62 protein-coding genes and 1 pseudogene (1 of these 63 cut by a window edge) are annotated in these 54,907 nt (G+C 67.4%); 40 read left to right on the top strand and 23 right to left on the bottom strand.

All coding sequences use genetic code 11. The annotated features are described in order from the left end of the window. From ON33_RS11540 to ON33_RS11505, 9 genes are all read left to right on the top strand, one after another. Positions 1-609 carry the final stretch of an MMPL family transporter gene (locus tag ON33_RS11540; RefSeq protein ID WP_083868868.1) on the top strand. The gene continues 1,545 nt to the left of window position 1, outside the view, so the window shows 609 of its 2,154 coding nt (coding positions 1,546-2,154); its start codon lies off the left edge, out of view; it ends in the stop codon at positions 607-609. A 96-nt stretch (positions 610-705) separates the two neighbouring features. Further along, positions 706-975, top strand: a complete 270-nt coding sequence (locus ON33_RS11535) for a metal-sensitive transcriptional regulator (protein WP_040858321.1) — start codon at positions 706-708, stop codon at positions 973-975. A gap of 21 nt (positions 976-996) precedes the next feature. Further along, on the top strand, positions 997-1,236 hold the full coding sequence (locus tag ON33_RS11530) for a YgaP family membrane protein (RefSeq protein WP_040858320.1): 240 nt from the start codon (positions 997-999) through the stop codon (positions 1,234-1,236). Beyond that, positions 1,236-1,631: a DUF302 domain-containing protein gene (locus tag ON33_RS11525; protein ID WP_040858318.1), complete on the top strand. Its 396-nt coding sequence runs from the start codon at positions 1,236-1,238 to the stop codon at positions 1,629-1,631. The genes ON33_RS11530 and ON33_RS11525 overlap by 1 nt, the downstream gene beginning before the upstream one ends. Before the next feature lie 59 nt (positions 1,632-1,690). Next, entirely contained in the window at positions 1,691-2,284 is a 594-nt protein-coding gene (locus tag ON33_RS11520) for a TetR/AcrR family transcriptional regulator (RefSeq protein ID WP_051151920.1), read from the top strand. Positions 2,285-2,324: 40 nt separating this feature from the next. Next, complete coding sequence (locus ON33_RS11515) at positions 2,325-3,344, top strand: zinc-dependent alcohol dehydrogenase (RefSeq protein ID WP_040858316.1); 1,020 nt, start codon at positions 2,325-2,327, stop codon at positions 3,342-3,344. Between the two features lie 180 nt (positions 3,345-3,524). Further along, on the top strand, positions 3,525-3,689 hold the full coding sequence (locus ON33_RS41130; RefSeq protein ID WP_157184488.1) for a hypothetical protein: 165 nt from the start codon (positions 3,525-3,527) through the stop codon (positions 3,687-3,689). Between the two features lie 194 nt (positions 3,690-3,883). Then, entirely contained in the window at positions 3,884-4,453 is a 570-nt protein-coding gene (locus ON33_RS11510; protein ID WP_040858314.1) for a peptide deformylase, read from the top strand. A 52-nt stretch (positions 4,454-4,505) separates the two neighbouring features. Beyond that, a complete protein-coding gene (locus tag ON33_RS11505; RefSeq protein WP_040858313.1) occupies positions 4,506-4,709 on the top strand; it encodes a hypothetical protein in 204 nt (67 codons plus the stop codon). A gap of 3 nt (positions 4,710-4,712) precedes the next feature. On the opposite strand, the gene ON33_RS11500 is transcribed toward ON33_RS11505, so the two are convergent. Both ON33_RS11500 and ON33_RS11495 read right to left on the bottom strand, forming a co-directional pair. After that, complete coding sequence (locus ON33_RS11500) at positions 4,713-5,720, bottom strand: LLM class flavin-dependent oxidoreductase (protein ID WP_040858311.1); 1,008 nt, start codon at positions 5,718-5,720, stop codon at positions 4,713-4,715. Between the two features lie 134 nt (positions 5,721-5,854). Beyond that, a complete protein-coding gene (locus ON33_RS11495; RefSeq protein WP_083868892.1) occupies positions 5,855-6,682 on the bottom strand; it encodes an NAD(P)H-binding protein in 828 nt (275 codons plus the stop codon). A gap of 146 nt (positions 6,683-6,828) precedes the next feature. Here ON33_RS11495 and ON33_RS11490 point away from each other — a divergent pair, with 146 nt between their 5' ends. The 9 genes from ON33_RS11490 (at position 6,829) to ON33_RS11455 (ending at position 14,279) form a co-directional block, all read left to right on the top strand. Continuing rightward, entirely contained in the window at positions 6,829-7,671 is an 843-nt protein-coding gene (locus tag ON33_RS11490; RefSeq protein WP_085996723.1) for a helix-turn-helix transcriptional regulator, read from the top strand. Next, entirely contained in the window at positions 7,668-9,104 is a 1,437-nt protein-coding gene (gene sufB, locus ON33_RS11485; RefSeq protein WP_040858306.1) for a Fe-S cluster assembly protein SufB, read from the top strand. Before ON33_RS11490 ends, sufB begins: the two co-directional genes overlap by 4 nt. Beyond that, on the top strand, positions 9,104-10,306 hold the full coding sequence (sufD, locus tag ON33_RS11480) for a Fe-S cluster assembly protein SufD (protein ID WP_040858304.1): 1,203 nt from the start codon (positions 9,104-9,106) through the stop codon (positions 10,304-10,306). Before sufB ends, sufD begins: the two co-directional genes overlap by 1 nt. A gap of 34 nt (positions 10,307-10,340) precedes the next feature. After that, positions 10,341-11,138: a Fe-S cluster assembly ATPase SufC gene (gene sufC, locus ON33_RS11475; RefSeq protein WP_040858302.1), complete on the top strand. Its 798-nt coding sequence runs from the start codon at positions 10,341-10,343 to the stop codon at positions 11,136-11,138. Continuing rightward, positions 11,139-12,392, top strand: a complete 1,254-nt coding sequence (locus ON33_RS11470) for a SufS family cysteine desulfurase (protein ID WP_040858296.1) — start codon at positions 11,139-11,141, stop codon at positions 12,390-12,392. Between the two features lie 3 nt (positions 12,393-12,395). Beyond that, the gene (gene sufU, locus ON33_RS11465) at positions 12,396-12,869 is read left to right on the top strand and encodes a Fe-S cluster assembly sulfur transfer protein SufU (protein WP_040858294.1); all 474 of its coding nucleotides are present in this window, start codon (positions 12,396-12,398) and stop codon (positions 12,867-12,869) included. Positions 12,870-12,871: 2 nt separating this feature from the next. Further along, on the top strand, positions 12,872-13,228 hold the full coding sequence (locus ON33_RS11460) for a metal-sulfur cluster assembly factor (RefSeq protein WP_040858292.1): 357 nt from the start codon (positions 12,872-12,874) through the stop codon (positions 13,226-13,228). Between the two features lie 137 nt (positions 13,229-13,365). Further along, entirely contained in the window at positions 13,366-13,524 is a 159-nt protein-coding gene (locus ON33_RS41125; RefSeq protein ID WP_157184487.1) for a hypothetical protein, read from the top strand. A 173-nt stretch (positions 13,525-13,697) separates the two neighbouring features. Next, on the top strand, positions 13,698-14,279 hold the full coding sequence (locus ON33_RS11455; protein ID WP_040858289.1) for a DUF7691 family protein: 582 nt from the start codon (positions 13,698-13,700) through the stop codon (positions 14,277-14,279). 15 nt (positions 14,280-14,294) lie between these two features. Here ON33_RS11455 and ON33_RS11450 read toward each other — a convergent pair whose 3' ends face one another. Together ON33_RS11450 and ON33_RS42725 are read right to left on the bottom strand one after the other, a co-directional pair. Next, complete coding sequence (locus ON33_RS11450; protein ID WP_040858287.1) at positions 14,295-15,383, bottom strand: ADP-ribosylglycohydrolase family protein; 1,089 nt, start codon at positions 15,381-15,383, stop codon at positions 14,295-14,297. An 83-nt stretch (positions 15,384-15,466) separates the two neighbouring features. After that, positions 15,467-15,790, bottom strand: a complete 324-nt coding sequence (locus ON33_RS42725; RefSeq protein ID WP_157184486.1) for a hypothetical protein — start codon at positions 15,788-15,790, stop codon at positions 15,467-15,469. A 349-nt stretch (positions 15,791-16,139) separates the two neighbouring features. Here ON33_RS42725 and lexA point away from each other — a divergent pair, with 349 nt between their 5' ends. The 3 genes from lexA to ON33_RS11430 all read left to right on the top strand — a co-directional run bounded on the left by lexA (position 16,140) and on the right by ON33_RS11430 (position 18,045). Beyond that, on the top strand, positions 16,140-16,802 hold the full coding sequence (lexA, locus tag ON33_RS11440) for a transcriptional repressor LexA (RefSeq protein ID WP_040858285.1): 663 nt from the start codon (positions 16,140-16,142) through the stop codon (positions 16,800-16,802). A gap of 52 nt (positions 16,803-16,854) precedes the next feature. Further along, on the top strand, positions 16,855-17,310 hold the full coding sequence (locus ON33_RS11435; protein ID WP_040858283.1) for a DUF4189 domain-containing protein: 456 nt from the start codon (positions 16,855-16,857) through the stop codon (positions 17,308-17,310). 111 nt (positions 17,311-17,421) lie between these two features. Continuing rightward, complete coding sequence (locus tag ON33_RS11430; RefSeq protein ID WP_051151936.1) at positions 17,422-18,045, top strand: hypothetical protein; 624 nt, start codon at positions 17,422-17,424, stop codon at positions 18,043-18,045. A 2-nt stretch (positions 18,046-18,047) separates the two neighbouring features. Here ON33_RS11430 and ON33_RS11425 read toward each other — a convergent pair whose 3' ends face one another. The 6 genes from ON33_RS11425 to ON33_RS11400 form a co-directional block, all read right to left on the bottom strand. Continuing rightward, positions 18,048-19,028: an SMP-30/gluconolactonase/LRE family protein gene (locus ON33_RS11425; protein ID WP_157184485.1), complete on the bottom strand. Its 981-nt coding sequence runs from the start codon at positions 19,026-19,028 to the stop codon at positions 18,048-18,050. Positions 19,029-19,235: 207 nt separating this feature from the next. Then, positions 19,236-19,730 (bottom strand): hypothetical protein, encoded by a 495-nt coding sequence (locus ON33_RS11420; RefSeq protein ID WP_040858281.1) that lies wholly within the window; start codon positions 19,728-19,730, stop codon positions 19,236-19,238. 49 nt (positions 19,731-19,779) lie between these two features. Continuing rightward, positions 19,780-20,358, bottom strand: coding sequence for a GNAT family N-acetyltransferase (locus ON33_RS11415; RefSeq protein ID WP_040858279.1), 579 nt, complete (start codon positions 20,356-20,358; stop codon positions 19,780-19,782). A gap of 27 nt (positions 20,359-20,385) precedes the next feature. Next, positions 20,386-21,288 (bottom strand): non-homologous end joining protein Ku, encoded by a 903-nt coding sequence (gene ku / locus ON33_RS11410; RefSeq protein WP_040858277.1) that lies wholly within the window; start codon positions 21,286-21,288, stop codon positions 20,386-20,388. A gap of 217 nt (positions 21,289-21,505) precedes the next feature. Continuing rightward, complete coding sequence (locus ON33_RS11405) at positions 21,506-22,633, bottom strand: CapA family protein (protein ID WP_040858275.1); 1,128 nt, start codon at positions 22,631-22,633, stop codon at positions 21,506-21,508. A 208-nt stretch (positions 22,634-22,841) separates the two neighbouring features. Beyond that, positions 22,842-23,225: a hypothetical protein gene (locus ON33_RS11400; RefSeq protein WP_051151917.1), complete on the bottom strand. Its 384-nt coding sequence runs from the start codon at positions 23,223-23,225 to the stop codon at positions 22,842-22,844. 464 nt (positions 23,226-23,689) lie between these two features. On the opposite strand from ON33_RS11400, the gene ON33_RS11395 reads away from it, so the two are divergent. Further along, complete coding sequence (locus tag ON33_RS11395) at positions 23,690-25,030, top strand: wax ester/triacylglycerol synthase family O-acyltransferase (RefSeq protein WP_040858274.1); 1,341 nt, start codon at positions 23,690-23,692, stop codon at positions 25,028-25,030. Between the two features lie 215 nt (positions 25,031-25,245). Here ON33_RS11395 and ON33_RS11390 read toward each other — a convergent pair whose 3' ends face one another. From ON33_RS11390 to ON33_RS11365, 6 genes are all read right to left on the bottom strand, one after another. Continuing rightward, positions 25,246-26,040, bottom strand: coding sequence for an alpha/beta fold hydrolase (locus tag ON33_RS11390; RefSeq protein ID WP_245550481.1), 795 nt, complete (start codon positions 26,038-26,040; stop codon positions 25,246-25,248). Between the two features lie 219 nt (positions 26,041-26,259). Continuing rightward, a complete protein-coding gene (locus ON33_RS11385; RefSeq protein ID WP_040858272.1) occupies positions 26,260-26,904 on the bottom strand; it encodes a response regulator in 645 nt (214 codons plus the stop codon). A 252-nt stretch (positions 26,905-27,156) separates the two neighbouring features. Next, positions 27,157-27,594 (bottom strand): Hsp20/alpha crystallin family protein, encoded by a 438-nt coding sequence (locus ON33_RS11380; protein ID WP_040858270.1) that lies wholly within the window; start codon positions 27,592-27,594, stop codon positions 27,157-27,159. A 203-nt stretch (positions 27,595-27,797) separates the two neighbouring features. Next, the gene (locus ON33_RS11375; protein ID WP_157184484.1) at positions 27,798-28,157 is read right to left on the bottom strand and encodes a hypothetical protein; all 360 of its coding nucleotides are present in this window, start codon (positions 28,155-28,157) and stop codon (positions 27,798-27,800) included. 194 nt (positions 28,158-28,351) lie between these two features. Continuing rightward, positions 28,352-30,136, bottom strand: coding sequence for an adenosylcobalamin-dependent ribonucleoside-diphosphate reductase (locus ON33_RS11370; protein ID WP_051151916.1), 1,785 nt, complete (start codon positions 30,134-30,136; stop codon positions 28,352-28,354). 229 nt (positions 30,137-30,365) lie between these two features. Continuing rightward, positions 30,366-31,355 (bottom strand): AurF N-oxygenase family protein, encoded by a 990-nt coding sequence (locus ON33_RS11365; protein ID WP_040858505.1) that lies wholly within the window; start codon positions 31,353-31,355, stop codon positions 30,366-30,368. A gap of 254 nt (positions 31,356-31,609) precedes the next feature. On the opposite strand from ON33_RS11365, the gene ON33_RS39515 reads away from it, so the two are divergent. From ON33_RS39515 to ON33_RS11350, 3 genes and pseudogenes are all read left to right on the top strand, one after another. Then, a complete protein-coding gene (locus tag ON33_RS39515; RefSeq protein WP_174391510.1) occupies positions 31,610-31,747 on the top strand; it encodes a hypothetical protein in 138 nt (45 codons plus the stop codon). 149 nt (positions 31,748-31,896) lie between these two features. After that, positions 31,897-33,491, top strand: a pseudogene (locus ON33_RS11355) (FAD-binding protein). Further along, positions 33,488-33,844, top strand: coding sequence for a 4Fe-4S dicluster domain-containing protein (locus tag ON33_RS11350; RefSeq protein ID WP_040858263.1), 357 nt, complete (start codon positions 33,488-33,490; stop codon positions 33,842-33,844). Before ON33_RS11355 ends, ON33_RS11350 begins: the two are co-directional and overlap by 4 nt. A 135-nt stretch (positions 33,845-33,979) precedes the next feature. On the opposite strand, the gene ON33_RS11345 is transcribed toward ON33_RS11350, so the two are convergent. Further along, complete coding sequence (locus ON33_RS11345) at positions 33,980-35,488, bottom strand: PucR family transcriptional regulator (RefSeq protein ID WP_040858261.1); 1,509 nt, start codon at positions 35,486-35,488, stop codon at positions 33,980-33,982. 164 nt (positions 35,489-35,652) lie between these two features. On the opposite strand from ON33_RS11345, the gene ON33_RS39510 reads away from it, so the two are divergent. The 9 genes from ON33_RS39510 (at position 35,653) to ON33_RS11310 (ending at position 44,083) form a co-directional block, all read left to right on the top strand. Continuing rightward, a complete protein-coding gene (locus ON33_RS39510; protein ID WP_083868863.1) occupies positions 35,653-36,204 on the top strand; it encodes a 2-oxo-4-hydroxy-4-carboxy-5-ureidoimidazoline decarboxylase in 552 nt (183 codons plus the stop codon). Next, on the top strand, positions 36,159-37,031 hold the full coding sequence (locus tag ON33_RS11340) for an FAD binding domain-containing protein (protein WP_040858259.1): 873 nt from the start codon (positions 36,159-36,161) through the stop codon (positions 37,029-37,031). The genes ON33_RS39510 and ON33_RS11340 overlap by 46 nt, the downstream gene beginning before the upstream one ends. After that, the gene (locus ON33_RS11335; protein ID WP_040858257.1) at positions 37,031-37,504 is read left to right on the top strand and encodes a (2Fe-2S)-binding protein; all 474 of its coding nucleotides are present in this window, start codon (positions 37,031-37,033) and stop codon (positions 37,502-37,504) included. The genes ON33_RS11340 and ON33_RS11335 overlap by 1 nt, the downstream gene beginning before the upstream one ends. Further along, positions 37,501-38,907, top strand: coding sequence for an 8-oxoguanine deaminase (locus ON33_RS11330; protein ID WP_083868862.1), 1,407 nt, complete (start codon positions 37,501-37,503; stop codon positions 38,905-38,907). Before ON33_RS11335 ends, ON33_RS11330 begins: the two co-directional genes overlap by 4 nt. Then, positions 38,904-41,237: a xanthine dehydrogenase family protein molybdopterin-binding subunit gene (locus ON33_RS11325; protein ID WP_083868860.1), complete on the top strand. Its 2,334-nt coding sequence runs from the start codon at positions 38,904-38,906 to the stop codon at positions 41,235-41,237. Before ON33_RS11330 ends, ON33_RS11325 begins: the two co-directional genes overlap by 4 nt. Before the next feature lie 135 nt (positions 41,238-41,372). Next, positions 41,373-41,906, top strand: a complete 534-nt coding sequence (locus tag ON33_RS11320; protein ID WP_051151915.1) for a solute carrier family 23 protein — start codon at positions 41,373-41,375, stop codon at positions 41,904-41,906. A 96-nt stretch (positions 41,907-42,002) separates the two neighbouring features. Further along, positions 42,003-43,142: an XdhC family protein gene (locus ON33_RS11315; protein ID WP_051151914.1), complete on the top strand. Its 1,140-nt coding sequence runs from the start codon at positions 42,003-42,005 to the stop codon at positions 43,140-43,142. A gap of 18 nt (positions 43,143-43,160) precedes the next feature. After that, positions 43,161-43,289 (top strand): hypothetical protein, encoded by a 129-nt coding sequence (locus tag ON33_RS43975; protein WP_281033209.1) that lies wholly within the window; start codon positions 43,161-43,163, stop codon positions 43,287-43,289. Beyond that, entirely contained in the window at positions 43,286-44,083 is a 798-nt protein-coding gene (locus ON33_RS11310; RefSeq protein ID WP_040858256.1) for a hydroxypyruvate isomerase family protein, read from the top strand. The genes ON33_RS43975 and ON33_RS11310 overlap by 4 nt, the downstream gene beginning before the upstream one ends. An 84-nt stretch (positions 44,084-44,167) precedes the next feature. Here the strand turns inward: ON33_RS11310 and ON33_RS11305 are convergent, their stop codons facing one another. Both ON33_RS11305 and ON33_RS11300 read right to left on the bottom strand, forming a co-directional pair. After that, positions 44,168-44,458, bottom strand: coding sequence for a hypothetical protein (locus tag ON33_RS11305; RefSeq protein ID WP_040858254.1), 291 nt, complete (start codon positions 44,456-44,458; stop codon positions 44,168-44,170). A 1,016-nt stretch (positions 44,459-45,474) separates the two neighbouring features. Further along, entirely contained in the window at positions 45,475-46,623 is a 1,149-nt protein-coding gene (locus ON33_RS11300) for a lycopene cyclase family protein (RefSeq protein WP_245550480.1), read from the bottom strand. 92 nt (positions 46,624-46,715) lie between these two features. Between ON33_RS11300 and ON33_RS38145 the strand changes: the two genes are divergently transcribed. Beyond that, positions 46,716-47,672: a hypothetical protein gene (locus ON33_RS38145; RefSeq protein ID WP_051151912.1), complete on the top strand. Its 957-nt coding sequence runs from the start codon at positions 46,716-46,718 to the stop codon at positions 47,670-47,672. Positions 47,673-47,740: 68 nt separating this feature from the next. Here ON33_RS38145 and ON33_RS11290 read toward each other — a convergent pair whose 3' ends face one another. Further along, positions 47,741-48,505, bottom strand: coding sequence for an SDR family oxidoreductase (locus tag ON33_RS11290; RefSeq protein WP_040858252.1), 765 nt, complete (start codon positions 48,503-48,505; stop codon positions 47,741-47,743). 326 nt (positions 48,506-48,831) lie between these two features. Here ON33_RS11290 and ON33_RS11285 point away from each other — a divergent pair, with 326 nt between their 5' ends. Continuing rightward, a complete protein-coding gene (locus tag ON33_RS11285) occupies positions 48,832-49,311 on the top strand; it encodes a hypothetical protein (protein ID WP_174391508.1) in 480 nt (159 codons plus the stop codon). A 218-nt stretch (positions 49,312-49,529) separates the two neighbouring features. Here the strand turns inward: ON33_RS11285 and ON33_RS11280 are convergent, their stop codons facing one another. Continuing rightward, the gene (locus ON33_RS11280; RefSeq protein WP_040858250.1) at positions 49,530-50,558 is read right to left on the bottom strand and encodes an AraC family transcriptional regulator; all 1,029 of its coding nucleotides are present in this window, start codon (positions 50,556-50,558) and stop codon (positions 49,530-49,532) included. Between the two features lie 129 nt (positions 50,559-50,687). On the opposite strand from ON33_RS11280, the gene ON33_RS11275 reads away from it, so the two are divergent. The 4 genes from ON33_RS11275 to ON33_RS11260 all read left to right on the top strand — a co-directional run bounded on the left by ON33_RS11275 (position 50,688) and on the right by ON33_RS11260 (position 53,442). Continuing rightward, positions 50,688-51,248 (top strand): 2,4'-dihydroxyacetophenone dioxygenase family protein, encoded by a 561-nt coding sequence (locus tag ON33_RS11275; protein WP_040858248.1) that lies wholly within the window; start codon positions 50,688-50,690, stop codon positions 51,246-51,248. 70 nt (positions 51,249-51,318) lie between these two features. Further along, positions 51,319-51,717, top strand: a complete 399-nt coding sequence (locus tag ON33_RS11270) for a DUF1330 domain-containing protein (RefSeq protein ID WP_040858246.1) — start codon at positions 51,319-51,321, stop codon at positions 51,715-51,717. Continuing rightward, complete coding sequence (locus ON33_RS11265) at positions 51,717-52,583, top strand: alpha/beta fold hydrolase (protein ID WP_040858244.1); 867 nt, start codon at positions 51,717-51,719, stop codon at positions 52,581-52,583. The genes ON33_RS11270 and ON33_RS11265 overlap by 1 nt, the downstream gene beginning before the upstream one ends. 34 nt (positions 52,584-52,617) lie before the next feature. After that, positions 52,618-53,442: an SDR family NAD(P)-dependent oxidoreductase gene (locus ON33_RS11260; protein ID WP_040858242.1), complete on the top strand. Its 825-nt coding sequence runs from the start codon at positions 52,618-52,620 to the stop codon at positions 53,440-53,442. 88 nt (positions 53,443-53,530) lie between these two features. Here ON33_RS11260 and ON33_RS11255 read toward each other — a convergent pair whose 3' ends face one another. Beyond that, complete coding sequence (locus ON33_RS11255) at positions 53,531-54,094, bottom strand: Tn3 family transposase (protein ID WP_218001407.1); 564 nt, start codon at positions 54,092-54,094, stop codon at positions 53,531-53,533. Positions 54,095-54,419: 325 nt separating this feature from the next. After that, positions 54,420-54,704: a MerR family transcriptional regulator gene (locus ON33_RS11250; protein WP_040858238.1), complete on the bottom strand. Its 285-nt coding sequence runs from the start codon at positions 54,702-54,704 to the stop codon at positions 54,420-54,422. Between the last annotated feature and the right edge of the window lie 203 nt (positions 54,705-54,907).

Here is a 54,907-nt window from a genome sequence, read left to right as displayed (position 1 = left end):
AATCTCGATCTGCAGGCGGCGCTGAACCACTATCTCCCGATCATCGTGGGCGTCATCCTGGCGCTGGGTTTCCTGCTCTTGCTGGTTGCGCTGCAGGCCCCGCTCATCGCGGTGCTCGGAACGGTGGTCAGCCTGCTGTCCACGGCGGCGGCGTTCGGTGTGGCCAAACTGGTGTTCCAGGATGGCCACGGCGCGAGCCTGCTCGGCTTCACGCCACAGGGCTTCCTCGACGGCTGGGGGCCGGTGTTCTTCTTCGCCATGATCTTCGCGATCGCGATGGACTACACGGTCTTCCTGCTGGCCACCGCCAAGGAGCACTACGAACGTTCCGGTGATCCCGCTGTCGCCCATATCGACGGCGTCGCCCACTCGGGCCGGGTGATCGCGGCTGCCGCGGCGGTCATGGTGGCGGTGTTCTTCACCTTCGCCCTGGCCGATCCGCTGCCGCCGAAGGAGATGGGCATCATTCTCGGTGTCGCCGTCCTGCTGGACGCGGTGCTGATCCGCCTGATCCTGCTGCCGGTGCTGCTGCGCCTGACCGGGCATGCTGCCTGGTGGTCGCCGCGCTGGCTGCGCAAGGTGCTGCCGGACATCAGCTTCGCGCACTGACGGGTGGGGGCCGTGGGAAAGGGTGAGCCCTCTCTCACGGCCCCCGCATACCCCCAGGGGTATACTGAAGTCATCGGACTCAGGGAAGGAATCCACATGATCGGCGACGAAGACAGCATCGCACTGGTCCTCAACCGCCTGCGCCGCGCGCATGGACAGCTCGCGGGCGTCATCTCCATGATCGAGCAGGGCCGCGACTGCAAGGACGTGGTCACCCAACTCGCCGCGGTCTCCCGCGCGCTGGACCGGGCCGGATTCAAGATCGTCGCCACCGGTCTGCGCGACTGCCTGACCGGCGAGAAAGCGGAGAACTCCGAGCCGATGACGGTCGAGGAACTGGAAAAACTCTTCCTGGCGCTGGCCTAGCGCCGGGACCGAAAGGAATTCATGACGACCGCGATCCGCCGCTTGTCCATCGACCGCATCGTGCCGGTTCTGGCCGGCACCATGGTGCTGCTCAGCCTCGCGCTGGTGCTCGCGTTCTCGACCTGGTGGCTGCTGCTGACCACCTTCGTGGCGGCCAACCTGCTGCTCTACGGGATCGCCGGCTGGTGTCCGGTGACCCTCATCCTGCAACGCCTGGGCGTGCCCCGAACCGGCTGCCCCGCAACGGAAAGGAATTCGTGATGAGCCTCGCACTCTCCGCTACTCTGCGCACAGATTTCGCCGACGCGGTGGAACGGACCCGGAAGGCACTGTCCGATCAGGGTTTCGGCGTGCTCACCGAGATCGACGTGACCGCGACCATGAAGCAGAAGCTGGACGCGGACATGGAAAACTACCTCATCCTGGGCGCCTGTAATCCGTCGCTGGCGCACGCCGCCCTCGGCGTGGACCGTCAGATCGGCCTGCTGCTGCCGTGCAATGTGGTTGTGCGCACCGATCGTTCGGACGCCGGCACGGTGATCGTGGAGGCCATGAATCCGGACGTGATGGTGCAGGTCGCGGGCGATCCGGCGCTGCGAGAGGTCGCCGACTCCGCGACCGAGAAGCTCAGTGCCGCCATCGCGGCGCTCGGTTGATCCACTGCGCGAGCATGATTCGCGCTGTCCCTGTCGGACCCCGCTCATACTCTGGATGAATGGTGTCCGATTCGAAACGGCGAATCGAGGTGGCTGCGGCCGGGCTGCTCGCCCGGCACGGCTACCACGGATTCGGGCTGAAGAAGTTGAGCGAGGCGGCGGGGCTGCCGTACGGGTCGATCTACCACCACTTTCCGGGCGGCAAGGAGGAGATCGCGGTCTCGGCCATCACCGGCACCGGCGTGCTGGTGGGGCGCATGATCCGGCAGGCTCCCGGCGATGTGTTCGGTACGGCGGCAACGCTGTTCGACTTCATGGCCACCAAATTGGCCGAGACCGACTGGGCCGCCGGCTGCCCGGTCGGCACGCCCGCCCTGGACGGCGGCAGTGACGTCGACGCCGTGCGCTCCGCCTGCGTATCGGCCTTCGAAGCCATGACGCACGGTTTCGCCGAGCTGCTCACCGAGATGGGCCTGGAACCGGGAGAGGCGCGTGATCTGGCCACCACGGTGGTCGCAGCCTACGAGGGCGCGACCATCCTGGCCCGGGTGCGCCGCACCGACGCGCCGCTCCACACGGTGTCGACGGCCATGGCGCGATTGATCCGGATGAGTCTGGCGGAAGTCGATGCCGCCGAGTCGAATTCACCCTGAGAGGGTTGACTGGAAAGAACGTTCTAGTGACGATCGAGTCATGAAGCGACTCGTGCTCGACGGTCCGAATGCTCTGCACTGGGAAGACACCGCCGAACCCACCCTCGACGCCCGTGATCAGGCCCTGGTCCGCCCCATAGCGGTGGCCACCTGCGATATCGACCCCGCTGTCCTGCAGGGCCGCTTTCCCCTCGCGGGCCCGTACCCCTTCGGTCACGAAGGGGTGGGGGAGGTGGTGGCGGTCGGTAATGAGGTCACCACCGTCCGTCCCGGCGACCGGGTGGTGATCCCGTTCCAGATCTCCTGTGGCGCCTGCGATTCCTGCCGTCGCGGCCACACCGGCGGCTGCACCGCCCACCCGTTCATGTCCAGCTTCGGTCTCGGCCGGATGGGTGGCCTGACCTGGGGTGGTCTGTGGTCGGACCTGGTTCGCATCCCACACGCCGACGCCATGCTGGTCCCGCTGCCCGCCGGTGTGGATCCGGCCGCGGTCGCCAGCGCCAGCGACAATATCGCCGACGCGTATCGCTCGGTCGCCCCGCAGCTGGCCGACCGGCCCGGCGCGGAAGTGCTCGTTCTGAGCGGTCCGGCCGCACCGTCGATCGGCCTGTACGCCGCCGGTCTCGCGGTGGCGCTCGGCTCGGCCCGCGCCGTCTACCTCGATACCGACCCCGAAAGGCTCGCCATCGCAGCCGAACTCGGCGCGGAGCCCATCGAGGGCAGGCCGGCCGAGCGCGTCGGCCGGTTCCCGGTCACCGTCGAAGCCGCGGGCGGCGCCGGCGCTCTGGTGGCCGCCATCCGCGCCACCGCCAATGACGGTTTCTGCACCAGCGTCAGCGTCCAGACCCAGGAAGTCGCGCTGCCCATGCTCGAAATGTATTCGCGCTGCTGCACTTTCCACACCGGTCGCGCGCACGCACGCCCGTCGATCCCGCACATCCTGGAGCTGGTGGCCGCCGAGCGCTTCGACCCGAGCATCGTGACCACGCGCACGGTGGCCTGGGAGGATTCGATCGACGCCCTGCTGGAGGCCCCGGTCAAACTGGTCGCTACGCGCTGAAGTCCGGCACCGAAAGCCACAGCCGCGCCAGCGTTTCCGGGTCGGCGTGCACTTCGATCCGGACGATGCGTTCGCCCGCTCTCGTCGCCGCCGGGGTGCAGCGAGCGCCTGCACGCCCCGATCGGCCACGCGCTCGGCGGCAAGGAATGGATCCAGTTCGACAACCCGTACGACGTCGGCATGAGCGGCCTGCCCGACTACGGCACCGATCAGGAACCGGTGAACTACGCCGATATCGCGTCGGCCGTGGGTATTCCGTCGCTACGGGTCACCCGCCCGTCGGAGGTGCGACCGCGCCGGCCGAGGCGTTCGCCGAGCCCGGACCCATGCTGGTCGACGTCGTGACCGACCCGACCTGTCCCTCCCGCCCCGGATCGACGCCGCGCAGGTCAAGGTTTCGCGCTGGCGGCGGGCAAGATCGTGCTGGCCGGTGGCGTCGGCCGCATGATCGAGCTGGCCCGCAGCAATATGCGCAATATTCCACGGCCGTAGCGGACCCCGGCGGAAACCGTCCGTCCTGCTTCTGAGAGAAATAGGGCATGGCTGTTCGACCGATCCTCATCGCCGGTGACCCCAGACTGTCCACCCCGGCCGTGCCCGTCACCGAATTCGACGCGGAGCTGGCCGCTTTCGTCGAGGACCTGTTCGAGACGAACACCGCGGCCCGGGGTGCGGGCCTGGCGGCCAACCAGATCGGCGATCCCCGAGCGGTTTTCGTCTACGACCTGGTCACCGCCGACGGCCGTCAGCGCGGGTACGTCATCAATCCGAGCATCGAGACCTCCGAGATCCCCGAGACCATGCCCGATCCCGACAGCAATGCCGAGGGCTGCCTCTCGGTGCCGGGGGAGTGGTTCCCGACCGGACGCGCCGACTGGGCCGAGGTGACGGGCGTCGACATCCACAACCAGCCCGTCTCCGTCGCCGGCACCGGCTATCTGGCCCGCTGCCTGCAGCACGAGACCGACCACCTACTCGGCCACCTCTACCTGGACCGCCTCATCGGCCGCAATAAGCGCGCCGCCAAGAAGATGATCAAGGCCAACGGCTGGACCGAGGCGGGCCGGTCCTGGCTCCCCGGTCAGGACACCGATCCCTTCCACGATTAGATCCGCGCACGCGCCCAGGCCAGAATCTGAAACACAAGCGCCCGAAATTCAGGTGTACGACACACCGTTGCGCGGGCATGCGCGCGCGGGCTGGGGGCTCGTCCACGCCCCGTTCGCGGCGCTGCTGTTCGTGCCGCTGACGGCCATGCACAACGCCTACGTCCGGCTCACGCCGGCTCTCCTCGCCGCGACCGCGATGGCGCTCCGGTGGCAGGTCGTCGAAGGTGATCTGCGCCGGTGGAGATCGGTCGGATAGTTCTCAGCGCGTGACGGATTCGCGTGTGCCCATCGCCGCGCCGGTCAGCTCGATCGAGCGCACCCGGTCGTCGACGTTCTGGGCATGATGCGCGGTGATGAGCTCGTCGGCCCGGATATCGGCGGCGAAATCCTCCAGGTACGCAACAACTTCGGCGGGCGTCCCCACAGCCGTGTACGTGGTCATTCTGGCCAGGTGCCGGCCGTTGGGCGAGGCCAGGAAGGCATCGATCTCCTCATCGGAGAACTCCATGCCGGCCGCGCCGCGCTTGATGAACGCGCGCGTGCGCTGCCGGTAGGAGACGGTCTTCTGCTCCTCGGCCTGCGCATGGTCTTGGGCCGCGAACACATTGACCCCGGCGATCACATAGGGCTCGGCCAGCTGCTCCGAGGGCTTGAAGCGGTCTCGGTACTCGCGCACGGCCTCGTGCAGCGAGTCCGGCGCGAAGTGCGAGGCGAAGGCATACGGCAGACCCAGGTGCGCGGCCAGCTGCGCGCCGAACAGCGACGACCCCAGAATGTAGAGCGGCACAACGCCTTCCGCTCGCGGTACGGCCTTCACTCCCGGGATCCGCGAGTTTCCGGTCAGGTATCCCTGCAACTCCAGCACGTCCTGCGGGAAGGTGTCCGCCGAGGACGGATTGCGGCGCAATGCCCGCATGGTCTCCTGGTCGCTGCCCGGCGCGCGGCCCAGCCCGAGATCGATGCGATCCGGGAACAGCGATTCCAGGGTGCCGAACTGCTCGGCGATCACCAGCGGCGAGTGATTGGGCAGCATGATCCCGCCCGCGCCCAGCCGGATCGAGTCGGTGTGCGCCGCCACGTATCCGATGAGCACGCTGGTCGCGCTGGACGCGATCGACCCCATGTTGTGGTGCTCGGCGTACCAGACCCGCTGATACCCGCTGCGCTCCGCCGCCTGTGCCAGCGCGACGCTGTTGTGGAAGCTGTCGCGTGCGGTCTGGCCGGGCGCGATGGCGGCGAGATCGAGAAGGGACAGTGCGACGGGCATGCTGGCACCGGCTTTCGTGGATCGGCGATCGTGGTCTGTGGGGCGGGCGCTGCGACACCCACCTTCCATGACAATTCGATTGGCATCGAACTTATGCCCGCGGCCCGTACATTGCCGGGTGGGCGACCGATCGGCTACCGGAATTCGGCCACATGCTCGGCGGCCCAGTCCCGGACATCCCGCGCCGGCCGCCCGGTGAGGTCGGCCACGACCGTGGTGACCAGATCCGAGGGCGGCCGGAACTCGGCCATCGACAGCAAGGTTTCGATCAGCGACGCCGGCAGTCCGGCCGCGACCATCGACTCCCGTGCCACGCCCAGCGGCAGCGCCTCGAACCGCAGCGAACGCCCCAGGGCGTCGCCGATCGCCGCGACCTGATCGGACCGCCCGACCACTCGCGGCCCGGTCACCAGGTATTTCCGCCAAGTGTGCGAATGATCGGTGAGCAGTCGCACCGCGACGGCCGCGATATCGCCCTCGTGCACCACCGCGGTCGGCGCGACCCCGGTACCGCGCACCACGTCACCGGCGCGAATCTGCCCCGCCCACCCCAGCGCGTTGGAGGCGATGGCGTCCGCGCGCAGGATGGTCCACGGCAGCCCGGACGCCTCGACGAGCGCCTCCATCTCGGCATGGCGCTGCGGAATCAGATCCGATTGCGGCCCTTGATCGTTCACCGTCGTGGACGACAGATACACGACCCGCTGAACGTGCTCGCTCAGCACCTTCAATACCCGTGCCGCGCCCTCCGTCCCATGGAACGGCCACACCAGGAACACCGATTCGACCCCGTCCGCGGCCGCCGCGAGGGAGTCCGGATCGCTCAGATCCCCGGCCACCACCTCGACGCCGGACGGCAGACCGGCGGTCTCCGGATCGCGAGCCAGCGCTCTCGTCCGGACCCCTGTCTCGGCCAATCGGGCCACTACCTGCCGGCCGACATTTCCCGTCGCACCCACCACGAGCACACTGTTCACGACTTCGGAAACCCGCCATGACCGGCCCGAATTTCCGAATCGCCCGGATATTCAGGGTGGCCCGGATCACACGCGACCCCATCGCCCCAGGTCGCGAAATTCAGGTCAGGTGACCCTTACTGGATCGGGGAATGGAATTCCGTCACACTGATGTTGTGAAAACCGTGGGTTTGCGGAACGCGGAACAGGCCGGGCACCAACACGACGGTGCCCGGTCCGTTGTCGTGCCCGGGCCGGCGGGTGAGGGCCACACCCGGGAAGCGGTCATCAAGCTGCTGCTGGAAGAGGGTCCGATCACCGCGACCGCCATCGGTGAACGCCTGGGGCTGAGCCCCGCGGGCGTGCGCCGGCATCTGGACGCGCTCATCGAATCGGGCGAGGCCCGCGCGACGCGGTCCGCGCCGTGGCAGCAGAAGGGCCGCGGTCGTCCCGCCAAGCAGTTCCAGCTGACGGCCACCGGCCGTGGCCGCCTGGGGCACGCCTACGATGACCTCGCCGGAGCCGCCATGCGGCAGCTGCGGGAGATCGGCGGGGATCAGGCCATCACCGAGTTCGCGCGCAAGCGGGTGGCGACGATCGTCTCCGGGGTCGGCGAGCTCGCCGGGCACGCCCCGGCCGAGACCGAGGCCAAGGCCGAGGAGATCGCGGAAGCGTTCACCGACGCCGGATTCGCGGCCTCGACCCGGAAAGTCGGTGCGGGCGTGCAGATCTGCCAGCACCACTGCCCGGTCTCGCATGTGGCCGAGGAGTTCCCGGAGCTGTGCGCGGCCGAGCTCGAGGCCTTCCGGGAGATTCTCGGAACGCATGTGCAGCGCCTGGCGACCATCGCCAACGGCGACTGCGCCTGCACCACGCACGTCCCGCTCGTGGCAGCGCCCCCCAAATCGAATACCGCCCAGCAGAACTCCGCATCGACCCCCGTTGCACAGCCCGCAACGACTTCTACACATGACTCCGGAAGGAGTGCCGAATGACGACGACCACCGACCAGGTGCAGCCGCTGTCCCAGGAAGAGACCATCGCGTCCCTGGGCACCTACGAGTACGGCTGGGCCGACAAGGATGTCGCCGGTGCCAGTGCCAAGCGCGGCCTGTCCGAGGACGTCGTACGCGACATCTCGGCGAAGAAGAGCGAGCCCGAGTGGATGCTCGACTTCCGCCTCAAGGCGCTGCGCATCTTCGACAAGAAGCCCATGCCGAGCTGGGGTTCGAATCTCGAGGGCATCGACTTCGACAACATCAAGTACTTCGTGCGCTCCAGCGAGAAGCAGGCCGCGTCCTGGGAGGAGCTGCCCGAGGACATCAAGAACACCTACGACAAGCTGGGCATCCCGGAGGCGGAGAAGCAGCGGCTGGTCGCGGGTGTCGCCGCGCAGTACGAGTCCGAGGTCGTCTACCACTCCATCCGTGAGGACCTGGAGAAGCAGGGCGTCATCTTCCTCGACACCGACACCGGTCTCAAGGAGCACCCGGAGCTGTTCCAGAAGTACTTCGGCTCGGTCATCCCCTCGGGTGACAACAAGTTCTCGGCGCTGAACTCCGCGGTGTGGTCGGGTGGTTCGTTCATCTACGTGCCGCCGGGCGTGCACGTGGACATCCCGCTGCAGGCGTACTTCCGCATCAACACCGAGAACATGGGTCAGTTCGAGCGGACGCTGATCATCGTCGACGAGGACGCCTATGTCCACTACGTCGAGGGCTGCACCGCGCCGATCTACTCCTCGGATTCGCTGCACTCCGCGGTGGTCGAGATCATCGTGAAGAAGGGCGGCCGTTGCCGCTACACCACGATCCAGAACTGGTCGAACAACGTCTACAACCTGGTGACCAAGCGCGCCAAGGCCGAGGCGGGCGCGACCATGGAGTGGGTCGACGGCAATATCGGCTCCAAGGTCACCATGAAGTACCCGGCCGTGTGGATGACCGGTGAGCACGCCAAGGGCGAGGTGCTCTCGATCGCGTTCGCCGGTGAGGGCCAGCACCAGGACACCGGTGCGAAGATGCTGCACCTGGCGCCGAACACCTCCTCGAACATCATCTCGAAGTCGGTGGCGCGTGGCGGCGGTCGTGCCTCCTACCGCGGCCTGGTTCAGGTGAACAAGGGTGCGCACGGCTCGAAGTCGACCGTGAAGTGCGATGCGCTGCTGGTGGACAACGTCTCTCGCTCCGACACCTACCCCTACGTCGACATCCGCGAGGACGACGTGACCATGGGCCATGAGGCCACGGTGTCGAAGGTGTCCGAGGACCAGCTGTTCTATCTGATGAGCCGCGGCCTCACCGAGGACGAGGCCATGGCCATGATCGTGCGCGGCTTCGTCGAGCCGATCGCCAAGGAGCTCCCGATGGAGTACGCCCTGGAGCTGAACCGCCTGATCGAACTGCAGATGGAAGGAGCCGTCGGCTGATGACGGTCGAGAATGTTGCCGTTGCCGCCGAGGGCCGCGTGAGCGAAGCGAACCACGGGAAGAGCCCGGCGATCAACAAGGGTGAGGTTTTTGCGTCCTTCGACGTGAACGCCTTCGAAGTGCCGTCCGCGCATGACGAGGTGTGGCGCTTCACCCCGATGCGTCGCCTGCGTGGCTTGCACGACGGCACCGCCATTCGCGACGGCCGGGCCGTCGTCGAGGCGAACGCTGTCGAGGGCGTGACGGTGGAGACCGTCGGCCGTGACGACGCTCGCCTCGGTGTCGCCGGTGCCCCCACCGATCGCGTTGCCGCGCAGGCGTACTCGGGTTTCGAGCACGCGACCATCGTGTCGATCGGCGCGGAAACCGAAGTGGCCGAACCGGTCGTCGTCACCATCACGGGTCCGGGTGAGGGCAAGACCGCCTATGGGCACACCCAGATCCGACTGGGCAACTTCGCCCACGCGAACGTGGTCGTCGATCAGCGCGGCAGCGGAACCTATGCGGAGAACGTGGAATTCGTGCTCGGCGACAGCGCCAAGCTGAATGTCACCGTCATCCAGGACTGGGCCGACGACGCCGTGCACGCGACCGCGCACCACGCCAAGCTGGGGCGGGACGCCACCCTGCGGCACGCCAATGTCACCCTCGGTGGCGATCTGGTGCGCCTGACCGCAACCGTCCGCTACGACGGTCCGGGCGGCGACGCCGAGCTGCTCGGCGTGTACTTCGCCGATGACGGCCAGCACTTCGAACAGCGCCTGCTGATCGATCACGGGGTGCCCCACTGCAAGTCGAACGTGCTGTACAAGGGTGCGCTGCAGGGCGATCCGTCCTCCAGCAAGCCGGACGCGCGCACCGTGTGGGTGGGCGACGTGCTCATTCGCGCGGCGGCCGAGGGCACCGACACCTACGAGGCCAACCGCAACCTGGTGCTCACCGATGGCGCGCGCGCCGACTCGGTGCCGAACCTGGAGATCGAGACCGGCGAGATCGTCGGCGCCGGACATGCCTCGGCCACTGGGCGTTTCGATGACGAGCAGCTGTTCTACCTGCGCTCGCGCGGTATCAGCGAGGAGGCGGCGCGGCGTCTGGTCGTGCGCGGCTTCTTCTTCGAGATCATTCAGAAGATCACGGTCCCCGAGGTCCGGGAGCGGCTCGAGGCGGCCATCGAGGCCGAGCTCGCCGTTGTCGGCGTCTGACTACTTCCCACTCCCACAAAGGAATTCGAATTCGATGACCACCCTGGAAATCAAGGACCTGCACGTCGAGGTCGCCAGCCCGGACGAGAACGCCGAGCCCATCAAGATCCTCAAGGGCGTGAACCTGACCGTGAAGTCGGGTGAGACCCACGCGATCATGGGCCCCAACGGCTCCGGCAAGTCGACCCTGTCCTACGCCATCGCCGGCCACCCCAAGTACACCGTCACCCAGGGCACCATCACCCTCGACGGCGAGAACGTGCTGGAGATGTCGGTCGACGAGCGCGCGCGTGCCGGCCTGTTCCTGGCCATGCAGTACCCGGTCGAGGTTCCGGGCGTCTCGGTCTCGAACTTCCTGCGCACCGCCGTCACCGCCGTCCGCGGCGAGGCGCCGAAGCTGCGCACCTGGGTGAAGGAAGTCAAGGAGGGCATGGCCGAGCTGGACATCGATCCGGCCTTCGGTGAGCGCTCGGTCAACGAGGGCTTCTCCGGTGGTGAGAAGAAGCGCCAGGAGATCCTGCAGCTGAGCCTGCTCAAGCCGAGGATCGCCATCCTCGACGAGACCGACTCGGGTCTGGACGTCGACGCGCTGCGGATTGTTTCCGAGGGTGTGAACCGTTACAAGGAGCGGGAGACCGGCGGCATCCTGCTGATCACCCACTACACGCGCATCCTGCGCTACATCCAGCCGGACTTCGTTCACGTGTTCGTGGGCGGCCGCATCGTGGCCGAGGGCGGCCCCGAGCTGGCCGAGGAACTCGACGCGAATGGCTACGTACGCTTCACCGCGGCGAGCCGCGAATCCGACACAGCCGCTTCCGTAGGAGCCTGAATGACCAGCACCGTGGGGACTCTCGACATCGCCAGGATCCGGGCCGATTTCCCAATCCTGAGCCGGACCGTGCGCGACGGGAAACCGTTGGCGTACTTGGATTCCGGTGCGACGTCGCAACGTCCGCTGCAGGTGCTCGACGCCGAGCGGGAATTCCTGCTCGAACACAACGCGGCCGTGCATCGCAGCGCGCACCAGCTCGCCGAGGAGGCCAATGAGGCCTACGAGGCGGCGCGCGCGGCGATCGCGGCGTTCGTCGGCGTCGGCGCGGACGAGATCGTGTACACCAAGAACGCGACCGAGTCGCTGAACGTGGTGGCCTACGCCTTCTCCGACGACCGATTCCCGTACCGCGTCGGGCCCGGCGACGAGATCGTCATCACCGAGCTCGAGCATCACGCGAATCTCGTTCCGTGGCAGGAGCTCGCGCGCCGGACCGGGGCGACGCTGAAGTGGTACGGCATCACCGGCGACGGCCGCATCGACCTGGACTCGCTCGAACTGTCGCCCGCCACCAAGGTGGTCTCCTTCACCCACCAGTCCAACGTGACCGGTGCGGTCGCGGATGTCGCCGAATTGGTGCGCCGCGCCAAGGAAGTCGGCGCGATCGTGGTGCTGGACGCCTGCCAGTCGGTTCCGCACATGGCGGTGGACTTCAGGGCGCTGGGCGTCGACTTCGCCGCCTTCTCCGGTCACAAGATGCTGGGCCCCTCGGGTGTCGGCATCCTGTACGGCCGGCGTGAACTGCTCGAGGACACCCCGCCGTTCATCACCGGCGGCTCCATGATCGAGACCGTGTACATGGATCACTCGACCTTCGCCCCGCCGCCGCAGCGGTTCGAGGCGGGCTCGCAGATGATCTCGCAGGTGGTCGGATTGGGCGCTGCCGTCAAGTATCTCTGCAATATCGGGATGGAAGCCGTTGCGGCGCATGAGCACACGCTCATCAGCGCGGCCCTCGAGGGTCTGGGAGCCATCGACGGCGTCCGCATCATCGGCCCGACCGAGAATGTCAACCGCGGCGGCGCGGTGTCGTTCCTGGTGGACGGCATCCACGCCCACGATGTCGGCCAGATCCTCGACGACCAGGGTGTCGCCATCCGGGTCGGCCACCACTGCGCGTGGCCGCTGCACCGGCACTTCGGCGTCGCTGCCACCGCCCGCGCCTCCTTCGCGCTGTACAACACCGTGGACGAGGTCGATCAGCTGGTGGCCGCGGTGCGGAAGGCCCAGAGCTTCTTCGGAGTTGCATAGACCATGCGCATGGAGCAGATGTACCAGGAAGTCATCCTGGACCACTACAAGCACCCGCACCACCGAGGGCTGCGCGAGCCGTTCGGCGCGGAGGTGCACCACGTCAACCCCACCTGTGGTGACGAAGTGACGCTGCGCGTGCACATCGACGACAACGGCGACGTCAAGGACGTGTCCTACGACGGCCAGGGTTGCTCGATCAGCCAGGCGTCCACCTCGGTGCTCACCGACCAGGTCATCGGGCTGCCGGTGCAGCAGGCGCTGAAGGTGGTCGAGGCGTTCGACGAGATGGTCACCGGCCGCGGCACCGTCGAGGGCGACGAAGAGGTGATCGGCGACGGCGTCGCGTTCGTCGGCGTCGCCAAGTACCCCGCCCGCGTCAAGTGCGCGCTGCTGGGCTGGATGGCGTTCAAGGACGCCGTGGTGCGGATAGCGTCGGCGGAGGAAGCCAAGAAGACGATGGGCAACGGGGAGTAGAGATGAGCGAAACCGAGCAGCAGGCCAAGGAACTCACCCCCGAGGAGATCCAGCACCTCGAGGACATGGAGGAGGCGATGCGCGACGTCGTCGACCCCGAGCTCGGCATCAATGTCGTCGACCTCGGCCTGGTCTACGGCATGACCTTCGAGGAGGGCATCGCCAAACTCGACATGACCCTGACCTCCCCGGCCTGTCCACTGACCGACGTCATCGAGGACCAGTCCCGCAACGCCCTGGTGCGTTCCGGCCTGGCCGAGGACCTGCAGATCAACTGGGTCTGGATGCCGCCGTGGGGTCCGGACAAGATCACCGATGACGGCCGCGAACAGCTGCGCGCCCTCGGGTTCACTGTCTGACGGGACCAGCGAATACCTGTGATGCGGGCCGATCCGGATACGGATCGGCCCGCATCGGCGTTTCCGGCTCGGGCCGTTGATCGCTCGGCCGACCGGAAGGACTGTGCGATAGCCGGATCCGGAAAGAAGTGATCCCCGTGGATCCCAACGACGCGATACTTCGCGATCTGATCGCCGAATACCGACTGCCGGAAACCCGACTCGGCGACCCGGCCCTCTACCAGCAGGCGCGTAACGTGCGCCGAGTCAGCGCTCGGCTGACCGAACGCCAGCCGGTCATGGCTGCCTACACCTGACTGCGCGGCGCCCGTGAAGACCTCGCCGCGGCCGAAGAGCTGACCGCCGAGGACCCGGCCAACCTGACCGCGCCGTCCGCCCCGCAGGTCTCCGGGGCGGCGGCCGTCGCCCCGGAAAATGTGTCGGCCCATCGTGTTACGGTGGGTCGACGTTTTCATCGGGGGAGGAAGATATGTCTTACGGGGTCATGCCGTATGCCGTGGATCTGGAAGGTATTCGGCGGCTCGGGTCGTACGATGCGGAATTCGCGGATGAGACGTTGGCTCGAATGTCCGCCTACGCACTCCGGAAGCTGGATGTGTCGGAGGATTTCGACATCGAGATCGGGCCGAAGGAACTACTCCGGCAGTTGTTGTGTGGGGAGCCTGCCCGGGAGGGGATCGGGTTCGCGTATGGGTATGCGCTGGAAGCATTTTGCGCGACCTATGGCGATATCCTGACGAATCGGGGGTGGTCCGGGATGCGGTACGGGTACTTCGAGGTGGTCGAGTCCGCGCTGTCGGAGCTCGGGGTGTCGTTCGATCCGGCGTCGCTCACTTACGGTGGGGTACCGGGGCCAATGCCGCGGATCGACGACTTTCCGTGCATCGGATCGCTCGATGTCGACGAGATCGACACGCTCGCTGGCATTTTCGATGCGGTGGACCTGGGTCGGCTGACCGACGTCGGTATCCGGGAATCGGTCGGCGAGATCGGGGATTGGCTACGGTACTGCCGGCAGCGGCGGGTCGGGCTGGTGTGTTTCTATTACTGAAATGAGGCCCGCCGGTCAGGCGTAGAGGTCGCTGTCGAGGGGATAGCGGTCGGCCAGCGTCGAGCGATCGTCGTAGAAGAAGTTGAGGACGAGATCGTCGGCGACCTGGAACAATTCGTCGCGGCCCTCGACGGCGGCCACCCATTCCATGGGCAGCGCCTCGAGGCCGTGGACCGCGCCGATCAGATTGCCCGCGACCGCGCCGGTGGAGTCGGAGTCACCGGAATGATTGACCGACAACAGCAATCCGGCGCGGACGTCTCCGGTGCGATAGGTGTGCAGCGCGCAGTACACCGCGATGGCGAGGCATTCCTCGGCACACCACCCGGCGCCGATCTGCTGGAGCCGCTCGGGCGTGGGATCACCCAGCTGTGCGATGGCCAGCGCCGCCGCCAGCGCCGAGACCGTCTCCGCGCTGGCCGGCATGGGCGCGATCCGGGTAATGGTGTCGCGCACGGCGATCGGCAGCTCGGCCCCGGCCACCACGCTGTCGGCGATCACCGCGAACGCGCCCGCCGCGAGATAGGCGGTCGGATGCCCGTGGGTAAGCTGGGCGCACCGCATGGCGGCGTGAAATGCCCGCTCGGACCCGAAACCGGCCAGCCCGAACGGGACCGACCGCATCACGGTCCCGCACCCCTTCGACTTCGGATTCACCGGTCCCGGTTCCCCGAACTCCAACGGCAGCAGCAACCCCTCCGCTTGCCGCCGCAGCCCGGTCATGCACGCGTTTCCCGGAGATCGCATGGCATACAGAAACCGGTGCCCCGCAAGCCACCCGTCGACCCGCTCCGCCGGCTTCTCCTGCTGCTGCGTATCCCGCCACCGCAGATACGCCCGCCGCAGCACCGGCGCCGGATCCGCGCCCTTCGGACACCGCAACAACCCCTCGGCGGTGAACAAGGTCATCTGGGTGTCATCCGTAATCTGCTGCGCCGCACCCGCAACCGGCCCCGGCAAGAACCCGGTAACCCCAGCCTCCCCATACCGCCCCCGAATCTGCGCCAAACTCAAAAACTCGATGGGCCACCCCAGCGCATCCCCGACAGCCCCACCCAACATCGCCCCCCGAACCCGATCGAACAATCTCTCGTAACCCTCCATGGCACAACCATATTCGGTCGACCATGCGTTCCACCTCGGCCAGTCGGCGCCCCGGTGCGATGCCCCCACCCGGGAACCCCTGATCACTTCGCGTCGAGGGCCTGGGTGAGGAGGGCTTGGGCGGTGGTGCGAAGGATTTCGGCGGCTTCGGGGCGGGGGAGGGCGGCTACGTCGACGAGCCAGACGAAGGATTCGATGCCGGTGGCGGATCGGATGGTGATGGCGAGGCGGTGGAGGTCGAGATGGGGGTGAGAGTCGCGGAGAGGGGCGAGGGCGTGCTCGATCCAGCCGATGGTCCGGCCGCGGCGGAGGGCGGAGGGGGTGTCGGTGTGGGGGGCGAGTGACATGCGGAGGGACGCGCGGAGTTCCGGATCCCAGTCGGTGGTGATGCGGACGCATCCGCGCATGACCAGGTCCAGGCGTTCGCGGGGATCGGCGGGGGGCGGGGTCGGGGAGCGGGGAATGTTCGTCGATTTCCGGGTGGGCGGCGGCGAGCAGGGCGCGCTGGTTGGGGAAGTAGCGGTAGGCGGTGGTGCGGGAGATGTCGGCGGTGCGGGCGGCGTCCTCGACGGTGGGGATGGCGCTGGCGGCGAGCAGGTCGCGGGAGGCCATGATGAGCACCGATCCCGCCGTCGTCGAACTCGAGGAGCCGCTGCTACTCCTGCCGCGCCCGCGCTGGGTCCGGAGTAACCAGCCGGGCGAACCAGCGGGTGTGGCAATCGATCTCGCTCGGGGGTATCGCCGTAGAATTCTCCGGTGACCTATGACGACTTCGACGGGTTCGAGCATCTCGATACCTCCACATTGCCGGAGCGGCAGCAGCGGATTCTGTGCAGCATTCGCGATTGGGTGCAGCGGCATGGATATTCGCCGAGCACGCGGGAGATCGGCGAATCGGTGGGATTGAAGTCGGCGTCGTCGGTATCGCGGCACCTGCGTGAATTGGAGGAGCGCGGATTTCTCACGCGTAGTGAATCGGTGACCCGGCCCATGGATGTGCGGCTTTTCCTGCGGGCATCCGGGTCGCAACAGCGGCAGGACGAGAATTCGGTGCCGGTCCCCGTAGTGGGCGATATCGCCGCCGGTACCCCCATTCTCGCCGAGGAGCACACCGACGACGTGCTGTCTCTGCCGCGCGAGCTGGTCGGCCGCGGCACCGTCTTCGGCCTGCGGGTTCGCGGTGACTCCATGGTCGACGCCGCCATCTGTGACGGCGATATCGTGGTGGTGCGCAAGCAGCAGGAGGCGCACACCGGTGAGATCGTGGCCGCCTTGATCGACGGCGAGGCCACGGTCAAGGTGTACCGCCGTGCGGGCGGGCACGTGTACCTGGAGCCGCGCAATGCGGCGTACCCGGTGATCGACGGCGATCACGCCCAGGTGCTGGGTAAGGTCGTCTCGGTCATGCGCCGGGTCTGAGCGTCTGGCATGATGACGGCCGTTATCACCTTCCATCCCCGGGGAGTATCGAATGTCGTTGCTGCGCAAGGCCGGTGTCGGCCTCGCCGTTACGTCGATGGCCGCGATGGGCACCGTGGCCGCCGGAACCGCCTCCGCGGCGGACACCGAACCGGTTTTCATCGCCACCTCCGGTGACCTGTACGGCGCGCTGGCGCTGTCCAAGAGCACCGGAAACGTCGCCTATGCCGTGAACTACGGCAGCTGGGACAGCGCGGACAGCACGGCCGTGGACAAGTGCGGCGGCGGCGATTGCGCGGTCGTCGTGCACTTCGCCAATGCCTGCGGCGCGGTCGCTCAGGGCGCCGACACCCGCTTCGGCTGGGCGTGGGCTCCGTCCAAGGTGGAGGCCGAGTCGGCCGCCATCAATGTGCTCGGTAAGAGCGCCCCGGGTTTTCCGGACACCGGGTCGTCCTCGCCGCGCCAAGCCAAGGTCATCCTGTCGGCTTGCACCGACAACGCGAGCTGACCGTCCGCGAAACACCCCGGCGCCACACCGGATTCGTCCGGTGTGGCGCTGTTTTGTTTGCTGGAGTCCATTTTCCAGCAACACGCCCGGCCGGGCGGAGATGATTTCCCCGTGGACGACATCACCTACGAGGACACCCGGTTCGCCATGCACGCCGCGGCCGAGCTGCTGATCGCCGGCCCGCAATACCGCCGCTTCGGCAGTATCCGCATGCGTATCGTGCTGGGCGGCTTCGCCGGCATCAAGTGGCCGGTGTCGGTGACGGGCACCGATCTGGTGTGGCCGCTGGGGCGCATCCGCCTGCACGGCACCTACAGTGACCTCGCCTCGACCGCCGGATTCGCGGCCGACGCCCCGCCCGCGGGCCTGTACTCCGACGGCACCCGCATGGATCCGGATGAGTCCTTCAGCGTCGACTCCGACGCCGCCACCACGGTGCACGACTGGTTCGCGGTGGGCGACACCGCATTACGGCGCTTCGCCGAGGAACAACCGGTGCTGTGGCCGGAGCACTTCGACCTGTCCGTCGCCGTGGACGAGGTGAATTACGGTGTCTCCCCCGGGGACTGGGACAACCCGCAGCCCTATGCGTATGTCGGGCCGTGGACCCGGCGTGCAGGCGAGTTCTGGAACGCGTCCTTCGGAGCCATGCGCCCCCGGGCCGAGGCGGCGACGGTCCAGGGCCTGCTGGAGTTCTTCCGGGAGGGCAGAGCTCGTGCCGCACAGGACAATTGACGTCAGTCGAGGTGAGCCTTCAGCACAGCGCCGCCCTCGGTGCCGAGCAGGAATGTGTGATTGTCGGACGGGTCGACGGCCACGGACGTCAGCGGCTGCTCCGAGGACAGCGTGCAGCCGGTGTGGGTGACCGGGTCGGCGCGCACGAATTGCCCGCTGCCGGTGGTGATGTAGAGCAACCCGTCCGGGCCGATCGCCAGATCGTCGGGGAGCAGCGCGCCGGGGGCCAGATCGAGGGCGACGCCGGCCCGGGCCGGATCGTCGATCGGCAGCGCGACGATGCGTGCCGTCGGGCTCTCCAAGAGGGTCACATAGAGCATGTTCCCGGCCACGACAATGCCGTCGGCACCGGATCCATTGGCTGCCAGTGCGTTCCGGGCCCGTTCGGTCCAGCCGGCATCCACGGTCCCGTCCGGGCGGATCCGTTCCACGGTGTTCGAGGTGGTGTCGGCGACGAAAAGATTCCCGGCCGCGTCGAAGACGGCCCCATTGGCCTGGCCGAGCCCGGACACGAACACCTCGGGCTGCGGAATCGCCGCCTCGGGATCGAATCGGAGTACGCCGCCCTGGTGGGCGAGACCGGCGATCGGTGAATTGCCGAAGGTCACGTACATCAACCCGTCCGGGCCGAGCCGCACCGCGCCGGGGCTAGAGGCGGGCACACTGGCGATGATGTGACCGTCGCGGTCGTAGCGCTCGACCGCATTGCCGAAGGTGCGCGCCACCCACAGATTGCCGGATGCGTCGAATCCCAGGTTCTCCGACCAATCGGCCAGCGGCACACGGGAGGGCAGATACGTTGCGAGCTGGGTGGGGGAGCAGGAGATCGGTGTAGCGGGCACCTCGGCCGCTGCCGGCCCACCCATCGCCGCCGGTCCGCCCGCGGCTGCCGTCACGGCCAGCAGCAGCGCAGCGCCGAGTCTCCCGCATCGCCCGCGCGGATCCGATTGCGGCGCAGCTGCTTCCGAACGCGGCTCCGGCATCGCGGCATCCCTTCGCTGGACGATGATCGCGGTCAGCGTATATCGCCTGGTCCAGCCCAGCAATGCTCATCGGTCCGGCATGTTCGCCGGTCGGAGTGCCCACTCGTGTGTGCCGGAGTTAAGCCGTATGCGAAGCGTCGCGGGAAGCGCGAACCCAGGCGCGGGAAGCCCCCGCTGGATCGGCCAGAGGGACCGGGGTGGCTGCGGTTACGACATGCCCGGGTGCGTCGGTAGCTGCTCGGTGGAGCGCTCCGTCAGTGCCGCTTCGACATTCGCGATTCCGGCCCGCACGCCCAGCCCGTAACCATCCTCGTCGAGGGTGTCGAGGCGGGCGCGAGCAGCCGCCAGATGCCGTGCGGCGGTATCGAAAGCGCCAAGGCGACGGTAGTCGTCGGCGAGGTTCAGGTGTAGCGACGGATAGAAACCGGCGACATTCAACCCCGCGTGGTGGGCCTGGGCACGCTCGTCGGTCAGCGAGTCGGCCGCATCGAGGGCACGGATGTCCCAGGTGAGCGCATCCGCCGCGTGCTCTTCCAGGTCCGCCAGAAAATGGGCCAGCGAGACCCGGTGCAGCGGGTCGCCGCCCGCGCCGATGGTGTCCCACAGCGCGGTCAGCTGTTCCCGCGCCGTCGCCGTATCACCTTGGCGGCCAAGGGTTACGGCGTCGTTGATGGCGGACATGGTCTCGTCGACAGCGGTCATGCCCGCGACCGTATCGCGAGGATCCGACAACCACGCGAGGCTCCGGCAACTAGCGGGCGGGCCGTCCGTGCCGCCCGTCCCCGGTGATCCGGCCGCGCCGGATGAGATCGCGCTTGGTGCCCGGTCCCAGCGTGACCTGTTCGTCGTCCCCGGCTACGGCCTCGTCGGGATTGGGCCGCACGAACAAGGTCACCGTGGTGCCCTCGGTGAATCCGTTCTTGCGCATCATGGATGCCGAGGCGGTGTTGTGGTTCTCCACGTCGGTGACGATGCGGGCCGCGCCGCGCCGGAACAGCAGGTCACAGCACGCGGTCATGAGCTGTCCCGCGACGCCGCGCCCCTGCATGTCGGGCGCGACCGCGATCCATTCCAGGTAGGCCCAGTCCTCGCGCAGCTCGAATTCCATGGAGGCCAGCACGAATCCGACGACCCGATCCGAATCCACCGCCACCCAGCAGGACCGGCCGGCGCTGTCGAGGTGCTCGGCCACCGAGGTCAGCGACCACGAGGTGTAGGGCTTGGCCTGGGTGTCGAACACCTGATAGCCGAGGTCGATGACCTGGCGCAGATGCCCGAGCCCCATGGGCACGACGGCGATATCCGGATGGATGGACAGGTCGGAATCCATGCCCGACAGTTTGCCAGGTGGGTGCTGTCACGCGCCCTTGCGAGTCGCCTTGGCCGGAGCCTTCTTCGCCGCCTTCTTGGCGGGCTTCTTCTCCGCGGTGGCCTTCGCCGCCTTCTTGGCCGGCGCCGCCGGTGCGGAACCCGTCTTCCGGCCGGAAGCTTCGAGACTGCGCTGCAGGGCCGCGACCAGGTCCACGACCTCGGCATCCATTTGCGGTACCGCAACCTCGGGCGCCCGGGTGACCTTGCTGGATCCGCTGGCGATCGCCTCGTCGAGCAGCTTCTTCAACTCGAGCTGATATTCGTCCACGTACAGGCCGGGATCGAAATCGTCGGACAGCGTATCGACCAGCGTCTCGGCCATCCGCAATTCCTGGGCCTTCGGCTCGGCCACGCCCTCGAGCTTGTCGAACGCCGCCGCCCGCACCTCGTCCGGCCACAGCAGCGTCTGCAGCACCAGCACCCCGTCGCGCACCCGCAGCGCTGCGAGCCTGGTCTTCTGCCGGAGGGTGAAGTGCACCAGCGCCACCCGGTCCACCCGTTCGAGGGTCTTGGCCAGCAGCGCATAGGCTTTCGGCGTGGTCGAATCGGGTTCCAGATAATAGCTCTTGTCGAACAGAATCGGATCGATCTGCTCCGACGGCACGAATTGCAGCACTGGTATTTCGTGTTTCTCGGCCGCCGGAAGTTTCGCGAAGTCCTCGTCGGTGAGAATCACCCGATCCCCGTCGGGTGATTCGTACGCGCGGTCGATATCGGAATACTGCACCGGCTGCCCGTCCACCGTACATACCCGCTCGTAGCGAATGCGCCCGCCATCCGCGGCGTGCACCTGGTGGAACTTGATGTCGTGGTCCTCCGTGGCGGTGTAAACCTTCACGGGGACATTCACCAGTCCGAACGCGATGGAGCCCTTCCAAATGGACCGCATTTCCCGATCGTACTTCGGACCGCGGCGCCTGGCGGGTAACGCGCCGCCGACCTGGGGTTTCGGGTGGCTGCGGGGAAAGTCGGTGGTGGTCGTCGCCTGACGGCCCGGTAGACGGCCTGGTTATCGGCTGTATTCGGGATCGACCAGGTTCGGAGACCGAGGGTTCAGCGAACGGGGCCCTGCCCTTCCGGGCGGTTCGACGCGGGCCGAGTTCGGTTCATTCCCAGCGGATGCGCAGCAGGTCGTCGGTTCCGCGCTCGACGTGGGTATGGAACCGGTGGCTGATGCGGGTGAGTGTCTCGCCCAACCAGTCGGCATCGGCCCGTGGAGCATGCTCGAGCCGCATATGGCGTACCCGCAGTGGCAGCATCCGGATTCCGGTCGGCTGGCCGCCGAGCTCGATCGAAACCAGGTACAGCAGCCGTAGCTCGGGGCGGTAGGACTCGTAGCCGGAAATACCTTCGTAGTCGTCGATGACATCGCCGCAGCCGTAGAGGATCGGTCTGCCGTGATAGATCTCGATCGGGCGGGGATGATGGGAGGAATGCCCATGGACGATGTCGACACCGGCGTCGACCAACCGGTGCGCGAACTGGATCTCGCTCAGCCCGACCCCGTAACCCCAGTTCGATCCCCAGTGCACGGATACGATCAGCACATCACCACTTCGCTTGTGCGCCAGCGCCTGACCCGCGATGTGGTCGGCGGCACCATGGCCCGGCGGGTCGCCGATCAGCCATACTCCTGGTCGCTGATCCTGCGCCGCCCAGGCCCTGGGAACCCCGCTGCTGGTGCTGGCGACCGAGACGATGACCACTCGCCGCCCGGTCGCCGGTTCCAGCGCCACCGGGCGGCAGGCCGCGGCGATGTCTGTGCCGGCTCCGGCGGTCCGGATGCCCGCCGCGGCGAGCGCAGCGAGGGTCTCGTGCAGGCCGTGCACCCCGAAATCGAGGATGTGATTGTTGGCGAGTGCGCAGATATCGGGCCGAAACGCTTGCAGTGTGGCGAGATTGGCGGGATTCATCCGGTAATGGATGCCCTTGCCGGGCGCGTATTCACCGTCGAGGGTGATGGAGGTTTCGAGGTTGATCAGCCGGACCTCGGGTGCCAGTTGATCGAGGACCGGACCGGCATCGCCCCACGGCCAGCCGAAATCGACCGGGTATCGGATCGGCCCATTGGCCTTTTCGGCTAATTCGACGTAAGCGCGGGCGTCGTGGATCCATCGTTCGTGCAGTTGTGGATCGCCCGGATGGGGCAGAATCTGGTCGACGCCGCGGCCGAGCATCACGTCACCGCCCAGTAGCACGGTGATCGGAATCTGTTGCGATGGTTCACTACTCATCTGTGTCCCATATCGATCGATTCACCACTTCGGGCAGGACACCGGTCTCCCCGGACCATCGATGATGCGCGGCTCCAGCCGGATTCGCGCGGGCCGCACGATCTCCGGGCTCGGCATGGCGGGCGATGCGCGTGCGTCTGATGCCTCGGCCGACCGGCGAAGAGGTCGCAGAGTTGTTGCGTGGTGCCACCGACGCGATCGGGATCGGTTAAGCGAGTTGGACTGTGCGCTCGTGCGTATCGATGGCGTGGCGCATTTGGGTGCGTGAGAGTGCGTGGTTGCCGCATTCGCAATGGGCCGGGAGCAGATCGTCGGTATAGCGGTCGCCCTCGAGCAGGTCGACATAGTGGCTGTGGCGTCGGTCGGCATGGTGTGCCTCGTCGACGTAGTCGCGGCGTCCGTGTGCGTGGGGCCCGATCTGGGTTTCGTACACCGCGCCCGCGGCCGTGTCGAAAACCGTTGCGACATGGTGGCTGCGCCCGCAACGCACACGCACCAGCGCATGGTCGTCGCGGTCGCGCCCCAGATCGTCGAGGGCGCGCCGGGCTGCGAGTTGCCGCTCGGATGGGCTGAGATTGGTCGGGTTGCTCATCGATTCCTCCGAAGACGGTGTGTTACGGGAAGGTCGGCTCGGACCGGGTATAATGTTCGGCCAGTTCGGCGAACTCGACCGGTACGACTACCTCGTCATCGCACGGTGGCCGTGTTGTCATCGCGGTTTCGACTGCTGTCATGGGTGCCTCCGTTCGTGGTAGGGCCCCATTTTCTACGGTGCGCGAAGCCCGGCAGAAGGGCCACAGGTCGCCCATCGGAAGGTCGGACGGCTCGTGAGCCATATCGATGCCCCGGACGGCGGGATCGGGACCGCGGTCGTGATCGCATTGTGATGACCGAGCGGCAGGGCCCGTGGTCCCGTCCGGGTACGAAGGTCACCGCGTCCGAGTACCTAGGCATCTGCCGTGCGCTGCCCGCTGTACGCGAGAGTTCTCACTAGCAGCGGCAGTTTCCTCAGCCGTGGTGGTGGCCGCGGCGGCTGCCGGGAAACAGGCACTTGTCATGACCGAATTGAGCCCGTTGGACACGGGATTCATGGAGATGGAAGACACCGACCGGCACATCAGCCTGGGCATCGGCGCGGTGGCGATCATCGAGGGCCCCCCTCCGACGCGGGAGAGTTTTCGCGCGGGGCTCGACCGTGGTCTGGAACTGCACGGGCGGCTGCGCCAGCGGGTCCGCCGAACCCCGTGGGATCTGGCTGCGCCCGTCTGGGAGGACGACCCGAAATTCGATTTGGCGCATCATATTCGATGGACGGCCCTGCCCGAACCCGGTGACGAGGCGGCGCTGTGCGAGCTGGTCGCCGTCGCGCTCGCCGAGCGCTTCGATCGGGATCACCCGCTGTGGGGGGTGGTCGTGGTCGAGAATCTCAGCGGCAATCGCTGGGCGATGATCGTGCTGGCGCATCACAGCATGGTCGACGGCATCTCGGGGATCACCCTGTTCGAGAGCTTCTGCGATCCGGTCGCGACCGTTCCGCAGCCGGCCCGCGAAAGGAGTTCCCGTGGAGGTCTATTCGGGGCCGTGGCCCGCACTGTCGGCCAGTCCCTCACCGTGCCCGGCGCGGTGGTCGGCGCGGTGCGCACACTGGTCCCCGTGGTTTACTGGGCCGTCGCCCCAGCTCCGGATTCGTCGCTGAACGGCCCGATCGGGCGGCAGCGCCGCTATGTCGCGGAGCGCACGAGTCTGGCGGAGGTGCGTGAGATCGCCACGGACTTCGGGGTGACGATCAACGATGTCGCCGTCGCCGCCATCACCGCCGCCTACCGTCGGCTGCTGCAGATCCGGGGCGAGACGCCCGCACCCGGGAAACTGCGCATCCTGGTTCCGGTGTCGATGCGCGCCGACGACGCGAAATACATTCCGGACAACCGTGTTTCGGCGATGATCGTGCAGCTGCCGATCGAGTTCGAATCTCCGGTCGAACGCCTCACCGCCACTCACGAGCGCATTGCGGGGCATCGGTCCCGTGGCGAGGCCGAGGCCGAGAAATCGCTACTCGCCCTCGCCGATCAGCTGCCATTCGCGGTGGCGGCGTGGGTCTTTCGCACGGCGTCCCGTTTCCCGCAGCGCGGGGTCGGCGCGCTGGCGACCAATATTCCCGGACCCCGGCACTGGCTGACGCTGGGCGGCCGGAAGGTCCTCGAGATCTGGCCCGCCATCCCCATCGCCATGCGGGTGCGCACTACCGTGGCCATTCTCAGCTACGCCGACCAACTGAACTTCGGGGTCACCGGGGACTACGACACCACCCCCGACATCGATGAGATCGCCTCGGGTATCGCGACCGAAATCGCGGTGCTGCTCGCTCACGCCCGCGGAAGGGCGCATCAGCGGTGAGGCGCGCGCTGCCCAACCTCATGACTGTGTCGGCCGCCCGATCCGTGCGGGTGCGGTCAGCAGTTCCGTGACCTCGGTAGGACCTCGAGCGCGCGCATCCCCTTGGACCCCGATGGATCGTGACCCGCGGGTTCACCTCGGCGTTCGTTGCTGCCGAAGTCCGGTCCGAGGTGACGAACCCGGGGCAGGACGAAGCCCCGATGCCGGCGGTTGCGCTAGCTGTTGGCTGTCCATGATCGCTCTGCCGCCGCTGGTCGCGCGGTGGTGGTGTCAGTGCCGGTAAACGGTTCGCGGATCACGTTGGTGATGAGTTCGCCGAAGGTGTTCGGATCGTACATGAGCCAGGTATGCCCGCCGGGCACGGTGATGGTGCGCGGGTCACCGAGGGCGGTCTGCAACGACAAGAACGTGGATTCGGGGATGACCGTGTCCAGCGTGCTCCACACCACGAAGATCGGGAGCCGGCGTTCGGCGAGCGCCGCCAGTTCGGGGGTCAGGTTGGCGGTTCGGGCGAGGTGAGCGACCTCCCACACCCCGCGCGGGTTGCGCACCACGTTCGGCACCGCGTCGCGCAAGATCACCGGTAGGACCCGGGTCAGTTGGCGACCAGGGAACAGGTCGGCCTGCAGGTGCAGCCCCCAGTCCCACAACGGGCGTTCCCGCAGCGCGCGTACTACTCCACGGTCGTCGGTCCACGCCGAACCGCCGATGGAGTTCACCAGTACCAGCCGCTCGGCGAGGTCGGGCAGGTCGTGGGCGGCTTTGATCGCGACGCCGCCACCGAAGGAATGCCCGACCATGGTCACCGGTCGGGGTAGGCCGATCGTGTCGGCGAAGTCGCCGACCCACTGGGCGTATCCGGCGAGGGTCCGATGCTCGGCGGGCAAGCTGGCGGTGCCGCCGAACCCGGGCATCGCCGGGACGTACACGCGCATTCCCATTCGGATGAGCTGTTGCAGCGGGCGGGCATAGGCTTGCCCGCCGAGTCCCCAGCCATGCAGGAAGAGCACGCCGGGGCCAACTCCACCGACCGCGTAGCGGGCGGTTCGGCTTTGAACCAGGATCGACCGCCACCGCAGTCGAGGTAGTGGTGCCCGTTTCGTGTTCATACTCCCACTACACGACGATCGCACCACGGCAGAAAGGGTCCCCGGGCCTCGATCAGCGAGAACAACGACACCAGTTCGGCTGCGGGTATCAGGAAAGGTACCGCCGCGCGTACGAAACGGTCAGTGCTGGCTGTCGTGGTGGAGCCGGGTGGTGAGAACCGCTGCCTGGGTACGGCTTTCGAGGCCGAGCTTGATCAGCAGCCGCGACACGTAGTTCTTGACCGTCTTCTCGGCCAGGCACATGCGCTCGGCGATCTGCCGATTGGTCAATCCTTCGCCGAGCAAGCCCAGGATGGTGCGTTCCTGTTCGCTGAGAACGGCCAGCGGGTCTTCGGTGTTCTCGGCACTGCGACGTAACTGCCGCATCAACGCCGCAGCCGCCCGAGGGTCGAGTATCGACCGGCCGGCGCCGACCGCCTTGACCGCTTCGGCCAGCTCCATGCCTTTGATGTCCTTTACCACATAACCGCTGGCACCGGCCAGAACCGCGTCGAGCATCGCCTGTTCTTCGGTGAACGCGGTCAAAATCAAACATCGCAGATCGTCCAGCCGAGACAACAACTCACGGCACAGCTCGATGCCGTTGCCATCGGGCAGCCCGACATCGAGCACCGCGACATCCGGGCGCAGCGTAGGAATTCGCGCCAATGCCGACACGACATTTCCCGCTTCACCGACGACTTTCAGCTCCGGGTCCGCGGCCAGCAAGTCAACCAGGCCACGGCGCACAATCTCATGATCATCAACCAGAAAGACACTGATCATCGACGCGTCACATCCTCATGCGCAACCCGCTTTCCTCCGACAATATCGACACGAGGTGAACAGGGCATGTGCGACTCGCCGCCCTGCTGCCGGCCGCGCACCTCCTGGGAACGGGGTCCGACCACCAACGCAGCGCTGGATACGCGAGCCATCACGACCTGTTCGATGTCGCCACGGACACACGGAAAGAAGCGGAGGCGATGACGGACCCACCCGATCGCCTCCGTTCGCGAAGGGCGATGGTCGACGGGCTCAATCGCCCGATTTCACTTCGACCTTCTTGGTCAGCTCCTCGGGCTGTTCGGTCATCGGCACGGCGACGGTGAGGACGCCCTTCGCGTACGTGGCTTCGATGCCCTCCTCCTGAGCGCCCGGCGGCAGGGTCACGGTGCGTTCGAACGAGCCATAGCGGAACTCCGAACGCCCTTTTTCCTCCTTCTTCTCGGTGCGTTCGGCCTTGATCATCAAACGTCGATCGCGGACCGATACCTCGACGTCCTTGTCCGGGTCTATACCGGGAAGCTCCGCGCGCACCACGTAGCGGCCTTTCTCGACGGCGTCCTCGACCCGGATCAGATGGGTGCCGAAGGTCGGCGCCCACTCGGTGAACGGCGCGAGGGTTGTATTCCACATATCCTCGAGGTCGGCCATCAGTGTGCCCGGCTGTCGGTAGACAGGAAACAGACTCATCGTTCCTCCTAACGGGGTGAAAATAGTTCCGACACAATCGATCCCACTGCCTTTGCCGAATTTCTGAAAGAGTCTCTGGTAGCCGAAACCGGCGACGATCGCCATTCGCGTCGTGACCGAATCCTCTGCCGAAACCACAGTGGCCTTCGGACTTCACGGTCTCCGAAGAAAGGCGCGCATCGAACCGCGAATCCTCGGTCGGGCTATTCCTCGCCAGAAGCGGGTTCGGCCGGTTCACAGCGGCGCGCGAGATCCGTCATCCGCTCGCGGTAATAGTCCGGCCGCAAACGGCCGGCGAGCAACTCCGACAGCAGAGCGTTCTCCACCGACAGCGCAGGCCACACCATGGTCGGATCAGCCCACGAGACACCCTGGCGTGTGAGTGCGGCGAAACGAGTGTCGTCGTCCACCGAGGACACCACCGCGCGATGACGCGGATCGCGACCGGGCACTTCCGTGCGATGCCTTCCAGCAGGTCGTGCGGTCGGGAAACCGTGAGCGGCCCACCACAGGGTCGCCGGCAGCGCCCACGCCGCCAAAGCGAACATCAAACTTGCCATCATTCGCACAACCGGCCTTTCGAACACGCAGGTTTCCGCACCGTCGCACGGGGAACCGGTCGGGTTCTCCTTCCAGGATTTCCGGATTTCCACCGCATCGGGAGGTCCGGAGGTCTCCGATCCCAGTGACCTAAGGCCGTGCTGTGCCTGGTCGGACGCAGCCGCGGCGTAGCGGGAATTCGGAGGACGCGGTGTTCTTACGTCCGCCCGGGTACCGGCATGCCGCCGGTGTAGACGCCGTGTACGTGAATCCCTGTGGCGGTTGCGTTCTGGTGTGGGTGCCGCAGGACCTGATCGGGTCGGCTGCCCGAGCGATAGACGGTGACGCCCTTGCATCCCGCGCGCCAGGCGTGGCGGAAGACATTGCGTACCTCGTCGATATCCGCGGATTCGGGCAGGTTGACGGTCTTGGCGACCGCCGCATCGGTGTGCCGCTGCACGGCGGCCTGCATTCGCACATGCCAGTACGGGTCGATCTCGTGCGCGGTCACGAATCGGCGGCGCAGGTCGACGGGAATGTCCGGGTGGTCGGCGGTGCCGCTGTCGGCGATCTCGGCCGCGACCGCCGGAGACCACACGCCGCGTTTGGTAGCCACCTGTTCGAACAGCGGCTCGATCTGGGCGAAGTCGCGCCCCAGCACATGCCGGGTGTAGGCGAGGGCGAACAGCGGTTCGATTCCCGCGGAAGTGCCCGCGAACAGTGCGATGGTGCCGGTGGGCGCTATCGAGGTGACCTGGGCATTGCGCATGGGTGCTTCGGGTCTCGTGGCCCAGCTGCTGCGGGCGAACAACGGGAAGGCGCCGCGCTCGGCCGCGAGCTCGCGGGAGGCCGCGTGCGCCCATTGCGCGATGCGTGACATGAGCCGTCCGGTGTACTGCACGGCGACTTCGCTGTCGTACGGAAGTCCCAGGGCCGCCAGTGTTTCGGCGAGTCCCATGACTCCGAGTCCGATCTTGCGGGTGGCCCGGGCCGCCGTGGCGAGCTGTGGTGCCGGGTAGGTCGCTACGTCGATGACGTTGTCGAGGAACCGCACCGCGATTCGCACGGCTTCGGCGAGGCGCGGTTCGTCGAGGTGCTCGTTGGTGAGGAAGCGGGGCAGGGCGATGGATCCGAGGTTGCAGGATTCGTTCGCCGCGAGCGGGACCTCGCCGCAGGGGTTGGTCGCCTCCACGGGCCCGAGGGCGAGCAGGGGGTTGGCGCGGTTGATCGTGTCGAGGAACAGCAGTCCCGGTTCGCCGTTGCGCCACGCTTGTTCGGCGATGGCCTCCAGCAGGGTGCGGGCGGAGACCATCCGCAGGACGCGGCCGGTACGGGGATCGATCAGCGGATGAGGACGATCCGCCGTGGCAGCCGACATGAACTCGTCGGTGACTCCCACCGAGAGGTTGAAGGTGGGCAGTACTGTGGGGTCGTTCTTGGCGCGGATGAACTCCCCGATATCGGGATGGTGGACGTCGAGCACGGCCATGTTCGCTCCCCGCCGTCGACCGCCGAGGCGGATCACTTGCGTCGCGGTGTCGAACAGCTCGATGAACGAGACCGGTCCACTGGCGCGTGCTCCGGTGGAGCGTACGAGATCGTCATGGGGCCGTAGGTGTGAGAACGAGAATCCGGTGCCCGCACCGACTTGGTGGAGCAGCGCCGTGGTGCGCAGCGTGGTGAAGATGAAGTCCAGCGAGTCCTCTATGGGCAGGACGAAGCAGCCCGACAGTACGCCCGCGCCGGTCCCGGCGTTCATCAATGTCGGTGAGTTGGGCAGGAATTCGCGTGCCCGCAACAGCGTGGAGAACCGCTCCGCCCACGTGTCGGCGCTACCCGACCGGTAAACGTCCTCGGCCTGGGCTACGAACCCGGCCACGCGATCCATCATCTGCCCGGGAGACTCGCAGACGCGGCCGTCGGCGTCGCGGCGTAGGTACCGCTCTGTGAGGACCGCGAGCGCGGCCGGAGACAGAACCGGATCGTCGACTGCTGTTGACATGGCGGCCTCCGTTCTTGCGGGCTGGCCCCAGTGTCGACCCAGGACACACGCTGGAAGAAGTGCCACAAGTCGTGTGTGCCAGGGACGGATGGCTTGCCGACCCGCTGAACCCAACCAGCGCGACTTTTCGCCGCTGTGTTCGTTCAGGCGGGCCGTTCACTCCGTCGCCGACGGGGTACCGGTCGCAGACCATCGACCAGGACGTTGATACCGGTGGGTAACCCCGAGCTCAGGCGGCTCGGCGGCCGGGCTCGCTGCGGTAGCGGGAGTGGTCGCCGTCGATGTGGAGGAATTTCCACAGGCGCTTGGTGACGGGGTTCATCAGGCCCAGCTCGTCGGCGAGGGAACGCATGTCTCCGAAGTAGCCCGAGAGGATTCTCGAAGCGGTGGGGGAGCGCCAGAACGCTTCCTTGATGACCTCGCGGGGGATGTCGAAGGTGCGGGCGAATTCCGATGGGGGCGCCATGATCTCGCCGGCCAGCCACCGCATGGCGAGCGGGAAGGCGATACCGCAGACATTGCGATACAGCGGGTTGAATGCGGGGACATGCTCTTTCAGGAACTCATTGGCAAAGGAGATGTGCCGGGCCTCCTCGGCGATATGGATCTCCATGCAGCGCACCACCGCGGGCGGCAGGTTCGCGCCATTGCGAATGACCGCCTTCTGATAATGGTCGATCGGTTCCTCGCCCCCGAGAATGCCGATGAACAGAATCGGCCAGGCATAGCCGCCGGCGACGCCGATGAACGGTGACAGCGCCCGGAAGACGGGCCGCATCCCGGGGACGTCCACGCCGATCCGGTTGACCAGCTCCTGGAACATCTGGATGTGGTTGCACTCCTCGGTCATCTCGTGGAGGCAGTAGCGGAACTCCGGCGACCCGTTGGGCAGCTTCATGATGTACTGCATCATTCCGCGGATCAGGATGCTCTCGAAGGCCGCGCCGACCTTGATGGCATTGGCGATCCGCCACCGCCCGATCTCGATCTGCCGCTCCACCGGCAGGTCCCGGTACCACTGCGTCGCGCCCAGCGGATCGATGTCCGGTTGCAGCACCCAGCGCGGGTCCTGCGGGTCGATCGCGAATTCGGGTGAGTCCCAGGCGATATCGAGATACGGATCGAATCGGCGGTACACCGAGCCCTCCGACAGGGTGTGCAGCACATCCGCGTAATCTCGTGCCGCGGGAACGGAGCCCGACATCGTCGTCAGAGCCATCATTGCCTCCTCGTCTCTGTGCCGCGCCGCTCAGCAATCGGAACCGAGGCCGCTGCTGTGCGGTGCAACACACTCCAAGGTAAGTGCTAACTAGGGTTACAGACAACCCTGAATTAATCGTGGCCTGCGACGGCCAGACCCGGTTCGGGTTCCGGCGCGGTCGGGGGTGCCGGGCGAGGGCGCAGCGCGAGGGTCACGACCGCGGCTCCCGCGAGCGGGAAGATCATGGTCCACACGCCGCCGACGTGCATGGCGTGGATGAACGCGTTGTCTACACCGAGGCCCACGCCGCCGTCGCCCGCCGCGAAGCCGAATTGGAGGCGGGATTCACTCCCGAGCAGCGAACCGCCGTCCGCCAGTGGCTCAGCGGCATGGCCGAAGCCTGCCGATGAGCCGATGCCGGACGGCCGCGAGATGCAACCGGCTTGCCACCATGTGGGAAATTCCGCCGCCAAAGGATCGCCCTGATCCGAACTCTTCGGTGAGAACGACGGGCCGCCTTACCGTTCCGGACACCAACTCTCCCGGGAGGAACGTGCCGATGAGCGAACCATGGCAGATCAGTACCGACGTGCTGGTGATCGGCGGCGGCCCCGCCGCGTGCTGGGCGGCGGTGCACGCCCGGGAAGCGGGGGCCGAGGTGGCGCTGGTGGACAAGGGATACTGCGGAACCAGCGGCGCCACAGCTCCTTCCGGCACCGGCGTCTGGTACGTCGCGCCCGAGGTCACCGCCCGTGCCGATGCCAAGGCCGGCCGTGAGGCGCTGGGCGGATATCTGGCCGACCACTATTGGATGGACCGCGTCCTCGACCAGACGTACACGAACATGAACCGGCTCGCGGTCGAGGGCCGCTACCCGTTCCCGGTGGATCCCGACACCGGCGAGCCCCTGCGCACCGGTGTGCAGGGACCCGAATACATGCGCCGCATGCGCGCCTGGGTGAAACGGCTCGGCGTGCGGATCCTGGATCATGCTCCGGCCCTGGAGCTTCTGGTCGACCCCGGCGGTGTGGTGCGCGGAGCTACCGGATATCGGCGGCAGGGCGAGCAGACTACCGGGTCGTTGCCGGTGCGGTGGTGCTGGCGACGGGCGGCTGTGCCTTCCTGTCGCGGGCGCTGGGTACCGATGTCGACACCGGTGACGGTGCGCTCATGGCCGCCGAGGCCGGGGCGCGATTCTCGGGCATGGAGTTCTCCAACGCCTACGGCATCGTGCCCAAGGGCTCGACCATCACCAAGACCGCCTACTACGGCTACGCCACCTTCTTCCACGCCGATGGCCGGGTACTGGAAGGTGCGGGCTCAGCCAAGGGCCGGTCGATGATCGCGCGGACCCTGTTGTCGGAGCCGGTTTTCGCGCAGCTGGACCGGGCCGATGCCGAGGTGCAGGCGAGCATGCGGCTGGGGCAGCCCAACTTCTTCCTCCAGTTCGACCGGCGCGGGATCAACCCGTTCACCGATCGCTTCGAGGTGGATCTGCTGGCCGAGGGCACGGTGCGGGGTACCGGCGGTATCGATGTCGTCGACGATGACTGCGCGACAACGGTTCCCGGCCTCTACGCCGCGGGCGATGCGGCGACCAGGGAGCGAATCTGCGGCGGCTTCACCGGCGGCGGCAGCCACAACTCGGCGTGGGCCATGTCCTCGGGGAGCTGGGCGGGGCGGGGTGCGGCGAGGTTCGCCCTCCGATCGGGCCGGATCGACCCGCTCAGTGTGCATGGCGTCGGCCGGGTCGGATTGCGGCCCGAGGCAACAGAATCGGTGACCTCGGACGAGGTCGTCGCGGACGCGCAGCGTGAACTCATCCCGTTCGAGAAGAATTATCTGCGCCACGGTGATCGCATCCGGCCCGCGCTGGCCGAACTCGACGAGCTCTGGGATCGGGCCGCGCGCGGACTCGGCGGCGCGACCGGGAGGGAGAAGGTCCGGGCCCGGCAGGCCGCCGCGATCACCGCGGTCGGCCGCCTGATGTACCGATCCACGCTGGCACGCAAGGAAACTCGCGGCATGAGCAAGCGCTCGGACCATCCGGAGCTGGATCCGGCGCAGCACCACCACATCCTGTCCGGCGGCTTGGACGAGGTGTGGACGTCCACGACGGCAATCGCCGGTGTGCCCGTGGCGGTGGCGTCATGATCGAGCTGGTCCGCGCCGAGGACTGCATCGCCTGCGACAAGTGCGTCGATGTCTGCCCGACCGATGTCTTCGACCGCACCGACAGCGGAATACCGTTCATCGCAAGACAATCCGACTGTCAGACCTGCTTCATGTGCGAGGCGTACTGCCCGGCCGACGCCCTCTACGTCTCACCGGAGGCAGTCCCGCTCACCGACAGCACCGCGATCCCCGAATCCCACATCGGCCGCTACCGTGAGCAGCTCGGCTGGGGGAGGGGGCGCACGCCCGGCAGCCTGGTCGCGATCGGCCCGCCCCTTCCGCACGGTGCGTTGCCGCCCCGGCTGCTCGCGCCGGGCCACGTGGTCGGGTGACCCACCGTGGCGCGCTGGGGATGGGCCGCGGGCATCGATCACCTCGAGAAATCGGCGACGAGGCGGCGATCGCGCTGTGTCGCAGCGTAATCGGCACCTCAGTGCTGAGGCATCGACATCGAGCCGCGGATGCAATCACCGCAGTGCGAGGGCGAGGAAGAAGTCGACGCGGTCTTCGAGCCGTGACAGGTCGCGGTTGGTGAGTTCTTCGATGCGCTGAATCCGGTAGCGCAGCGTGTTCACGTGCACGTGGAGCAGATCCGCGCATTTGGTCCAGGATCCGGATACCTCGAGGAAGGTTTCCAGGGTGTGTACCAGATCTGCGCGGTTGTCCTGGTCGTAGACGCGCAGCGGGTCCAGCAGCCGCACCCGGAACATGCGCCGGACCTCGTCGGGCACGCTGGCGAGCAGCAGCATGTGGGTGGCGAGTTCGTCGTGGCGGACGACGCTGGTGGGCTGCTGCCGTTCGGCGGCCATGCGCCGGGCGTATCGAGCCTCTTCGACCGCGCCGCGCAGCCCTTCGCCGTCGACCGCGCCGCTGATGCCGACCGAGAGCCGGCTCAGTTGCAGCCCGGGTTCGAGGGCTTCGACGGCCCGGTGCACGTGATCGTCGAGGGCCTTGTCGTCCCCGAGCGCGACCAGCAGGATGACCTCGCCGTCGACCACACCGATGGCAGGGCTTCTGCCGTAAAGGATTTCGCGCAACACGGCCCGCAGCTCGCCCGGCCGCACGGCCCCGGAGTCCGCGGTGGCGGCGACCGCGAGGTACCTGTCCGACAACCCCAGCCCGGTCAGTTCCAGCCGCGAGATGATCTCGGCCGGTTTGGCATCGGACATGATCAGCTCGATCAATTCCTGCGCCAGCCGCCCTTCGGCACTGTGCCGATCGTCCTGCCTGGCCCGTTCGAGCGACACCACCGCGGCCAGTTCCCCGATGAGCGCCCGCCGCTCCTCGGGCCAGTCCTTGTAGTCGCTCTCGAACACCAGGAACCAGTCCGCGATGCGCGAGGTCCCGTCGGCGTCCACCGCGAACAGCGAGTACCGCACCTGATCGTGCGAAAGCACATGCGGTAGGCGCCGTGCGCCCAGGAACGCCGACCGCACCTGTCCGGGCAGGTCACGCGTGGGCCCGGCGACGACGCGGCCGAGGGCGGACACCACCCAGCAGCGCGTGCCCAGTGTGTGATGCACCAGGTCGAGCACCGAATCCAATCCGCCACCGGATACCAGCTGCCGGTGCCGGTCCAGGATCGCGCTCAGATCGGCGGCCCGTCCCGACGACAGTTTCCGGTTGATCTGCTCGGTGACGGTGGCGAACGCGATCTGTTCCTCGACCCGGAACAGCGGAATTCGGTGTTTCCTACACGCCGCGACGAGATCCTCGGGCGCCTCGCCGTACAGCGCGTCGCCGGCGGCGAGCGCGGCCACTCGGGCGCGGGCGAGCGCGCTCACGAACGTCTCGCTGTCCTCGGGGGCATGCCGCCATTGCAGGCCGGTCAGGACGAATTCCCCACCGGAAAGGTACCGGCTCGGATCGAGCATGTCGGTGGTTACTACCCAGCGTACGAAGCGGTCCAGCTCGTCCTCGCCGGTGACGAGCCGCAAGCCGAGATCGTGCATGGTCAGCAGGGAACGTAACCGCATGATGCTCGAGGCTAACAGTCGGTGACGGCCCGGTTACCGAACTTGGATGTAAGTACGAACGCGCCCCTGTGAAGCAGGCCACAGGTTCGGAGGTCTCGTCCTATCGAGCACGACCGCCCGCCGGGTTTAGTGGTTGACACACGCCGATGACGGATGGAGGTCGGATGTCGAGTTGCCTGGAATGGCTCGGTTCGCTGCCCCGGGAGGAGGCCGAGACGCACCTGCTGACCTGCAATGCGTCGCCGACATGGGCTCGCAAGACGGTGGCGAGCACGGCGGCGAAACACCGGTCCGGGCGTGAGGCGCGGTGGTCAGCGGACGAGCAGTCCGGAGCCTCCGACGCCGACGATCCGGTGCGGGCGGACCTGGCCTCCTGGAACGTGATGTACGAGGAGCACTTCGGCCACGTCTTCCTGATCCGGGCCGCCGGGCGCAGCGCCGCCGAGATGCTCGCGGAGCTGCAGCACCGTATCGGCAACCCGGCAGCCGACGAGCAGCTGGTCGTCCGACGTGAACTCGCCGACATCACCCGGCCTGCGGATACGGAAGCTCCTGGACGACCGATGAGTCCGTCCATGCCCTCACCCCTGCTGTCGAACCCCCCTTCTCTACGTACCGGGGCAGCCGAGCGCTGTCGTACCTGCGTCGAACCGATATCTAGAGGATTGCAATGGATTTCCTGCAACCGGGAAGCTGGGCCGAAGCGCTCCAGCTGAAAGCGGAACGCCCGGAAGCGATTCCGATTCAGGGCGGCACCGATGTGATGGTCGAACTGAACTTCGACGTGCACCGCCCGGCCGCCATCCTGGACCTGAACCCGTGCCGGGAGCTGTTCCAGGTCGACGAGCAGGCCGATGGCCGTATCCGGCTCGGCTCCGGCGTCCCGTTCGTGAAGATCATCAACCGGTATCAGGATCGCCTGCCCGGTCTGGCCCAGGCGTCTCGCACCGTGGGTTCTCCGCAGATCCGCAATCGAGGCACCGTCGGCGGCAACCTGGGCGGCGCCTCGCCCGCCGGCGACGCCCACCCGGCCCTGCTGGCCGCCAACGCCGTGGTCGAGGTCGAGTCGGCCGCACGCGGCACCCGCATGATCGACATCGACGACTTCTACGTCTGGGTCAAGAAGAACTCCCTGGAACCGGACGAGCTGATTCGCGCCGTGTGGCTGCGGCCCGCCGCCGGCCCGCAGTACTTCTCGAAGGTCGGCACCCGCAACGCCATGGTGATCGCGGTGTGCTCGTTCTCCCTTGCGCTGCAAGCGGATTCGCGGACCGCCGGCGCGGGCATCGGCTCGGCCGGTCCGACCCCGATCCGTCCGGTCGAGGCCCAGGACTTCCTGGCCGCCAACTTGGACTGGGACAACGGCGGCGCGCTGAGCGAGGAGCTGGCCCACGAATTCGGCCGTCTGGTCGGCGCCGCGGCCAAGCCCATCGACGATGTGCGCGGCACCGCCGACTACCGCCGGCACGCGCTGTCGGTGATGGCCCGCCGGACCCTGGGCTGGGTATGGAACGACTACACCGCGGAGAGGACGGCGGCCTGATGCGTATCGATTTCACCGTCAACGGATCCCAGGAAACCGCCGACGACGTCTGGGAAGGCGAGAGTCTGCTGTACCTGCTGCGTGAGCGGGTCGGCCTCCCCGGCGCCAAGAACGCCTGTGAACAGGGCGAATGTGGTTCCTGCACCGTGTATCTGGACGGCACCCCGGTCTGCTCGTGCCTGGTGGCCGCGGGCCAGGTGCGGGGCCGTTCGGTCCGTACCGTGGAGGGCCTGGCCGACGGCGACAAGCTGGACCCGATGCAGCAGGCCTTCGTGGAGGCCGGCGCGGTCCAGTGCGGCTTCTGCACGCCGGGCCTGATCGTGCAGGCGCACGACCTGATCGACCGCGTACCCCACCCGTCGGATGTCGAGATCCGTGAGGCGCTGGCCGGAAACCTCTGCCGCTGCACGGGTTACGAGAAGATTCTGGATGCCGTGCGTCTTGCGGCCGAGCGGAAGGGTGCGGCCAAATGAGTACTGCCTCGCGAAGCGATGCCACCAGGGGCGGCGGTAAGGCGACGGGCGGGCGCAAGCTCGTCATCGAAAACGCCTACCTCGCACCGGTTGTCGGTGCGGAGATCCCCAATGGCCATCTGATCGTCGGCGACGACGGCCGGATCGAAGCTCTCGGCGCGGGACCTGCGCCGATGGTGGTGGGTGCTGAACGCCTCTCCGGCACCGGCTGCCTGGTGACCCCGGGCCTGGTGAATACCCACCACCACCTCTACCAGTGGGCCACCCAGGGCCTGTTCCAGGACGCCACCCTCTTCGAGTGGCTGACCGGGCTGTACCGCCTGTGGGCCACCATGGACGCCGAGATCGTCTACGGCGCGGCCTCGGCCGGCCTGGGCTGGCTCGCGCTGACCGGCACCACCACCTCCACCGATCACCACTACGTGTTCCCCCAGGGCCGTGGTGATCTGTTCGAGGCCGAGGTGCGCGCCGCCCGTGAACTGGGCATCCGGTTCCACCCGTGCCGCGGGTCCATGGACCGCGGTCAGTCCCACGGCGGGCTGCCGCCGGACGAGGTGGTCGAGAACCGCGACGAGATCCTGGTGAACACCGAGGAGATCATCCGCACGTACCACGACCCGTCGTTCGATTCCATGCTGCGCGTGGCCGTCGCCCCCTGCTCGCCGTTCTCGGTGTCCGAGGGCCTGATGGTCGACTCCGCCGCGCTGGCCCGTCAGCACGGCGTCCGCCTGCACACCCACCTCGCCGAGACCCTCGACGAGGAAGAACACTGCATCGAGCAGATGGGTTGCACCCCGGTCGAATACATGGAGAAGCTGGGCTGGCTCGACGACGACGTGTGGTTCGCGCACGCGGTACACCTGCACGACAAGGACATCGCGGCCTTCGCCAGGACCGGCACCGGTTCCGCGCACTGCCCGACCTCCAACGCCCGCCTCGGCGCGGGCATCGCGCGAGTGATGGACCTGCTCGCCGCCGGCGCCCCTGTGGGCCTCGGTGTGGACGGCGCGGCCTCCTCCGAGCTCACCTCCATGGCCGGGGAAATGCGGCAGGCCATGCTGTTCCAGCGCGCCGTGCACGGCCCCCGCGCCATGACCGCGCGTCAGGCCCTCGAGGTCGGCACCCTGGGCGGAGCCCGAAACCTGGGCCGCCGGAACGAGATCGGCTCCCTCGAGGTCGGCAAGCTCGCCGATATCGCGGTCTGGAAGGTGGACGGCTTCCGCGCCGCCGTCGAGGACCCGGTGTGCGCGCTGGTGTTCGGCCCGCAGCCGCCGCTGGCGCGCCTGCTGGTGGGCGGCAAGACGGTCGTGGAGAACGACGAGCTGAAGACCATGTCCCACGACGCGGCCGGCCGGGCCGGCGTCGCCGCGCGGCGGCGAATCATGAAGCTGGAGAACCGATGACCATCGCACGCGCCACTCGGTTCCCCACCGACGTCGCGGTACCGGGCGGCGGCGGGATCGGCGAGAGCCCGCTGCGCCCCGACGGCACCCTCAAGGTGAAGGGCGAATTCGCCTACTCCTCCGATCTGTGGATGGACGGCATGCTGTGGGGCGCGACCCTGCGCAGCCCGCACGCCCGCGCCAAGCTCGTCAGCGTCGATGCCGGCAAGGCGCTCGCCATGACCGGCGTGCACGCCGTGCTCACCCACGAGGACGTGCCGGGCCGCAAGGTCTACGGCCTCGACCACACCTGGGACCAGCCGGTGCTGGCCTTCGAGGAGGTCCGCCACCACGGCGAGGCCATCGCCCTGGTCGCCGCGGACCACCCCGAGATCGCGCGGCGGGCCGTCGCCGCGATCGAGGTGGAATACGAAGTGCTGGAACCGATCACGGATCCGATGGCCGTCATCGAGGACCCGATCGGGCTGGCCGTGCAGTCGCGCGGCGGCATCGCCCGCTATCAGCCGGTGCGCGCCGGTGACATCGAGGCCGGCAAGGCCCTCGCCGCCATCGTGGTATCGGAGGAGTTCGAGGTCGGCATGCAGGACCAGGCATTCCTGGGCCCGGAGTCCGGCATGGTCATCCCGAACGAGGACGGCTCGCTCGACTTCTATGTCGCCACGCAGTGGCTGCACTGGGATCTCACCCAGATCGGCCCCTGCCTGGGGCTGAACGAAGACCAGATCCACATGACCATGTCCGGTGTCGGTGGCGCCTTCGGCGGCCGCGAGGACCTGTCCATGCAGATCCACGCCGGCATGCTGGCCATGCGGACCGGCAAGCCGATCAAGATGATGTACAACCGCCAGGAATCCTTCTTCGGGCACGTGCATCGCCACCCGGCCAGGATGCGCTACGAGTTCGGCGCCACCGCGACCGGAAAGCTCACCTACGCGAAGGTTCTCATCGTTCTCGACGGCGGCGCCTACACCTCGGCCACCCAGAACGTGATCGGCAACGCCGCCTCGCTGGCGCTGGGCCCCTACGAGGTCCCGCACCTGGAGATCGACGCCTACGGCGTGTACACCAACAACCCGGTGTGCGGCGCCATGCGCGGATTCGGGGTCGTGCAGGCGTGTTTCGCCCACGAGTCCATGATGGACAAGCTGGCCGAGGCCCTCGACATGGATCCGGTCACGGTCCGTCAGGTCAATGCCGTCTCCCAGGGCTCCACGCTCGCCACCGGCCAGGTCGTGCACGCGCCGACCCCGCTGAAGGAGATGCTGGACAGCCTGCGCGACATGGAACTGCCGGAGTCCGTGGACATCTCGGACATCCGCAACCTGCCCGGCGGCGCGTCGCAGACCACCCACGGCGAGGGCGTGTACCGCGGTGTCGGCTACGGCGTCGGCATCAAGAACATCTGCTTCTCCGAGGGTTTCGACGACTACTCGACCGCCCGCGTGCGGCTCGAGGTCATCGCCGGCGAGCCGGTCGCGCTGGTGCACACCGCCGGGGCGGAGGTCGGTCAGGGCCTGATCACCCTCGAGGCGCAGATCGTGCGCACCGAACTCGGCGTCGAGCGGGTCATCAGCCACCCCTCCGACAACAATGTGGGCAGCTCCGGTTCCTCGTCCGCCTCGCGCCAGTCCTACATGACCGGCGGCGCGGTGATGACGGCCTGCCGGGCGATCGTCGACGAGCTGTTCGTGCTGGCGCGCAAGAAGTTCGACGTGCACGGCTTCATGCGGCTCGAGGGCGGCAAGGTGGTCGAGAACAACGGTGCGGTGGTCGCGGCCATCGCGGATGTGCTCGGCGACGACGTCATCGATCTGACCCGCGAATACCACCACCGGCCGACCACCGGTATGGACAAGGTGACCGGCCAGGGCTCCAGCCACACCCAGCTCGCGGTCTGCGTGCATCGGGCCGTAGTGGACGTCGACACCGACCTCGGCCTGGTGAAAGTCGTTGCCCTGGACGCCGTTCAGGACGTCGGCAAGATCATGAACCGGCTCTCGCTGGAAGGCCAGATCCACGGCGGCTCCATTCAGGGCCTCGGTCTGGCGGTTATGGAGGAAATTCAGGTCACCAACGGCAAGGTGCGGAACCCGTCCTTCACGGACTACTTGATTCCCACCATTCTCGACACACCCCCGCAGAAGCTGGAGATCCTGGAGAACCCGGACCCGCACGCCCCCTACGGGTTGCGCGGCGCGGGTGAACCGCCCACTCTCTCCTCCACACCGGCGATCGCCGCGGCGATTCGCGACGCCTGCCGTAAGCGGGGCGGCACCGGGAACATCAACCGCGTGCCCGTGCGTCCGGAAGACATCATCCGGAACAGTTGATCAACAGGGGCAGATCGCGCTTTTCGAAATGGTGGAGCGCTATAGGGACCCCACAGCAAGCATCACCGAATCCACGGCCCGGGATATCCCAGCTACCTCGGGCCGCTGGTCGGCTACGCCCCTAGGAGGGCAGCCATGACCCAGACTCAGTCACCGATCACCACCGCGGAAACGCGGGGTTCCGCGCTCGAAAAGTTCTTCAGGCTATCGGAGCGCAAGACCACCATATCGCGTGAAATCCGTGGCGGCATCACCACATTCGTCGCTATGGCATATGTCATATTGCTGGTTCCGCTAATTCTCGGCGGCGTCACCGACGCGCACGGGGACAAGCTCAGCATCGCGCAGCTGACCACCACGACCGCCTTCTCCGCCGGACTGACCACGATCCTCATGGGCGTGGTCGGCAATGTGCCCCTCGCATTGGCCGCCGGCCTCGGTCTGGTCCCCGTCGTCGCCTATCAGGCCGCACCCCACATGACCTGGCCGCAGGCCATGGGCCTGGTGGTGCCGATGGGCATCGTCATCGTCATCCTGGCCGCGACCGGCCTGCGGACGATGATCATCAACTCCATTCCGCTGGCCATGAAGAACGCCATCGTACTCGATCACGAACGGTGTCGGTGCGGGCCTGATCGCCTACACGGCGATCAAGCTCGCGCGCGGTAAGTACCGCGAAATCCATTGGCTGGTGGCCGTGGTGAGCGTCGTCTTCGTCGCCTACTTCGGTATCAACGGCATCGAATTGGCCCTGGGAGGCTAGTCATGCGCGACATCGCGGCACAACTCTTGGAATGGCATGCGGCGGGCAAGGATTACGCCGTGGCCTCCATCATCGGGATCGGCGGCTCCGCGCCGCGGCCGATCGGCGCGGCCCTGGCCGTGGATGCCGACGGCACCGTCATCGGGAGCATTTCCGGTGGGTGTGTCGAGGGCGCGGTCTACGAGTTGTGCCGCGAGTCGCTGCGCACGGGAGAACCGCTCCGGGAAGATTTCGGCTACAGCGATACCGACGCCTTCGCGGTCGGATTGACCTGTGGCGGAACGATTCAGGTGTTCGTCCAGTCGGTGACCGATTCCAACCGTGACGCGGTGGAAAAGGTCCTGCGAGCTGAGGGGGAGGCCGTGGCCATGGTCCGCGACCTCGACAGCGGCGCCGTCATGGCGCTGGGCACCTGGTGGACCTCCGGAGCGGAATTCGACGAAAAAGTGGTGGCCGAAGCCCAGGCCATGCTCGACGCCGGCACGACCGCGGTGCGCACCATCGGGTGCGGCGCTCGGTCCGACGGGCAGCCCGCTGCCACGGAAGTGACGGTGTTCGTGGAATCCCATGTGCCGCCGCCGCGGATGATCGTCTTCGGGGCGATCGACTTCGCGGCCGCGGTCGCCGGAATCGGCAAGTTCCTCGGCTATCACGTCACCGTCTGCGACGCGCGGGAGGTCTTCGCCACCCGCGCCCGCTTCCCCGCCGCGGACGAGGTGGTCGTGGAATGGCCGAACAAGTATCTGGCCCGGACCCGGGTGGACGCCCGGACCGTGCTGTGTGTGCTCACTCACGACGCCAAATTCGATGTGCCGCTACTGGAGGTGGCGCTTCGCCTGCCGGTGGCGTTCGTGGGTGCGATGGGATCCCGGCGGACGCACGAGGACCGTCTCCAGCGGCTTCGTGCGGTCGGGATGACGAATGCCGAACTGGCGCGGCTGAAGTCGCCCATCGGACTCGATCTCGGCGGGCGCACTCCGGAGGAGACAGCCGTCTCCATCGCCGCCGAGATCGTGGCGGTCCGCCGTGGGGGCACCGGGATGCCTCTCGGTACCTACGGCGGACCGATCCATCGAGACGCGATCGCGGTGCCGGAGGTGGCCGTCCCGAACTCACCGGACGCCCTGCGGCTCACCGCCTGACCCGAGCTGGGACTCGGTGTGATTGTCTTGGAAGACAACCGCTCGGTGCTGACCATGCCGCTGCGCGGCCCGATCATTTCCTGCCCGCAGGTCACCGACATCACCTTCGGCAGCTGGCACACCTATAGGGAGGAAACGACCCGATGAAGTACACCGCCGACGGCGACCTGCGGAAGTTCGACGTGCACTGCTCGATCCTGTTCGCCGATCTGCCATTGCTGGAGCGTCCGGCGGCGGCGAAGGCGGCCGGGTTCGACGCGGTCGAGTTCTGGTGGCCCTTCGGCGAGAAACCGGTGCCGGGGGACAAGGAGGTCGACGCGTTCGTCTCCGCGGTGTCCGACGCCGGGGTGCAGCTCATCGGGTTGAATTTCATCGATCTGGTTCCCGCCGGACGAGGGCTGGTGTCCGTGCCCGGGCGGGAGACCGAATTCCGGGACAATATCGACGTCACCGTGGGGATTGCCGAGCGGCTGGGATGCCGGTCGTTGAATGCACTGTACGGGAACCGGATTCCCGGCGTGGACCCGGCGGTGCAGGACGAGCTGGCGCTCGAGAACCTGCGGCTGGCCGCGCGTGGCGCCGCGGGCATCGGCGCGCAGGTGGTGCTCGAAGCCCTGAATTCCATTGAGTCGCCCGACTATCCGATCGTCTCGGCAGCGCGGGCCGTGCAGGTGATCGATCAGGTCGGCGAGCCGAATCTGCGGTTCCTCTGCGACCTCTACCATCTCGCGCGCATGGGTGCGGATCTGTTCGGCGTGATCGCCGAGTACACCCCTCGGATCGGGCACGTGCAGATCGCCGACGCGCCGGCGCGCAGCCGGCCCGGAACCGGCACCCTCGATTTCGAAGCTCTCTTCGCCGCCCTCGACGCCGCCGGATACGACGGCTGGATCGGGCTGGAATACCAGGACCCCGACCGTGATTGGAGCTGGATCGAGTGAGCGTCGCGCTGAGCGGGCCGGATTCGTGGGCGCCGCCGGGGCATTGTGAATCGACGCTGCCGCCCGCGCGGGCGGTGGGGCGCTTCACTGTGTCAGTGCCCGGTCGATGACCACCGCGTAGCTCGCTGTCTCCCAGGGGTCCGGCTCGGCGCCCATCAGGATCTCGTCCAGCAGGGGCGCTCGCGCCAGACTTCCCGCGCCATAGTGGCCGGAGGCGCGCGCACTCGCGATGACCGCGTAGATGACCGTGGCGTACACCTCGGACCGCTCCGCGAGCACAACCCCGTCCTTGGCCTCGAAGCGCCGCAATCGATCCTCGACCGCGTCGATTACATCCCGCAGTGCGCGAATCTCTATGTCACTCTGATCGTCCACGTCCCACCCCCTTCGGTCTGCGATGCTGATGGCCCAACAGAAATGTTCTGGCCTGCAACTTGATCGGGCAGATGGTGATCGGGCATTCGGCGTGCGCCTGCTGCGCGGCGAGCGCGTCGGCAACGGTCATCCTCGGCAGCGCACTATGACTGGATAGTGGAAGGTCGAACATCGTTGGAACCTCCCCGTATTCGGGATTGCGACCCCACCAGCACACCATCAGCGACCGCTTCGGACCGGCAATTCGGGAGAATTCGGGTAGATCAACATCGAAGCCGCCGGGCGGGTTCGGGGAGAACGCGGTAACCGATCCGGAAACGCGGCCTTGCGCTCACTGCGGGAGTTCGCGGCGTTTCACCAGGTCCAAGGCTTAGGCGGGCCACCAGGTTCCGGCGCTCGGCTGTCCCGGAGCGCAGAATCCGTCCGATTCGCCGGGACGTTTGATCCAGAGTTAGGCGTCGGCCCGTGACGGGCCGGTCACCGCCGAGGGTGGCAGGCCGAGTCCCCGATTCCGGGGATTGCACCAGCTACCAGGGACGTCGGGTGGCGGGCCGGCGCCATTCTCGACGTGGCCACGATGTAATACCCGAAACCGAGTCTTGCGGCGACAGTGTCTCCCTATGCGCGTTCGGTGTCCGTGCGATAGAAGTTGGCGAGTATTCAAACTGAATCCTCGTGCGCGCCAAGCCTGTACGGCCAGGAGTCGCCGGGCGAGCTCCTCGGCCGGCAGCGTGGGGATCGTGGCATCGAACCACCGGGGGGCCGGTTCCATTGCGATGACCCGCAGCGGTTCCTGACCGGGTACGCGCGCCGCCACCGCGGACGATGCGTCCGGATTCATGTATTCGGTGAATGGATTCGGTTGGGCGGCAAAGCGATCCGGGAACGCGAAGCAAGCGGCGAGCGGCAGGCCGATCCGTGCCTTGGCTCGCATATCCACCTCACCGGGAGTCGCGGAGTGACCGCCGACGATGACAGAGGCGCACCCTGCCGACAACCGTTGATCGGTTCGGCTATCACGGATCCCCCGCGGATGTGTCGTGGACGGCGGCCGGTGCGTGGCGGGGTGGCAGGATCACAGCGGTGGCCAGCCTGCGGCGCAGTCGCCAGGGGAGCGTCGCGAACAGCGCCATCATGGCGGCAGCGGTGCCGCGAAGGTCATCGCGGCCGGAAAGATAGGCGCGCTGGGCGTCGACGGGCAGCGTGAAGAATGTCTCGAAGAAGAGCGGCAAGTCGGCCGGCGGCAACGACAGCAGTGCGCGTAATCCGGCCTGGCGCAGCATGTGCACCGTTCTGGCCGAACCTGGCCAGACGGACTCTCCGGCCACGACGGCGTCGGCCAGCCGCAGCGAGGTCGCGACGCTGTATCCCGTCGCCGGATGCGTGAAAGCACCGGCCGCGCCGAACGTGGTGGTGCTGGGGCGGCCGCCGTGCACCGGGAACCGGACCCGCTCGACCGGTTCGGTGCCGTCGTAAGTGATTCCCCGAGAACGCAATCGGTGCATCAGCCGGTCGTGCAGCGTCCGTTGGTCCAGCGCCGGAAGCCCGGCCAGGCACGTCTCCTCCAGCAGGAACCGCTCCTCGTCGAGCGGCACCGCATACAGAAACGACCGGGGCGCATCGGATTCCGCGCCATTGTCGTCGCGCCAGTCCATGAAATAGTTTTCCGCCTCCGGTAGGCGGGCCCGGTCGACGATCACCCCGAACGCCGTCTGCTCGGCCAGCCCGGGGGAGCGTGCCACCCCGCGCGCGTCGATGACCCGTCCGGCGGCCAGCACCGAACCAGAGGAGAGCCGGACCGACGGCAGATCCAGCCCGTCATGGCGGTGGCGGGCCGCCGGCGCGATCGCGGTCACGCTGTCCCTGAGGAGCCGCGCTCCGGCGAGATCCAGCGAATCCTGCAGTGCCGCCGTATCGAAGACGAGGTAGCGGCGATCCATTTCGACGCGATGCTGCGCCCACGCGATCGGGCGGTCGACCATGGCGCCGACGGCTTCCGGGGCGATCCACGCCGGCAGCTCATCCGCCCAGGCCGCGTAGATGGCCGACCAGCGCCGTCGCGGGTGCGGATCGACGATCGTGACCGTGAGTCCGTGCGCCAGCGCCCGGTGCGCGAGGGCCCTCCCCGCCGGGCCCGCGCCGCAGATGAGCAGATCGTCGGTCACCACGTGATTGGATCATGCCGTGTCGCCCGCATACTCTTCGGGAATGATTGCCGGGCCGGGGAGGGCTCGGGCAGGCCGCGAAAGGTGAGCAGATGACGTATCCACCCGCCGGATTCGGCGGCGATCCCAATGCCCACGGGCAGCCGCCGCAGGACTCGGATCCGGCATGGTGGGACCACCCCGCTCAGCAGGCCGGGGGCCAGCAGCAGGCGCCGCAGTCGGGCTGGGAGCCCACGCAGACGAATTGGATTGGGCAGCAGGGATATCCGCAGCAGCAGGGGTATCCGCAGGACGGGGGTTTCGCCCAGCAGCCGGGGTTCTCGCAGCAGCCGGCGTTCCAGCCGAACCCGGGCTTTCCACAGCAGCCGGGCTTCCCGCCGCCGCAGCCGCCGAAGTCGAACACCGGGTTGATCATCGGCGTGGTGCTCGGCGTGGTCGTGGTGCTCGCGGTCGCGATCGGCGCGATCGTCCTCGTGTCCAAGAGCGACGACACCGCGCAGGCCGACGCGACCACCACGACCACCACCACGACGGTCACCACCAGCACGCCGACGACCACTCGCAGCGCGCCGACCACCACCAAGTCCGCGCCCGGCGGCAAATCGTTCAGCTACACCGAGTACAGCCAGGACTGGAACTTCAAACTGGGCGATGTCGCGCTCCAGGCCACCTATGTGTCCGGCCGCGATTACAACTCGTGCGCCGACATCGAGGAAGCGGGCAAGCTGACCGGCCTCGGGTGCAAGCGCGCCTCCGAGATGGCGTGGAAGGCGGAGAACGGCGCACTCATGCTCACCCAGCTGGTGCTCACCATGTCCAGCGCGGACAAGGCTTCCGGCGCCGACGGCCAGTTCGACGACAAGGATGTGGTGCTCCCGGAGGGCAGCTATATCAACGACTTCGAGACCGGAAAGTGGCGGGACGGCAGCCAGGGCACCTTCCTGGTCATCACCGTCGCCACCGCGACCCCGTCCGTCGACGAGGAGACGGTGAAGAAGTACCTGAAGTACCGCCACAGCGACACCCTGGGCGCGCTGCTCTTCCGCTGAGCGCGCCCGCGGTTCCGCGCCCGGCACTCACTCCTGGTGCCGGGCGCGAGCTTTCGGTCCGCCCGGGGTCAGATGCCGCCCGTGGCCAGCAGGCCGCCGTCGACCCGCACGGTCGTGCCGGTGATCCACGAGGACTCGTCCGAGGCCAGGAACCCGATCAGCGCCGCCACATCCTCCGGCGACCCGAGCCGCTTCATCGGGTACACGCCCGCCGCGGCCTCCTCGTCGGCCGAGTACAGCGCGTCCGCGAACTTGGTCTTGATGACGCCGGGCGCCACCGCGTTCACCCGGATCTTCGGACCCAGCTGCCACGACAGCTCCTCGGTGAGCCGGATGAGCGCCGCCTTCGAAGCCCCGTACGCGGCGATGACTCCCGTCGACCGCAGCCCCGCCACGCTCGCCACGTTCACCACCGCGCCACCGTGCTCACCCATCCACGCCTTGTAGGCCTCCTGCACATACCCCAGCGCCGCAACGACATTCACGTCGAAGATCTTCCGCACGGCCTCGAGGTCGGCGTCCATGAGCGACCCGTACACCGGATTGATCCCGGTATTGTTGATCAGCACATCGAGCGACCCGAACTGCGCCACCGCGGTAGCGACCTGCTCGGCCCGAGCCGCCGCATCCCCCGCATTCCCGGCCACCGCGACGACCTTGCCCGGATGCCCCAGCGCCCGCAGCTCCTCCGCGGCCGCCTCCAGCGGCTCCGGCTTCCGCGCCGAGATCACCACATTGGCGCCCCGCCCCAACAGCTCGGCCGCCACCGCAAACCCGATACCCCGGCTGGCCCCGGTGACCAGCGCGCTCTTACCAGTCAAGTCATCACTCATGTGACGGCACGTTACGTCAGTCACATGGTTGGGTCGAATCTGCCCCGAATTGGGGTTGATGCCGTCACACGATACCGGTCGTGATCCCGGGCCGCACAGGGGTTCCGGACCGATCGCTGCAGGGGTGCTCGAAGCAAGGGGGTGTGGCTCACTGGTGAGGAGTGACAGTGCCCGTGCCACCTCCGGTAGCGAGGCGCGGACGTAGGTGTAGGTCGCTCCAGCGGCTCCGCCCGGCTCGCTGTGGCCGGCAGATGCACGCGCGACGGCATATCCGCATTCCCGCTCGACGAAGGTCAGAGTCGTGTGACGGTCGGTCCATCGCGGTGGTGGCGCGCGCTCAGCAGGACGCGGTCTGGCGGCGCACCAAAGCCGGCAACGAGCTGCGTTCGCTGCTGCGCGAGTACTACCCGGGATTCCTGGCGACCTTCGCAAGGAAGTCGGCCACCAACCTCGCCCGCCCTGAAACCCGCGAGATCCTGATACTCGCCCCGACTCCCGCAGATGCGTTGAAGCTCACCAAAACCCGCGTCGCTGCCGCGCTTCGCCGAGTTGGACGACAGCGCGGAATCGAGGCATCGGCCGCCGAGATCATCGAAGGCCTGCGCGCTCCGCTCAACCAAGGCCCCGCCCGCCAGCACTACCAACGCCGCCGCGCCGCCGGAAGCCGACACACAGCCGCACTACGGCATCTGTTCGACAAAATGCTCGGACAACTGCACCACCGCCTCTTATCCGGCCAGCCCTACGACCCGATCAAAGCCTTCGGACCATCCACCGACACACCGCTGACACGCGCAGCGGCTTGACCCTTAAAACCATCGGAGGTCTTGCATTCTGGCCGTTAACTTCCGCAACAGCCCGGAAAGGCGTCAGGCCTTTTGTCTTTCACCGTGGCCCTGAGCAGCCAGAACCCGAGCGCAGGAGGTGTCCAGCGGGTATGTGCGGGCCTGGGTTCTGGGCTACGCCTCTTCCACCATTCCGCGGACCGCGCCCCCTCGGGGGTTCGGTGGCTAGTCAGCGTAGTTCATGTCAGGTCGACTGGGGGTGAGGGTGTGCGCAGTGTCCGGCGGTGCGCTGCCGGGCCCTGGCCGAACCAGCGTCGGCAGGCCCGGCTGAGCGCGCTCTGTTCGGTGTATCCGAGTTCCCTGGTCAGGTGGGTGAGGCTGATGTCGGTATCGCGCAGATAGCGTTCGGCGGTCTCTCGTCTGACTGTGTCGACGAGTGTGGCGTAGGTGGTGCCCTCTGCGACGAGGCGGCGCTGCAATGCTTTGGGATGCAGCGCGAACTGTCCCGCGATCAGTTCCAGGGGCACGGTGCCGGTGGGCAGGAGTTGGCGGACGATCTCGCGGACCGATCCTGTCACCCCCGGTTCGCGGCCGCCGACGATCATATCGAGGTATCGCACCACCGCCTGGTGGGCGAGTTCGTCACGTGCCAGCGGGCGGGCGAGGTCTGCGGTCGCGATGGTGAATCCGGCCGATCGTTGCGCGAAATACGGTGTGGCGCCGAAGTATTGCAGGTACGTGTCCGGCGTGGTGAGTGGGTCGTGTGGCAGGCGCACCGCCAGCGGCGTGTAGGCCGCGCCAAGCATAAACCGCAGTACCCGCAGCACCGTGCCGAGGGCCAGTTCGATGACCTGCGGATGCGGCGGGAGGTCGTCGACGAGGATGCGGAACTCGAACAACGAACGCGCCGGATCGTCGTCGAAGGGCGCGATGTGGGTGACGATCGCGGGACTGTAGGCAGCCACATACGTGTCGAACACGGCGAAGGCGTCCGACACGCTGCCCGCAGTCCGTGCGGCGACACCGACCGGCCCGAGGATCTCGATGCCCTGCCTTTGCGCCAGCCGCCGGCCGAAGTCGGGCACGCCGAGCCGCGCCGCCGCGATCTCTACGGCGTGCACGACACGCCGGAACGGCAGGAACGTCTCGCCGTTGCCGACGTCCTCGGTTCTGATGCCGGCGCCGCGCAAGAGTTCGGCGGGGTCGGCGCCCAACTCGGCAACCAGTGGGCAGTACCCGGACAACGCTGTGCCGCGGATCACAGACATGTCCTCAACGGTTAAATCTTCGTCCCCTGCTGTCAAGACCTATGTGGTGTGGGTCACCAATCATGAGCGTTGTTGATGACGCGCCGCCGGCAGGGCCGACGGTCGCTCCCGCGGAAGGAACCAGACCCGATGACCTTGAAGACCAACCCTGTTCCAGTGAAGACCAGTTCCGGAGCTGCGCTGCCGTGTGTCGCGTTGCCACAGGGCGAGCTGCTGACGGTCAACGAACGCAACATCCCGCTGATCCATGACTCCCTCGGCCCGGGGGTGCACTTCAAGCCCCTGCGGCTGGACCTCGAGGCCGGTGTGTGGGTGGTGCTGGCGACCTTCAGCCCGGGTTCGAAGGTGCCGTTGCACTATCACACCGGTGTCGCGGAGGCGTACACGCTCTCGGGCAGCTGGCATTACCTCGAGTACCCCGACCAGATGCAGACCGCAGGCTCGTATCTGTACGAGCCGGCCGGGTCCGTGCACACCTTCGTCTGCCCCGAGACCAACACCGAGGACACCACGCTGTTCATCCGAGTCGAGGGCGCCAACGTCAACTTCAGCGAGGACGGCGGCTTCCACTCCATCCTCGACGCTGTCACCATCCGGTACCTCACCGACCAGCTGGCGGCTGCTCAGGGCCTCGGCCCGGTCGACTACCTCGGCGGCGGCGCGGCCGGGTACATGGCGCGCGAGTCCTGAAACCCCCGATCGAGTCCCCTTTCTCTGCGCGTCGACGATCCCAGACGCGATCACATCTGTAAGGAAACTCATGACCACGACAGCACGCCACATCGATCCGACCGAGCAGCAGGTGCAGACGTTCGTCGCCGCCGCCCACGACAGCGATACGCCGGTGGTGATGGTGAACCTGCTCGCGTTCAACGACGTCGGCGGGCGGGACAGCTACCAGCGATACGGCGCGGAAGTGCAGCCCCATCTGGACCGGGTCGGCGCCACGGTCGTCTACGCGGGCGATGCCGCCCAGGTCGTCATCGGCGGCGAGGACACGCCGTGGTGGGACATGATCCTCATCGTGGCCTACCCGTCGCGGGCGAAGTTCCTCGAGATGGTGCTCGATCCCGGCTATCAGGCGATCGCCGTGCACCGCACCGCGGCGCTGCAGACCTCCGGCCTCATCGCGACCGACCCGTGGCCGGTGCAGTTCTGATGGCTGGCTCGGTCGCCGATCTGCAACGCCGACAGATCGTCGCCGGCGATGTTCGCTCGCCGGTGCTGATCGGTGGGCCCGCCGCCGATCAGGCCGAGGCCGTTGTGTTCGTCCACGGAAACCCGGGCGCGGGCCGGGACTGGCTGGCGCTGATGGCGCCGGTCAGCGAGTTCGCGCGCGTCGTCGCCCCGGACATGCCCGGCTTCGGTGGCGCGGAGAAACGCCCCGACCAGGACTACACCGTCGCCGGCTATGCCCGCCATCTGGCCGGGGTGATCGACGTGCTAGGCATCAAGCGGGTCCATCTGGTGGCGCACGACTTCGGCGGCCCCTGGGCGCTGACCTACGCCGCCGCCCACCCCGACCGCATCGCGAGCCTCACCTTGATCAACACCGGGGTCCTGCTCGACTACCGCTGGCACCGCGCGGCACGGGTGTGGCGCACCCCGGTACTGGGTGAGTTGTTCATGCGGCTCGCCGCGCCACCGCTGGCCCGTGCGCTGATCGCCCACGACAACCCCGGCCTCGACAGGCGCAGCGCGGCCGAGATCGCTGGACACATCCGGGCGTGGGGCACCAAACGGGCGGTACTGCGGCTGTACCGCTCGACCACCCAGGAGTCGATGAACCGCCTGGCTGAGACACTGCGCCCGGCCGACCTTCCGTGCCTGGTCGTCTGGGGAACCGCCGACGCCTACATCCCCACCGTGCAGGCCTCGCTACAGCAGACCCCTTTCCCGTCCGCTCGAATACACACCATCCCCGGCGCAGGCCACTGGGTGTGGATCGAACAGCCCGAACGAGTCACCGAACTCGTCGTGCCCTACCTGCGCGGACACATCACCCCAACCACAGCACCGGCCTGACGCGAAGGCCGATCTCCTCACGAAAGACACTTTGATGAAGACAAGAGACCTCACCGGTCGGGTTGTGGTCGTCACCGGCGCCGGCAGCGGCATCGGCCGCGAACTCGCGCTGCAATGCGCTCGCCGAGGCGCACGACTGGCCCTGTGCGACCTCAACCCCGAGGGGCTCGACCAGACGGTCGCCGACGCCCGCGCCGCCGGCGCCACCGAGGTGCACGCCCAGCCGGTGAACGTGGCCGACGCCGAACAGGTGACCGCTTTCGCCAAGGCCACAACGGCCGCACTCGGCACCTCGGATGTGCTGATCAACAACGCCGGCATCGCGGTCATCGGCGGCATCATGGACACCACCCTCGGCGACTGGGACCGGCTTCTCGAGGTCAACGTCCTGGGCGTCGTGCACGGTGTCTCCGCGTTCGTACCGGACATGATCAGGCGCGGCAACGGGCACGTCGTCAACCTCTCCTCCGCGGCGGGCGTGCTCGCCAACCCGCAACTGGGCGCCTACAGCGCCTCGAAGTTCGCCGTCTTCGGCATGTCCGAGGCACTGCGCATGGAACTGCGACCCCACGGCGTCACGGTCACCACAGTGTGTCCGGGCATCGTCAACACCGCCATCACCCACACCAGCGCCTACCGCGGCGGCAACGCCGACGCGCGGCGAGCGAAGACAACCAGCAGCTACGCCAAACGCGGATACACCGCCGAACGCGCGGCGGCCAACATCCTCGAGGCCATCGACCGCGGCAAAGCGGTCGCGCCGATCACCCCGGAGGCGCACCTGATGTACGCGCTGTCGCGACTGGCTCCACCACTCGCCCGGTGGCTGTCCAACACCCTGGCCACCATCGCGAAATGAGTGTCTCGAGTACGCCGAAGTAGCCGATGTTCTCGCTGTGCGACGGGCGCATGACTACGACCAGGTCACCTGGTTGCGGAACCTGACCTCAGCCTGAGACTCGTTCCCGGGACAGGTCCAGGCTGGTGGTCATGTCGAGCCGGAATCGGCCGTAAGGGTTGATGTTGGACCAGAACAACGGGCTCAGGGCGCGGCGTTCGGTGTCGCCGACCAGATCGTGGAACTGCGTGTCTTCCAGGACGGCTTGCAGCAGAAGGGTATTGATGTGCGCCATCGCCGATTGCAGCAGATGCAAGGCGAGCATCGACACCTCGGCGTGCTCGCGGTCGGCGCCGGTGAGCTGGGAATCCTTTCCGTAGAACACGACGGTGTCGGCGGAGTTCCAGTTCTCCACCACCTGCAACCCGCTGTTGATCTCGCGTCTGAGTTCCTCCGATGCCAGATAGTCGCAGGCGAAGACCGTGCGCGCTGCCCGCCCCAGCTCTTCCAATGCCTGGTAGGTGGGGTGCTTCGGCTCGCCGCGGGTGAACCTCCGCAGGATCGACTCGCTCTCGGCGGTACCCAGCCGCAGCGCGGTCGCGTACTTGACCATCTGGTCGTACTGCTGCGCGATGAGATCCCAACGGATCGGGCGGGTCAGCACCGGTCCCAACGAATCACGCTGAGCGCGAAGCTACTTTGGGGGCTGGGGCCAGCTTCAGGATTCCGGGGCCTGCTCCGTCGAGACGCTGCGCCGGCAGCCTGGCGGTCCCGCTGGCCGAACCATCAGTGCGCACGGAGATCGCCAACGACCTCGACGGGCTGCTGGTGGGCTTCTGGAAGGTGGTGTGCGACAACCCCGTCGAAGTCGAGCGTGTGTGCGCGGCGACCCCGGCACGCCCGCGGCGAGCACCGGAGCGCGCTCGATCTGCACGACCCGGACTGCAGGGCGCTGGGCGGTCGCCCCGTGGTGACTGCCGCAGTCGTGGGGGTGTGGATCAGTGCCCCGAGTCCGGTGCTTCGTGCTTGTCGAGGGCGTGTTGCAGGGTGGTGTTGAGGGCCTGGGCCTCGGCGAGCTGATCTTCGAGGATCACGATCCGGCACGCCCCTTCCAGGGAATTGCCGGCGTCGATCAGCTCGCGCACACGCGCGGCGATCCGCAGCTGGTAGCGCGAGTAGCGGCGATGCCCGCCCGCCGAGCGTTGCGGGGTCAGCAGGCGTGCGGCGTCGAGGGTGCGCAGGAACGCCTGGGTGACGCCGAGGATCTCCGCCGCACGGCCCATGCTGTAGGCGGGGAAATCCTCGTCATCGAGTCTGTCTGTCCCACCTGTACCAGGGGTGGGAGTTGTATCCGGTTGCTGCACAGCACCTCTCAATGATTATTGAAATGACGGGAGGCCCCGGCGCGGGTGCGCCGGGGCCTGGGATCTACGTATACGAAAGGGTCGAACTGTTCACCGGCCTCCACAGGCCGATGGCGTACACC

Source organism: Nocardia niigatensis NBRC 100131, from assembly GCF_000308655.1.
GTDB classification, from domain to species: Bacteria; Actinomycetota; Actinomycetes; order Mycobacteriales; family Mycobacteriaceae; genus Nocardia; species Nocardia niigatensis.
This window is presented reverse-complemented; position numbering and strand designations above follow the sequence as displayed.

Bases quoted from the DNA above. Each gene is read 5' to 3' on its own strand.
- sufD (WP_040858304.1), top strand. From the start codon at position 9,104: ATGACGGTCGAGAATGTTGCCGTTGCCGCCGAGGGCCGCGTGAGCGAA.
- ON33_RS11340 (WP_040858259.1), top strand. From the start codon at position 36,159: ATGGATTTCCTGCAACCGGGAAGCTGGGCCGAAGCGCTCCAGCTGAAA.
- ON33_RS41130 (WP_157184488.1), top strand. From the start codon at position 3,525: ATGAGCGGCCTGCCCGACTACGGCACCGATCAGGAACCGGTGAACTAC.
- ON33_RS11335 (WP_040858257.1), top strand. From the start codon at position 37,031: ATGCGTATCGATTTCACCGTCAACGGATCCCAGGAAACCGCCGACGAC.
- ON33_RS11330 (WP_083868862.1), top strand. From the start codon at position 37,501: ATGAGTACTGCCTCGCGAAGCGATGCCACCAGGGGCGGCGGTAAGGCG.
- ON33_RS11425 (WP_157184485.1), bottom strand. From the start codon at position 19,028: ATGCCGGAGCCGCGTTCGGAAGCAGCTGCGCCGCAATCGGATCCGCGC.
- ON33_RS11515 (WP_040858316.1), top strand. From the start codon at position 2,325: ATGAAGCGACTCGTGCTCGACGGTCCGAATGCTCTGCACTGGGAAGAC.
- sufB (WP_040858306.1), top strand. From the start codon at position 7,668: ATGACGACGACCACCGACCAGGTGCAGCCGCTGTCCCAGGAAGAGACC.
- ON33_RS11325 (WP_083868860.1), top strand. From the start codon at position 38,904: ATGACCATCGCACGCGCCACTCGGTTCCCCACCGACGTCGCGGTACCG.
- ON33_RS11400 (WP_051151917.1), bottom strand. From the start codon at position 23,225: ATGAGCAACCCGACCAATCTCAGCCCATCCGAGCGGCAACTCGCAGCC.
- ON33_RS11455 (WP_040858289.1), top strand. From the start codon at position 13,698: ATGTCTTACGGGGTCATGCCGTATGCCGTGGATCTGGAAGGTATTCGG.
- ON33_RS11470 (WP_040858296.1), top strand. From the start codon at position 11,139: ATGACCAGCACCGTGGGGACTCTCGACATCGCCAGGATCCGGGCCGAT.
- ON33_RS11365 (WP_040858505.1), bottom strand. From the start codon at position 31,355: ATGGCTCTGACGACGATGTCGGGCTCCGTTCCCGCGGCACGAGATTAC.
- ON33_RS11500 (WP_040858311.1), bottom strand. From the start codon at position 5,720: ATGCCCGTCGCACTGTCCCTTCTCGATCTCGCCGCCATCGCGCCCGGC.
- ON33_RS11535 (WP_040858321.1), top strand. From the start codon at position 706: ATGATCGGCGACGAAGACAGCATCGCACTGGTCCTCAACCGCCTGCGC.
- ON33_RS11275 (WP_040858248.1), top strand. From the start codon at position 50,688: ATGACCTTGAAGACCAACCCTGTTCCAGTGAAGACCAGTTCCGGAGCT.
- ON33_RS11380 (WP_040858270.1), bottom strand. From the start codon at position 27,594: ATGAGTCTGTTTCCTGTCTACCGACAGCCGGGCACACTGATGGCCGAC.
- ON33_RS11270 (WP_040858246.1), top strand. From the start codon at position 51,319: ATGACCACGACAGCACGCCACATCGATCCGACCGAGCAGCAGGTGCAG.
- ON33_RS11375 (WP_157184484.1), bottom strand. From the start codon at position 28,157: ATGATGGCAAGTTTGATGTTCGCTTTGGCGGCGTGGGCGCTGCCGGCG.
- ON33_RS11395 (WP_040858274.1), top strand. From the start codon at position 23,690: ATGACCGAATTGAGCCCGTTGGACACGGGATTCATGGAGATGGAAGAC.
- ON33_RS11520 (WP_051151920.1), top strand. From the start codon at position 1,691: ATGGTGTCCGATTCGAAACGGCGAATCGAGGTGGCTGCGGCCGGGCTG.
- ON33_RS11265 (WP_040858244.1), top strand. From the start codon at position 51,717: ATGGCTGGCTCGGTCGCCGATCTGCAACGCCGACAGATCGTCGCCGGC.
- ON33_RS11315 (WP_051151914.1), top strand. From the start codon at position 42,003: ATGCGCGACATCGCGGCACAACTCTTGGAATGGCATGCGGCGGGCAAG.
- ON33_RS11370 (WP_051151916.1), bottom strand. From the start codon at position 30,136: ATGTCAACAGCAGTCGACGATCCGGTTCTGTCTCCGGCCGCGCTCGCG.
- ON33_RS11250 (WP_040858238.1), bottom strand. From the start codon at position 54,704: ATGGGCCGTGCGGCGGAGATCCTCGGCGTCACCCAGGCGTTCCTGCGC.
- ON33_RS11345 (WP_040858261.1), bottom strand. From the start codon at position 35,488: ATGCGGTTACGTTCCCTGCTGACCATGCACGATCTCGGCTTGCGGCTC.
- ON33_RS11260 (WP_040858242.1), top strand. From the start codon at position 52,618: ATGAAGACAAGAGACCTCACCGGTCGGGTTGTGGTCGTCACCGGCGCC.
- ON33_RS42725 (WP_157184486.1), bottom strand. From the start codon at position 15,790: ATGCGCGGATGCGTCCGCATCACCACCGACTGGGATCCGGAACTCCGC.
- ON33_RS11530 (WP_040858320.1), top strand. From the start codon at position 997: ATGACGACCGCGATCCGCCGCTTGTCCATCGACCGCATCGTGCCGGTT.
- ON33_RS11290 (WP_040858252.1), bottom strand. From the start codon at position 48,505: ATGAGTGATGACTTGACTGGTAAGAGCGCGCTGGTCACCGGGGCCAGC.
- ON33_RS11385 (WP_040858272.1), bottom strand. From the start codon at position 26,904: ATGATCAGTGTCTTTCTGGTTGATGATCATGAGATTGTGCGCCGTGGC.
- sufU (WP_040858294.1), top strand. From the start codon at position 12,396: ATGCGCATGGAGCAGATGTACCAGGAAGTCATCCTGGACCACTACAAG.
- ON33_RS11435 (WP_040858283.1), top strand. From the start codon at position 16,855: ATGTCGTTGCTGCGCAAGGCCGGTGTCGGCCTCGCCGTTACGTCGATG.
- ON33_RS11450 (WP_040858287.1), bottom strand. From the start codon at position 15,383: ATGGAGGGTTACGAGAGATTGTTCGATCGGGTTCGGGGGGCGATGTTG.
- ON33_RS11320 (WP_051151915.1), top strand. From the start codon at position 41,373: ATGACCCAGACTCAGTCACCGATCACCACCGCGGAAACGCGGGGTTCC.
- ON33_RS11415 (WP_040858279.1), bottom strand. From the start codon at position 20,358: ATGGATTCCGACCTGTCCATCCATCCGGATATCGCCGTCGTGCCCATG.
- sufC (WP_040858302.1), top strand. From the start codon at position 10,341: ATGACCACCCTGGAAATCAAGGACCTGCACGTCGAGGTCGCCAGCCCG.
- ON33_RS11420 (WP_040858281.1), bottom strand. From the start codon at position 19,730: ATGACCGCTGTCGACGAGACCATGTCCGCCATCAACGACGCCGTAACC.
- ON33_RS11525 (WP_040858318.1), top strand. From the start codon at position 1,236: ATGAGCCTCGCACTCTCCGCTACTCTGCGCACAGATTTCGCCGACGCG.
- ON33_RS39510 (WP_083868863.1), top strand. From the start codon at position 35,653: ATGTCGAGTTGCCTGGAATGGCTCGGTTCGCTGCCCCGGGAGGAGGCC.
- ON33_RS11510 (WP_040858314.1), top strand. From the start codon at position 3,884: ATGGCTGTTCGACCGATCCTCATCGCCGGTGACCCCAGACTGTCCACC.
- ON33_RS11350 (WP_040858263.1), top strand. From the start codon at position 33,488: ATGATCGAGCTGGTCCGCGCCGAGGACTGCATCGCCTGCGACAAGTGC.
- ON33_RS11405 (WP_040858275.1), bottom strand. From the start codon at position 22,633: ATGAGTAGTGAACCATCGCAACAGATTCCGATCACCGTGCTACTGGGC.
- ON33_RS11460 (WP_040858292.1), top strand. From the start codon at position 12,872: ATGAGCGAAACCGAGCAGCAGGCCAAGGAACTCACCCCCGAGGAGATC.
- ON33_RS11280 (WP_040858250.1), bottom strand. From the start codon at position 50,558: ATGTCTGTGATCCGCGGCACAGCGTTGTCCGGGTACTGCCCACTGGTT.
- ON33_RS11490 (WP_085996723.1), top strand. From the start codon at position 6,829: ATGGAATTCCGTCACACTGATGTTGTGAAAACCGTGGGTTTGCGGAAC.
- ku (WP_040858277.1), bottom strand. From the start codon at position 21,288: ATGCGGTCCATTTGGAAGGGCTCCATCGCGTTCGGACTGGTGAATGTC.
- ON33_RS38145 (WP_051151912.1), top strand. From the start codon at position 46,716: ATGACGTATCCACCCGCCGGATTCGGCGGCGATCCCAATGCCCACGGG.
- ON33_RS11310 (WP_040858256.1), top strand. From the start codon at position 43,286: ATGAAGTACACCGCCGACGGCGACCTGCGGAAGTTCGACGTGCACTGC.